The following is a 55570-nucleotide window of genomic DNA, read 5'->3' on the forward strand; positions in this document are numbered from 1 at the left end:
AGTTGCCGCCTGAACGTCTGGCCGGCCACTACCATGACACCGCAGGGCGCGCACTCGAGAATATCGAGGCGAGCCTGGCGCTTGGCTTGCGAGTCTTTGACGCCGCCGTGGGCGGCCTTGGCGGTTGCCCCTATGCGCCGGGTGCCGCGGGCAATGTGGCGACCGAAAAGGTCGCCGCGCGGCTGGCCGAATTGGGCTATGACACCGGGCTGAATATGGCGGTGCTGCAAGAGGCCGCCACGCTGGCGCGGTCGATGAAGGGAGGCCAGGATGGCTGAGACGATCCGGATCGAGACCGACTCGCGCGGTGTGGCCCACCTGTGGCTGGCCCGCGCCGACAAGCACAACGCGCTGAGCGCGCAGATGATGGATGAGATCACCGCCGCGATCACCGATCTGGGTAATGACCCTTCGGTGCGCGTGGTCGTGGTGGCTGCCGAAGGTGCAAGCTTCTGCGCCGGCGGGGATCTGAAGTGGATGCAGGCCCAGATCGCGGCCACCCCCGAGGAGCGCGCCGCCGGGGCGCGCAAGCTGGCGGGGATGCTTTCGGCGCTGGATCGCTGCCCGAAGCCGCTGATTGGCCGGGTGCATGGCAATGCCTTTGGCGGCGGAATCGGCATGATGTCGGTCTGCGACGTCGCCGTTGGGGTCGAGGGCGCGCGCTTCGGCCTGACTGAGACACGGCTGGGGCTGACGCCCGCGACCATCTCGCCCTATGTCGTGGCGCGCATGGGCGCGGCCAAGGCGCGGCGGGTCTTCATGTCGGCGCGCCTCTTTGAGGCGGCCGAGGCGCGGGAGCTGAACCTGCTGGCCAAGGTTGTGGCACCGGACGCCCTCGATGCCGCGATCGAGGCCGAGGTCGTCCCCTATCTGAGCTGCGCGCCGGGTGCCGTGGCTGACGCCAAGGCGCTGATACGGATGCTCGGCCCCGACACCGGTCCCGAAGTGCAGGACGCCACCATCGCGGCGCTTGTGGCGCGGTGGGAAAGCCCCGAGGCGATGGAGGGAATCACCGCCTTCTTCGACAAGCGCAAGCCGGGCTGGATTGCCTGAGGCGGTAAAGTAATTTCCCCGGTCTGGCGGATTTTGTTGACTTTGATCAAGGACGTCGGGGCGCAGACTTGAATCGAGCGCCACCGTTAGCGCGAAACATGACAGTGGGCGGGGCCTTGTCCCCGCCCATTTGTGTGCATCGGTATACAAATTGAACTTTTCGCTCCGCATTTAGGCACCTCTCGGTTGACCCGGAGCGGGCGCAGGGCTAAAGGTCGGCCTAGCCGGAACCTGCGCGACATTGCGTCGCGTCACGAGGGAGCCAACCAGTGCACGATATGCTGCGTGAATATCTTCCCATTCTCATTTTTCTTGCGATGGCCACCGGACTCGGTCTGGTGCTGATCCTCGCTGCTGCCGTGCTTGCGGTGCGCAACCCCGACCCGGAAAAAGTGTCGGCCTACGAATGTGGCTTTAACGCCTTCGACGATGCGCGGATGAAGTTCGACGTCCGCTTCTACCTCGTCTCGATCCTGTTCATCATCTTCGACCTCGAAGTGGCGTTCCTGTTCCCCTGGGCAGTCGCCTTCGGTGGTCTGAGCATGGTCGCCTTCTGGTCGATGATGGTGTTCCTGGCGGTGCTGACCGTGGGCTTTGCCTATGAATGGAAGAAAGGGGCGCTGGAATGGGCGTGATGACCGGAGCGAATACCGCTGCCGCCGATATGGAAGGCGCGGCACAGGCGCTCAACCGCGACCTGCAGGACAAGGGCTTCATCCTCACGACCGCCGAGGATCTGATCAACTGGGCGCGCATCGGTTCGCTGCACTGGATGACCTTCGGACTGGCTTGCTGCGCCGTCGAGATGATGCACACCGCAATGCCGCGCTACGACGTGGAGCGCTACGGCTTCGCCCCGCGCGCAAGCCCGCGTCAGTCGGACGTGATGATCGTCGCGGGCACGCTGACCAACAAGATGGCCCCCGCTCTGCGCAAGGTCTATGACCAGATGCCCGAGCCGCGCTACGTGATCTCGATGGGGTCCTGCGCCAACGGTGGCGGTTATTACCACTACAGCTATTCGGTGGTGCGTGGCTGTGACCGGATCGTTCCGGTCGACATCTACGTTCCGGGCTGCCCGCCTTCGGCCGAGGCGCTGATGTATGGCATCCTCCAGTTGCAGCGGAAGATCCGCCGCACCGGGACGCTGGTGCGCTGAGGAGGGGACGATGAGCGAAGCACTGCAAGAACTGGCCGCCCATATCGAACTCAAGCGCGCGGACGACGTGGTCTCGACCGAGATCGCTTTCGGCGAACTGACCGTGACGGTCACCGCCGGCAATATCGTCTCGTTCCTCGAGTTCCTGCGCGACGATCCGAACTGCCGTTTCACCACGCTGGTGGACATCACCGCCGTTGACTGGCCCTCGCGCCCCGCGCGTTTCGACGTGGTCTGGCACTTCCTGTCGATGTGGCGCAACCAGCGCATCCGCGTGAAGGCCGCCCTGCGCGAAGACGAGATGTGCCCCTCGATCACCGACGCTTTCCCGGTTGCCAACTGGTTCGAGCGCGAGATCTTCGACATGTTCGGCATCCTGTTCTCGGGCCATCCGGACCTGCGCCGCATCCTGACCGACTACGGCTTCCGCGGGCATCCGCTGCGCAAGGACTTCCCGACCACGGGCTATGTCGAACTGCGCTATGATGAAGTGCAGAAGCGCGTGGTCTATGAGCCGGTCAAGCTGACCCAGGAATACCGTCAGTTCGACTTCCTCAGCCCCTGGGAGGGCGCCAACTACATTCTGCCCGGCGACGAGAAGCAGGGCTGAGCCTCGCCGGGGGCTCTCGGGCCCCAGGCCATCGGCAAGCAAAGGTAAAGACTATGGACGGCGACATCCGGCAAAATACCTACGATGACGGCTCGACGGATTTCCTGACGGGCGAACAGCGCATCCGCAACTTCAACATCAACTTCGGGCCGCAGCACCCGGCGGCACACGGCGTGCTGCGCATGGTGCTTGAGCTTGACGGCGAGATCGTCGAGCGTGCCGATCCGCATATCGGGCTGCTGCACCGCGGTACCGAGAAGCTGATGGAAAGCCGCACCTACCTGCAGAACCTTCCGTATTTCGACCGTCTCGACTACGTGGCGCCGATGAACCAGGAACATGCCTGGTGTCTGGCGATCGAGAAGCTGACGGGCACCGAGGTTCCCAGACGCGCGCAACTGATCCGCGTGCTCTATTCGGAAATCGGCCGTATCCTGAACCACCTGCTGAACGTCACCACGCAGGCTATGGACGTGGGCGCGCTGACCCCGCCGCTGTGGGGTTTCGAAGAGCGTGAGAAGCTGATGGTGTTCTACGAGCGCGCCTGCGGTGCGCGCCTGCACGCCAACTACTTCCGTCCCGGTGGTGTTCACCAGGATCTGCCGCCCGAGCTGATCGACGATATCGAGATCTGGGCCAACGAATTCCCGCGCGTTCTCGATGATATCGAGGGCCTGCTGACCGAGAACCGGATCTTCAAGCAGCGCAACGCCGACATCTGCATCATCACCGAGGAAGAGATCCAGAAATGGGGCTACTCGGGCGTCATGGTGCGCGGTTCGGGCCTTGCCTGGGACCTGCGTCGCGCGCAGCCCTACGAGTGCTACGACGAATTCGACTTCAAGGTCTGCATCGGCAAGAACGGCGACTGCTACGACCGTTACCTCGTCCGCATGGCGGAGATGCGTGAATCGACCAAGATTGTCCATCAGGCAATCGCCAAACTGCGCGCGCCCGAAGGGCAGGGCGACGTTCTGGCGCGTGGCAAGATGACCCCGCCCAAGCGTGGCGAGATGAAGCGCTCGATGGAAGCGCTGATCCACCACTTCAAGCTCTATACCGAGGGCTTCAAGGTTCCCGCCGGCGAGGTTTATGCGGCTGTCGAGGCCCCCAAGGGCGAATTCGGCGTCTACCTCGTGTCGGACGGCACCAACAAACCTTACCGCGCGAAGATCCGCGCCCCGGGCTACCCGCATCTGCATTCGATGGATGCGGTCTGCAAGGGACACCAACTGGCCGACGTTTCGGCCATCATCGGCACGATGGATATCGTGTTCGGGGAGATTGACCGCTAATGCTGCGCCGCCTTCATCACGCACAACCCGAAAGCTTCGAGTTCACCCCGGCGAACCTCGCCTGGGCCCAGGCCCAGATGACCAAGTTCCCGGTCGGCCGTCAGGCCTCGGCGATCATTCCGCTGCTGTTCCGCGCGCAGGAACAGGAAGGCTGGCTGTCGCGCCCGGCGATCGAATATGTCGCCGACATGCTCGGGATGCCCTATATCCGCGCGCTGGAAGTGGCGACCTTCTACTTCATGTTCCAGCTGGCTCCGGTCGGCTCGGTGGCCCACATCCAGATCTGTGGCACCACCTCGTGCATGATCTGCGGGTCGGAAGACCTGATCAAGGTCTGCAAGGAGAAGATCTCTCCGCAGCCCTTCGGCCTGTCGGCTGACGGCAAGTTCTCGTGGGAAGAGGTCGAGTGCCTCGGCGCCTGCGCCAACGCGCCGATGGCGCAGATCGGCAAGGACTACTACGAGGATCTCTCGGAAGAGAGCCTTGCGAAGCTGATCGACGACATGGCAGCCGGTGGCCAGCCGCGTCCGGGTTCGCAAACCGGCCGCTTCTCGTCCGAACCGGCGACCGGTCTGACCTCGCTGAGCGCTTCGGCGGGCGAGATGGAGAAATATAACGGCTCGGTCGATCCCGCAGTTACCGTGGGCGACGTGGTCAAGAAGATCGACGGCTCCGAGGTTGCGCTGCGCGCGCCGTGGCAGATGTCGGGCCAGTATCCGGCCATCGGCATCATGGGTGCGGGCCAGCGCCCGATGTCGGCTGTGCAACAGGCCGCTGCCAAGGCTGCTCCGGCCCCCAAGGCCGCCAGCAACACTGCCGAGGCACCGCAGGCCGCCGAGCCGGTTGCCGCTGAGGCCGAGGGCAAGAAGCCCGAGGGTCTGGCCGCTCCGCGCGACGGCAAGGCCGACGATCTGAAGAAGATCGAAGGCATCGGTCCGGTGCTGGAAGAGCGTTTGAACGAATGGGGCATCTTCCATTACGACCAGATCGCCGCCTGGGGCGCCGACGAAGTCGCCTACGCCGACAACAACGTGCCGCGCTTCAAGGGCCGTTGCTCGCGCGACAAATGGGTGGCGCAGGCCAAGATCATCGTGAGCGAGGGGCTTGAAGCCTTCCTCGAGCGCGCAAAGACCAACGATTACTGAGGCGGGAATGGCGCAGGCAACCAACAGGGCGCTCGACACGACCGAGGGACGGCTCGCCGCCCTCGTGATCGCTGTTGCGACTGTCCTGTGGCTGGCTGTCCAGTGGTTTGGCAAGGCGGCAGGACTGCCGCCGCGCTTTGCCTTCCTTGCCGATTTCGCGGCGATCGCCGCCTATCTATTCGCGCTGGCACAGGTCTGGCGTATCTGGCGCCGGCGCTCCGGCAGCCCGCGTAACTGAGGGACAGAACATGCTGAAAGATCAGGACCGGATCTTTACCAACCTCTACGGGATGCACGACCGCTCCCTCAAGGGCGCGATGATGCGCGGCCACTGGGATGGCACGGCGAACATTCTGGCCAATGGCCGTGACTGGATCGTCGACCAGATGAAGGCCTCGGGTCTGCGTGGCCGTGGTGGCGCGGGCTTCCCGACCGGTCTGAAATGGTCGTTCATGCCCAAGCAATCGGATGGCCGCCCGGCCTATCTGGTGATCAACGCCGACGAATCCGAGCCCGCGACCTGTAAAGACCGCGAGATTATGCGCCACGATCCGCACACGCTGATCGAAGGTGCGCTGATCGCCGGTTTCGCCATGGGTGCGCGCGCGGCCTATATCTACATCCGCGGCGAATATGTACGCGAGAAGGAGGCCCTCCAGGCCGCCATCGACGAATGCTACGAAGCGGGTCTGATTGGTCTCAATGCCTGCAAGTCGGGCTATGACTTCGACGTTTACCTGTCGCACGGCGCTGGCGCCTATATCTGCGGTGAGGAAACCGCGCTGATCGAGAGCCTTGAGGGCAAGAAGGGGATGCCGCGGATGAAGCCGCCGTTCCCGGCCGGCTCGGGCCTCTACGGCTGCCCGACCACGGTGAACAACGTGGAATCGATCGCGGTCGTCCCCACCATCCTGCGCCGCGGCGCCGAGTGGTTCGCGGGCTTCGGCCGTCCGAACAACGCGGGCGTCAAGCTCTTCGCGATGTCGGGCCATGTGAACACCCCCTGCGTCATCGAGGAATCGATGTCGATTTCGATGAAGGAACTGATCGAGAAGCATGGCGGCGGCGTTCGCGGCGGCTGGAAGAACCTCAAGGCGGTCATTCCGGGCGGCGCCTCGTGCCCCGTCATTCCGGCGCATTTGTGTGAAGACGCGATCATGGACTACGACGGGATGCGCTCGCTCCAGTCGTCCTTCGGCACCGCCTGCATGATCGTGATGGATCAGAACACCGACATCATCAAGGCGATCTGGCGCCTGTCGAAGTTCTTCAAGCACGAGAGCTGCGGCCAGTGCACGCCCTGCCGTGAAGGCACCGGCTGGATGATGCGCGTGATGGACCGTCTGGTGCGCGGCGAGGCCGAGGTTGAGGAAATCGACATGCTTCTGTCGGTGACCAAACAGGTCGAGGGCCACACGATCTGCGCGCTTGGCGATGCGGCGGCCTGGCCGATCCAGGGCCTTATCCGCCATTACCGCGAAGAGATCGAGGATCGCATCAAGGCCAAGAAGACCGGCCGCATGGGCGCGATGGCGGCGGAGTGAAACGGATGCGGCGTGCACTCTCCATGACCCTCGGCACGCTGGCGCTCGCCGCCTGTGCCTCGGGGACTGAATCGGTGGGGTTCGGGCCTGCGCCCACGACCTACCGGTTCACGGAGATCGAAGGCACGCTGGTGGTGACGCGGGTTCCGAACGCTTTCGGCTACGCCGATGGCGCCGAGGCCAAACGGGCCGCAAACGATTACTGCCGGGGCGCAGGCGTCGCCTCGGGGCCGGATGACAATTTCCAGGGTGGCGCCTGGGTTTTCCTGAGAGGTTGCGCATGAACCTCCAACTGCAACACCGCGTGGGCCTTACCCCCGCCCGAGCCAACTGACGGATCAGAGCATGTCGAATCTTCGCAACATCATCATCGACGGCCACGAGGTCGAGGTTGATCCGAACCTGACGATCATCCAGGCCTGTGAGCAGGCCGGGATCGAAGTGCCCCGCTTCTGCTATCACGAGCGTCTCTCGATCGCTGGCAACTGCCGGATGTGTCTGGTCGAAGTGGTTGGCGGCCCGCCCAAGCCGGCGGCCTCATGCGCGATGCAAGTCAAGGACCTGCGTCCAGGCCCGAACGGCGAGCCCTCGGTGATCAAGACCAACTCGCCCATGGTCAAGAAGGCCCGCGAAGGGGTGATGGAGTTCCTGCTCATCAACCACCCGCTCGACTGCCCGATCTGCGACCAGGGCGGCGAATGCGACCTTCAGGACCAGGCCGTGGCCTACGGCGTCGATTTCTCGCGCTACCGCGAGACCAAGCGCGCGTCCGAAGACCTGAACCTCGGGCCGCTGGTTTCGACCTGCATGACTCGCTGCATCAGCTGCACCCGCTGCGTGCGCTTCACCTCGGAAGTGGCGGGCATCACCCAGATGGGTCAGACCGGTCGCGGCGAGGACAGCGAGATCACCTCGTATCTGAACATGACGCTCGACAGCAACCTGCAGGGCAACATCATCGACCTGTGCCCGGTCGGCGCGCTGACCTCGAAACCCTACGCCTTCACCGCCCGTCCGTGGGAACTGACCAAGACCGAGTCGATCGACGTGATGGACGCGCTTGGCTCGAACATCCGCGTCGACACCAAGGGCCGCGAAGTGAAGCGCATCGTTCCGCGCAACCATGATGGCGTGAACGAAGAGTGGATCTCGGACAAGACCCGTTTCATCTGGGACGGCCTGCGCCGCCAGCGTCTCGACACGCCCTATGTGCGTGAATTCGGCAAGCTGCGCAAAGCGACTTGGGCCGAGGCGCTGCACAAGGCCGCCGAGGCGATGAAGGGCAAGAAGGTTCTGGGTCTGGTCGGCGATCTGGCCTCGACCGAAGCCGCCTTCGCGCTCAAGCAACTGGTCGAAGGTCTGGGTGGCAACGTGGAATGCCGCACCGATGGCGCACGTCTTCCGGCGGGCAACCGCTCGGGCTACGTCGGCAATGCCGCGATCGCGGATATTGATGCGGCCAAGCAGATCGTCCTGATCGGCACCAACCCGCGCGTCGAGGCTCCGGTGCTGAACGCGCGCATCCGCAAGGCCTGGCTGAACGGCGCCCGCGTGTCGCTGATCGGTCTGGATGCGGATCTGACCTACGATTACGACAAGCTCGGTGAAGACCGCGCGGCGCTGGCGGCACTGGTTGCCGATGCCGCTCCGGTCGAGGGCGCGCTGGTCATCGTGGGGCAGGGCGCCGTGAACGAGGCCGATGGCGAAGCCGTTATCGCACATGCTCAGGCGCTGGCCGGGAAGATGGGCGGCAAGATGCTGGTGCTGCATACCGCCGCGGGCCGTGTGGGCGCGATGGACGTGGGTGCCGTGACCGAGGGCGGTTTGCTCGCCGCGGTCGAGGGTGTTCAGGTCGTCTACAACATGGGTTCGGACGAGGTCGAAGTGGCTCCGGGTCCGTTCGTGATCTACCAGGGCAGCCATGGTGACCGCGGTGCTTCGCGCGCCGATGTGATCCTTCCGGCCGCAGCCTACACCGAGGAAAACGGTCTCTTCGTGAACACCGAGGGCCGTCCGCAGCTGGCGTTCCGCGCGGGCTTTGCCCCCGGCGAGGCCAAGGAAAACTGGGCGATCCTGCGCGCGCTGTCGGCCGAGCTTGGCGCGACCCAGCCGTGGGACAGCCTTGCGAGCCTGCGCCGCGAGATGATCAAGGCCGTGCCGCATCTGGCGCAGGTCGATCAAGTGGTTGCGAACGAGTGGACGCCGGTTGCTCTGCGCGACATGGGCCGCGCGAGCTTCCGTCACGCGATCCGTGATTTCTACCTGACCAACCCGATCGCGCGCGCCTCGGTGCTGATGGCCGAGCTGTCGGCTGCCGCCAAGGCGCGGGTTACGGGCAAAGCGCCCGTCGCGGCGGAATAAGTGAATAACTACCCTTGCCCGCTCGGGTGGGGGACAAGAATACCGACGAAATGAAATAAGGCGGTCTGAGGGACAAAATGGCTGAGTTTCTGGCAACACCACTGGGCACGGCGCTCCTGATCGCAGTGCAGGGTCTGGGGATCATCGCATTCGTGATGCTCTCCCTGCTGTTCCTGGTCTATGGCGACCGTAAAATCTGGGCGGCTGTCCAGATGCGGAAAGGTCCGAACGTCGTGGGCGCATTCGGCCTGCTGCAATCGGTGGCCGACGCGCTGAAATACGTGGTGAAGGAAATCGTCGTCCCCGCGGGCGCCGACAAGTTCGTCTTCTTCCTCGCGCCGATGCTGAGCCTCGTGCTCGCGATCGTTGCCTGGGCGGTGGTGCCCTTCAACGAGGGTTGGGTGCTGGCTGACATCAACGTCGCCATCCTCTTCGTCTTCGCGGTCTCCTCGCTTGAGGTTTACGGCGTGATCATGGGCGGTTGGGCGTCGAACTCGAAATACCCGTTCCTCGGTTCGCTGCGCTCCGCCGCGCAGATGATCTCGTATGAGGTCAGCCTCGGCCTGATCATCATCGGTGTGATCATCTCGACCGGCTCGATGAACCTCTCGGCCATCGTCGAGGCGCAGCGCGGCTCGGTCGGCCTGTTCAACTGGTACTGGCTGCCGCACCTGCCGATGGTGGCGCTGTTCTTCATCTCGGCGCTGGCCGAAACGAACCGTCCGCCCTTCGATCTTCCGGAAGCGGAATCGGAACTCGTCGCGGGTTTCATGGTCGAATATTCCTCGACCCCCTACCTGCTGTTCATGGCCGGCGAATACATCGCGATCTTCCTGATGTGCGCGCTGATGTCGATCCTGTTCTTCGGCGGCTGGCTGAGCCCGATCCCCGGCATCCCGGATGGCGTGCTGTGGATGGTCGGCAAGATGTGGGTCATGTTCTTCATGTTCGCCATGGTGAAGGCGATCGTGCCGCGCTACCGCTATGACCAGCTCATGCGGATTGGCTGGAAAGTGTTCCTGCCGCTGTCGCTGGCCTGGGTCGTGATCGTGGCGTTCCTTGCGAAATTCGAAGTGCTCGGCGGCTTTTGGGCCCGCTGGACGATGGGGGGCTGAGAATGGCTTTCGACTACGCACGCGCCGCCAAGTATTTCCTGCTGGTGGACTTCATCAAGGGCTTCGCCCTGGGGATGCGCTATTTCTTCGCGCCCAAGCCCACGCTGAACTACCCGCATGAAAAGGGTCCGCTGTCGCCCCGCTTCCGCGGTGAGCACGCCCTGCGCCGTTATCCCAACGGCGAAGAGCGCTGCATCGCCTGCAAACTGTGCGAGGCGATTTGCCCGGCTCAGGCGATCACCATCGACGCCGAACCGCGCGAGGACGGCTCGCGCCGGACCACGCGTTACGACATCGACATGACCAAGTGCATCTACTGCGGCTTCTGCCAGGAAGCCTGCCCGGTCGATGCCATCGTCGAGGGTCCGAACTTCGAATTCGCCACCGAGACCCGCGAAGAGCTGTTCTACACCAAGGAGAAACTCCTGGAGAACGGCGCGCGTTGGGAAGCGGAGATTGCCCGTAACCTCGAGCTGGATGCGCCCTACAGATGAACGAGGAATTTCAGAAGCTTTTCACCACGATGATGGAGCAGGGTGCCGAGATGGCGCGCCTGTTCAACCCGGGTTTGGAGAGCTTCAACCCGACCGCGTTTGAAAAACTCTTCCCCACCATGTCGAAGGACATGATGGAGATGTGGTTCGGAAAAACCTTCAATCGTGATGGGCTTGATGCGCGTACGCGGCTTCTGGTGACAGTTGCGGCGCTGACCGTTCTGGGCGCGCAGGCCGAGCCGCAGCTGCGCCTGACGATCCGTCACGCGCTTGAGGCTGGCGCGACGCAACGGGAGATCGCCGAGGTGATCTTCCAGATGAGCATGTTCGGCGGCGTGCCCGCCATGACCAAGGCGCTGGAGATTGCGCGCTCGGTCTTTGACGAAAAATCGGGGGAAAACACATGACGGTGTTTGCATTCGCCTTCTACCTCTTCGCCGTCGTGGCGGTGGTCGCGGGCTTCATGGTGGTCGTGTCGAAGAACCCGGTCCACTCGGTGCTCTGGCTGATCCTGACCTTCCTGTCGGCGGCGGGGCTGTTCGTCCTGCTGGGGGCCGAGTTCGTGGCCATGCTGCTGATCATCGTCTATGTCGGCGCGGTCGCGGTGCTCTTCCTCTTCGTTGTCATGATGCTCGATGTCGATTTCGCCGAGCTGAAGGGCGAGCTTGCGCGCACCATGCCGCTTGGCCTGCTGATCGGCGTGGTCATGCTGCTGCAACTGGGCGCGGGTTTCAGCGCCTGGCACGCCTCGGACAAGGCGGAGACGCTGCGTATGGTCCCGATTGAAGAGGGCGTCCAGAACTCGGTCGCGCTCGGTATGGTCATGTATGACAAGTATCTCTACCTCTTCCAGGCGGCGGGTCTGGTGCTGCTGGTCGCGATGATCGGCGCCATCCTGCTGACGCTGCGCCACCGCAAGGACGTCAAACGCCAGAACGTGATCGCCCAGATGCACCGCGACCCGGCCAAGGCGCTGGAGTTGGTGGACGTGAAACCGGGGCAGGGGCTGTGATGAACGCTAGAAAGAATGAAACGGGCGCAAACCCGGAGGGACAGCGATGATCGGACTTGAACATTACCTAGGGGTGGCGGCGGCTTTGTTCGTCACCGGCATCTTCGGCATCTTCGTGAACCGCAAGAACGTCATCGTCATCCTGATGTCGATCGAACTGATCCTGCTGTCGGTCAATATCAACATGGTGGCTTTCTCGGCGCATCTGAACGACCTGGCGGGCCAGGTGTTCACGATGTTCATCCTGACCGTGGCAGCCGCCGAAGCGGCGATCGGCCTTGCGATCCTTGTCGTGTTCTTCCGGAACCGCGGCACGATCGAAGTCGAAGACGTCAACGTGATGAAGGGGTAAGGGACAATGGAAACGATCATCCTCTTTGCTCCCCTTCTCGGGGCGATCATCGGCGGCTTCGGCTGGCGCGTGATCTCCGAAAAGGGCGCCATGGCGGTTACGACCGGCCTGCTGTTCCTGTCGTGTCTGCTCAGCTGGGTCGTGTTCCTCGGCCATGACGGGCAGACGCATCACATCCACATCCTCGACTGGATCCAGTCGGGCGCCGAGCTGAACACCTCCTGGGGGATCCGTGTCGACCGGATGACCGCGATCATGCTGATCGTGGTGACCACGGTCTCGGCGCTGGTGCACCTGTATTCGTGGGGCTACATGGCCCATGACGAGAACTGGACCCATCACGAGCATTACAAGGCGCGCTTCTTCGCCTATCTGTCGCTGTTCACCTTCGCGATGCTGATGCTGGTGACCTCGGACAACCTGGTGCAGATGTTCTTCGGTTGGGAAGGCGTGGGTCTGGCCTCGTATCTGCTGATCGGCTTCTACTACAAAAAGCCCTCGGCGAACGCAGCGGCCATGAAAGCCTTCATCGTCAACCGTGTCGGCGACTTCGGCTTTGCGCTCGGCATCTTCGGCCTGTTCTACCTGGTCGGCTCGATCTCGATGGACGATATCTTCGCCGCCGCGCCGACCCTGGCCGAGACCAACCTGCATTTCCTCTGGACCGAGTGGAATGCCGCCAACCTGCTGGCCTTCCTGCTCTTCGTGGGTGCCATGGGTAAGTCGGCGCAGCTTCTGCTGCACACCTGGCTGCCGGACGCGATGGAAGGCCCGACGCCCGTTTCGGCCCTTATCCACGCCGCAACCATGGTGACCGCGGGTGTGTTCCTGGTGTCGCGCATGTCGCCGCTCTTCGAATACGCGCCGCAGGCCAAGATGTTCATCGTCTTCATCGGCGCCACGACCGCCTTCTTCGCGGCGACCGTGGGCCTTGTGCAGAACGACATCAAGCGCGTCATCGCCTATTCGACCTGTTCGCAGCTTGGCTACATGTTCGTGGCCGCCGGTGCGGGTGTTTACTCGGCGGCGATGTTCCACCTGCTGACGCACGCCTTCTTCAAGGCCATGCTGTTCCTCGGCGCCGGCTCGGTCATCCATGCGATGCACCACGAGCAGGACATGCGGAACTATGGCAACCTGCGCAAGAAGATCCCGTTCACCTTCTGGATCATGATGATCGGCACCTTCGCCATCACCGGCGTCGGCATCCCGCTCACCTCGATCGGCTTCGCGGGCTTCCTGTCGAAAGACGCCATCATCGAGAGCGCCTATGCCTCGGGTTCGGGCTACGCCTTCTGGCTGCTCGTGTTCGCGGCCGCGATGACTTCGTTCTACTCGTGGCGCCTGATCTTCATGACCTTCTTCGGCAAGGCGCGCGGCGATCATCATGCGCATGACCACGCGCATGAAAGCCCGGTGGTGATGCTGGTTCCGCTCGGCGTTCTGGCAATCGGTGCGATCTTCTCGGGGATGGTGTGGTACAACAGCTTCTTCGGCGACCACAACAAGGTGCTGGCGTTCTTCGGCATGCCGCAGCACGAAGTGGCGGTCGAAGGTGATCATGCGGCCGAGGCCGCTGCCGTGAACCATGAAACCGCGATGTCGGATGTGGCCCCGGCTGGCGAGCACGCCGCCCCGGCGGATGAGCATGCGGCGCCTGCCGCGACCGAGCATGCCGCGGCCGATGGCCACGCTGTTGCCGGTGCTGCTCCGCAAGGCGCGATCTTCATGGCGCCCGACAACACCGTGATGGACGACGCGCACCACGCACCCGTCTGGGTCAAGGTGTCGCCCTTCATCGCGATGCTGATCGGTCTGTCGCTGTCCTACCTGTTCTACATCGTCAACCCGGCTCTGCCCGAGCGTCTCGCCAAGGCGCAGCCCGCGCTGTACCAGTTCCTGCTGAACAAGTGGTATTTCGACGAGCTGTATGAAGCGATCTTCATCCGCCCGGCCAAATGGCTTGGCAACTTCCTGTGGAAGAAGGGTGACGGCGCGACGATCGACGGGGCCATCAACGGAGTTGCGCTCGGTATCGTGCCGCGCCTGACCCGTCTCGCTGGCCGGGTGCAGTCCGGCTACCTGTTCCACTACGCTTTCGCCATGGTCGTCGGCATCGTGGTGCTCATGTTCTGGGTCGTCCTGACCGGGGGGTCGAACTAATGGAAAACCTGCTTTCCATCATCACTTTCATTCCCCTGGTGGCGGCGGCTATCCTGGCGCTGGTGCAGCGCGGGGGCGGCGAGGCTGCGGATCGCAACGCGAAATGGTTCGCACTGACCGCGACCTCGGTTACCTTCCTTGTCTCGCTCTTCCTGCTCTCGGGTTTCGATCCGTCGAATACGGGCTTCCAGTTCGTCGAGGACCGTGAGTGGATCATGGGCTTGCGCTACAAGCTCGGCATCGACGGGATCTCGATCCTCTTCGTGCTGCTGACCACGTTCCTCATGCCGCTGACCATTGCCTCGGCCTGGGGCGTCGAGAAGCGCGTGAAGGAATATATGATTGCCTTCCTCGTGCTCGAAGGGCTGATGATCGGCGTGTTCGTCGCGCTGGATCTGGTGCTGTTCTACCTGTTCTTCGAAGCTGGCCTGATCCCGATGTTCCTGATCATCGGTATCTGGGGTGGCAAAGAGCGCATCTACGCCTCGTTCAAGTTCTTCCTCTACACCTTCCTCGGCTCGGTGCTGATGCTGGTGGCGATGATCGCCATGTATATGGACGCGGGCACTACCGATATGGTTGCGCTGCTCAAGCATGAGTTCGCCTCAGAAACCCTGCACGTCGCGGGCTTCACGGTGATCGGCGGTATGCAGACGCTGCTGTTCCTGGCCTTCTTCGCCTCCTTCGCGGTGAAGATGCCGATGTGGCCGGTGCACACCTGGTTGCCCGACGCGCACGTTCAGGCGCCGACGGCAGGCTCGGTCGTGCTGGCCGCGATCCTGCTGAAGATGGGTGGCTACGGCTTCCTTCGCTTCTCGCTACCGATGTTCCCGGTGGGCTCGGATGTGATGGGGCCGCTGGTGCTGTGGATGTCGGCGATCGCGATCGTCTACACCTCGCTCGTGGCGCTGGCACAGTCGGACATGAAGAAGCTGATCGCTTATTCATCGGTTGCGCACATGGGCTATGTGACCATGGGGATCTTCGCGGTGAACCAGCAGGGCATCGACGGCGCCATCTTCCAGATGCTGTCGCACGGCTTCATCTCGGGCGCGCTGTTTCTGTGCGTCGGCGTGATCTACGACCGGATGCACACCCGCGAGATCGACGCCTATGGTGGTCTCGTGAACCGGATGCCGGCCTATGCGCTGATCTTCATGTTCTTCACCATGGCCAACGTCGGGCTTCCCGGCACCTCGGGCTTCATCGGTGAATTCCTGACGCTCATGGGGATCTTCAAGGTCAACACCTGGGTGACGGCGGTTGCCGCCTCGGGCGTGATCCTGTCGGCCGGCTATGCGCTGTGGCTCTATCGTCGTGTGGTTCTGGGTGACCTGATCAAGGAAAGCCTCAAGACCATCACCGACATGACCGCGCGCGAGAAGTGGATCTTTGCGCCGCTCGTCGCGATGACGCTCCTTCTGGGGGTCTATCCGCGTCTGGTGACTGATATCATCGGGCCGTCCGTCGGCCAGCTCGTCCAAGACTACAACGCCAGCCTGCCTGCCGACCAAATGGCAGCGGCCGGGCACTGAGGGAGAAACAAATGACTTCTGCGGATTTCTCCACGATCCTGCCGGAATTCCTGCTCGCCGTTTTCGCAATGGTCGGGCTCATGGCAGGCGCCTATGGCGGCAAGGACAAGATCGCTTCCGGCCTTCTGTGGGTTACGGTGGCGGTGCTGGTGCTGGTCGGCGTCTGGATCGGCCTGCGGGGCAACGGCGCGACCGAAGCCTTCGGCGGCCTCTTCATTGACGACGCCTTCGCGCGCTTCGCCAAGGTCGCGATCCTGCTCTCGGCGGCAGCCGTGCTGGCAATGAGCGCGGATTACATGGCCCGTCGCGGCCTGCTGCGCTTCGAATATCCGATCTTGGTCGTTCTGGCCGTGATCGGCATGATGATGATGGTTTCGGCGGGCGATCTGATGTCGCTCTACATGGGCCTTGAGCTGCAATCGCTCGCGCTCTACGTCGTCGCCGCCATGCGTCGCGACTCGGCGCGTTCGTCGGAAGCGGGTCTGAAGTATTTCGTGCTCGGCTCGCTCTCCTCGGGTCTGCTGCTCTACGGCGCCTCGCTGACCTATGGCTTTGCGGGCACCACCTCGTTCGCGGGCATCATCACCGTGGTCGAGCATGGGCATCTGCCGATTGGCGTGCTGTTCGGCATGGTCTTCATGGTGACCGGCCTTGCCTTCAAGGTCTCGGCGGTTCCGTTCCACATGTGGACGCCCGACGTTTACGAAGGCTCGCCCACCCCGGTGACTGCTTTCTTCGCCACCGCACCGAAAATGGCCGCGATGGCGCTGATGGCTCGCCTGGTGATGGACGCCTTCGGTCACGTGACGAACGAGTGGGGCCAGGTGATCGGTTTGATCGCCGTCGCCTCGATGTTCCTTGGCTCGATCGCCGGTATTGGCCAGAAGAACATCAAACGCCTGATGGCCTATTCCTCGATCGCGCATATGGGCTTTGCGCTGCTCGGCCTCACCGCCGGGACCGAGGAAGGCGTGCAGTCGATGCTGCTCTACATGACCATCTATGTGGCCATGAACGTGGGCACCTTCGCCTTCATCCTGTCGATGGAGCGTGATGGCGCCCCGGTGACCGACATCGCCTCGCTCAACATGTTCGCCAAGGCCGAGCCGCTGAAGGCACTGGCGCTGCTGGTGCTGTTCTTCTCGCTGGCCGGTGTGCCGCCGATGCTCGGCTTCTTCGCCAAGTTCGGCGTGCTCGCGGCCGCCGTGTCGGCGGGCTACATCTGGCTTGCGGTCTTCGGTGTGATCGCGTCGGTGATCGGTGCCTTCTACTACCTGCGCATCGTTTACTACATGTACTTCGGCACCGAGACCGAGGCGCTTGAATCGCGGATGCCGGCCGTCCAGTGGGGGCTGCTGATGCTGGCCGCCTTCGTGATGGTGGCGGGTGCGTTCAACCTCTTCGGGATCGAGGGGGCTGCTCAGGCAGCAGCCGCGGCGCTTGTCCACTGACCTGACAGACTGGCCCGAGGGCGTGGCGCGCCACGTCCTCGCGCGGGTCGACTCGACCATGGCTGAGGCTGCCCGTCTGGCCCCGCGGATCGCGGGGCCTGCGTGGATTCAGGCCCGAGTGCAAACCGCCGCGCGCGGTCGCCGCGGCCGCGACTGGAAAATGCCCGAGGGCAATTTCGCCGCCACGCTGCTGTTTCATCCGAAATGCGAACTGACCCAGGCCGCGCTTTATTCTTTCGTCGCCGCTTTGGCGCTGGACGAAGCGCTGTCGCGTTTCATCGGCCCGGCGGGGCGGCTGTCGATCAAGTGGCCTAACGACGTGCTGCTCAACGGCGGCAAGGTCGCGGGGATCTTGCTCGAGTCGATCGGCGCCGGTGGGCCGCTGAGCCATCTGGCGATCGGCATTGGCGTTAATCTCGCCGAGGCGCCGCCCGCCGCGCAGCTTGAGGCCAGCGCGATGGCGCCGGTCAGCGTGGCCGGCGAGACCGGGCTGACAATCACCCCCGAGGAATTCCTGCCGCCGCTGGCCATGGCCTTCGATCGGCTCGCGCGGCAGTTCGAGACCTACGGTTTCGCGCCGATCCGCACAGCCTGGCTGGCCCGCGCGGCGCGCCTTGGCGAGACCGTCGTCGCGCGTACGACGACCCAGACAACCGAAGGCGTCTTCGAGACGATCGACGACACCGGGGCGATGATTTTGCGCACCGCGCATGGCCCGCGGGCAATTGCGGCTGCGGATGTGTTTTTCTGACAAAGGAGCCGCGAATGCTGCTGTGCATCGACTGCGGGAACACCAACACGGTCTTTTCGATCTGGGACGGCGCCGAGTTCGTCTCGACCTGGCGGATCGCGACCGACCATCGCCGCACGGCGGATGAATATTTCGTCTGGCTTTCGGGGCTGATGAACCTCAAGGGGATCAAGGCGCAGATATCCGAGGCGATCATTTCCACGACGGTGCCGCGCGTGGTCTTCAACCTGCGCGTTCTGTGCAATCGCTACTACGATTGCCGCCCGCTCGTGGTGGGCAAGCCCGATTGCCACTTGCCGGTCGCGCCGCGCGTGGATTTCGGCACGACGGTCGGCCCGGACCGCCTGGTGAACACCGTTGCGGGTTTCGACCGGCACGGAGGCGACATCGTCGTGGTGGATTTCGGCACGGCGACGACATTCGACGTGGTTGCCGCGGATGGCGCCTATATCGGCGGTGTGATCGCGCCGGGCGTGAACCTCAGCCTTGAGGCGCTGCACATGGCCGCCGCCGCGCTGCCGCACGTCGATGTGACCCATCCGACGCAGGTGATCGGCACGAATACGGTGGCCTGTATTCAATCGGGGGTCTATTGGGGCTATATCGGTCTTGTCGAAGGCATCGTGCGCCAGATCCGCTCTGAGCGCGATCGCCCGATGAAGGTGATCGCCACGGGCGGTCTTGCGGGGCTGTTCGATCAGGGCTTCGATCTGTTCGACGCGGTCGAAGACGACCTGACCATCCACGGGCTGCGGCTCATCAACGATTATAATAAGGGGCTGAGTGCGTGAGCGAGCGGCTGATCTATCTACCTTTGGGCGGCGCCGGCGAGATCGGTATGAATGCCTATGTCTATGGCTATGGCCCCGCCGGGAAGGAGCGGCTGATCGTTGTTGATCTGGGCGTGACCTTCCCGGACATGGACAGCTCGCCCGGTGTCGATCTGATCATGGCCGACGTCGCCTGGCTTGAGGAAAACAAGCACCGCATCGACGCGATCTTCATCACGCATGCCCATGAGGACCATATCGGCGCGCTGCCGCATCTGTGGCCGCGTTTGCGCAAGCCCGTTTATGCCCGCCGCTTCACCGCCCGGATCGGCGCGCTGAAGCTGGAAGAGGCCGGGATCGGCACCGAGGATCTGCACGTGGTCGAACCGCGCCCGCAGGTGATCGAGGCGGGTCCGTTCAAGGTCCAGTTCGTGCCGGTGTCGCATTCGATCCCGGAAAGCTCGGCGCTGGTGATCGACACGCCTGCGGGGCGTATCGTGCATACGGGCGATTTCAAGCTCGATGGCAGCCCGATCGTGGGCGAGCCTTTTGACCCGGTCATGTGGCACGAGATTGCCGGTGAGGGCGATGGCGTCAAGCTGCTGGTCTGCGACTCGACCAACGTCTTCTCGCCGCTGCCCGGGCGTTCGGAGGCCACCTTGGCCGGGCCGCTGACGCAGCTGATCGCCGAGCAGGAAGGAATGGTTGTCGCGACCACCTTTGCCTCGAACGTGGCGCGCCTGAAGACGCTGGCGGAGGCGGGCAGGGCGGCGGGCCGCTCGATCTGCCTTCTGGGTCGCGCCATGAAGCGCATGGTCTCCGTGGCCGAGGAAACCGCCGTACTGACCGGCTTCCCCGGTCATATTCCGGCCGAGGATGCTGCGGATGTGCCGCGCCACAACCTGATGCTGATCGTCACCGGCAGCCAGGGCGAGCGCCGCGCGGCCTCGGCGCAGCTGTCGCGGGGCAAATACCTCGGGATCGAGATGAAGGACGGCGATACCTTCCTGTTCTCCTCCAAGGTCATTCCGGGCAATGAGCGTGGGGTGATCCGCATCATGAACGCCTTCTCCGAGAAGGGTGTCGAGGTGATCGACGACCGCGGCGGGCTTTACCACGTCTCGGGTCACGCCAACCGCCCCGATCTTGAGGCCGTGCATGATCTGCTCAAGCCGCAGATGCTTATCCCGATGCATGGCGAACACCGCCACATGCGCGAGCATTCAAAGATCGCCACGTCCAAGGGGATTGCCTCGCTTGTGGCGACGAATGGCATGATGATCGACATCACCGGACAGGCGCCGAAAGTGGCCGAGTATATCGAGGCCGGCCGCACCTATCTGGATGGCTCGGTGCTGATCGGCGCACTCGATGGCGTTGTGCGCGACCGTATCCGCATGGCGCTGAACGGTCATGTGCTGATCACCGTCATCATCGACGAGGATGACGTGCCGCTTGGCGATGCCTGGGTCGAGCTGATGGGCCTGCCCGAGGTTGGCCGCTCCGGCACGCCGATCGCCGATCAGATCGAGGATGAACTGGCCGAGTTCCTTGAACGCGCGCCCGACAAGATCATCTCGAACGACGACAAGATGGACGAGGCGCTGCGCCGCATCGCGCGCCAGGTGACGATGGAAGAGATCGGCAAGAAGCCCGAGGTTACCGTTGTCGTCTCGCGCCTGATGGCGGACTGATCCGAGACACAGAGCAAAGAAAAACCCCGGCAGCCAGAGGCGCCGGGGTTTTTTCGTGTCTCGGTCGCGGGATCAGCTTTCGCTGCTGTCCTCGGCCGGGGCGTCGCTTTCGCTGTCGTTGTCGGTTGCGGTCGCTATGCTCGGGCGCGTCGTACGGAACGAACGCAGCAGGAAGTCCGGCACATGATCGCCCATGCCGACCACGGTCGGGCCACCGCCATCGCGGCCGCGTCCACCACGCTCGCGCCGGTCATCGCGGCGCTCTTCGCGACGTTCCTCACGGCGCTCGTCGCGACGCTCTTCGCGGCGTTCCTCGCGCTTGGGGGCTTCGGCCACGGCCTCGGCCACGACTTCAAGCGCCTTTTCCTCAACGACCGGAGCCTCGCGCCGCTCGCCACGGCCACGCCCGCCACGGGGGCTGCGCGACTTGGCGCGCCCGCCCTTGGCATCGTCATACTGGCGGGGCTCGCGATGCGCGGCCTCGGACAGCGAGAAGCCCTCGGGCGTCTCGGCGCGCGGGATTTCCATTTTCACCAGCGCCTCGATGGCGTTGAGGTATTTGTCATCAGACGGTGTCGCGATCGAGAATGCCGCGCCCTTGCGCCCGGCACGACCCGTGCGCCCGATGCGGTGGACGTAATCCTCGGCATGGCTCGGCAGGTCGTAGTTGAAGACATGGCTGACGGCCGGAATGTCGAGGCCGCGTGCCGCCACGTCGGACGCCACGAGCAGTTGCAGCCCGCCCTCGCGGAACGCGTCGAGCGTTTTCATGCGCTGGCTCTGCTCCAGGTCGCCATGGATCGGCGCGGCGTTGAAGCCATGCGTTTTCAGCGATTTGGCCACGATGTCCACATCCGACTTGCGGTTGCAGAAGATGATGGCGTTGGTGCAGCTTTCGCCCTCGGCCTGGATCAGGGCGCGCAGCAGTTCGCGCTTGGCCTTGGCGGTCTGGTCGCGGCGCGGCGGGGAGATCTGCACCAGCTTTTGCGTGATGGTTTCCGAGGCCGTCGCCTGGCGGGCAACCTCGATGCGCGCGGGGGCGTGCAGGAAGGTGTTGGTGATGCGCTCGATCTCGGGCGCCATGGTGGCCGAGAAGAACAGCGTCTGCCGGGTGAAGGGGGTCAGCTGGAAAATACGCTCGATATCCGGGATGAAACCCATGTCGAGCATCCGGTCGGCCTCGTCCACCACCATGATCTGCACGCCGGTCAGCAAAAGCTTGCCGCGCTCGAAATGGTCCAGAAGGCGGCCCGGCGTCGCGATCAGCACGTCAACGCCACGGTCGATCAGCTTGTCTTGTTCCGAGAAGCTGACGCCGCCGATCAGCAGCGCCTTGGTCAGCTTGGTATTCTTGGCATAGGTGTCGAAGTTCTCGGCCACCTGCGCGGCAAGTTCGCGCGTCGGGCACAGCACCAACGAACGCGGCATACGCGCCCGGGCACGGCCCTTGGAGAGCAGCGTGATCATCGGCAGCGTGAACGAGGCGGTCTTGCCGGTGCCGGTCTGGGCGATGCCCAGAACGTCCTTGCCGTCGAGCGCGTGCGGAATGGCGCCCGCCTGGATCGGGGTCGGGGTTTCGTAGCCCGCGTCTGCAATGGCGGAAAGGACCTTGGGGTCCAGCTTCAGGTCAGAAAATTTGGTCATCAGCGTCCTTGGATGCGGTATCGGACCGCAGGGTGATGGGACGCAAGGTTCGGGCGCCCCGGGGTTTTGCCCGCCGGATGCGGGTGGGCAGTAGCTACTCGAAATGCGACAAAACGTCAATCTGCGCGGATGCGGGATGAAAATGCCCTGTGGTCAGCGGGTTCAATGCCTTGCGCGGGGCTTTGAGGGCAGGGCACAAAGGGGGGAAGCACGGGGCAGGCAAGGCACAGGCGAATGGCGATGACGGAAATCGAACCGGTCATGGGATTGGCCTTGATCGGCGTGATCGGGGTCGGGGCCCAGTGGTGTGCTTGGCGGCTGCGGCTGCCCGCCATCGTGATCATGCTGGTCGCGGGGATCATCGCCGGGCCGGTGACCGGGTTGCTTGATCCAAGGGCTGTGCTCGGCGATTTGATGGGGCCGCTTGTCTCGCTTGCCGTCGCGGTGATCCTGTTCGAGGGCGGGCTGTCGCTTGACCTTCACCGATTGGGCGATGCGCGCGCGGGGGTGCGGCGGTTGGTTCTGATCGGTGCGCCGCTTGGGTGGCTGATGTCGGCGCTGGTGCTGGTCTTCGCCGCCGGGCTGAGCTGGGAAACGGCGGCTGTCTTTGGCGGTATCATGATCGTGACCGGTCCAACCGTGATCGCGCCACTGCTGCGGCAGGCGCGGTTAGCGCGCCGCCCCGCGCAGCTTCTGCAATGGGAGGCGATCGTCAACGACCCGATCGGCGCGCTGGCGGCGGTGCTCGCTTTCGAGGTGGTCCTGGTGCTGCGCGCGGGCCATGACGCGGCGGGCGCGGCGGGGCTTGTGGTTATCGGCATTATTGCCGCGACGGTACTGGGCTATCTGGGCGGGCGAATGATCGCCTACAGCTTCCGGCGCGGGCTAGTGCCCGAATACATGAAGGTGCCCGTCCTCTTCGTCAGCCTTCTGGCCGTTTTCGCGCTGGCCGACCATCTGCTGCATGAGGCGGGGCTGCTGGCCGTCACCGTGATGGGCCTTGTGATCGGGAATGCGGACCTGCCCTCTTACACCGAGCTGCGCCGCTTCAAGGAGCAGGCGACAGTCATGCTTGTCTCGGGGGTCTTCATCCTGTTGGCGGCCGGGCTTGATATGGAGCAGGTGCGCGCGCTCGATTGGCGCGCGGCGGCCTTCGTGGCAGCGACGGTGCTGGTCGCGCGGCCACTAACGGTGCTGATCTCGCTGCTGCGCTCCGACCTGCCGATGCGAGAGCGGCTGTTCATCGCGGTGACCGGCCCGCGTGGGGTGGTGCTGGTGGCCGTGGCGGGGCTGTTCGGCCAGCGTTTGGCCGAGGCAGGCGTGGCCGATGGCGCGCGGATCGGCCCGCTGGCCTTCGTGCTCGTGCTTTCGACGGTGGTGCTGCACGGCTTCACGCTTGCGCCGCTGGCGCGCGCCATGGGGCTGGCGGGGAAAGATGCGCCGGGGATTTTGATCGTCGGCGGCTCGCGCTTTACCACGGGGCTGGCCGAGGCGCTGCAAAAGGCCGAGGTGTCGGTGCTGATCACCGACCCGAACCACGCCCGGTTGATCCGGCCGCGAGCGGCTGGCATCCCCACCTTCTACGGTGACATCCTCAGTGAGGCGGCCGAGGACCGGGTCGAGTTGATGGCGTTTGGCTCGCTGCTGGCCGCCACCTCGAACGACGCTTACAACACGCTGGTGGCGACCGACCTCGCCCCCGAGATCGGGCGCGATGCTGTCTGGCAGGTGGCGCGCCATAAAGATGACCGCCCGCGCCACAGCCTGCCGACCCAGTTGGGTGGGCGGCCCTTTGGGGCGGGGCGGACGCTCGACGCCTTCGAGGCACTGGTCGAAGACGGCTGGCGTTTCCGACTGACCCGCCTGACCGAGGAATATCCGCTGTCGGCCTGGCGCGAAAAGCGCCCCGATGCGATCCCCGTCCTGCGCATCGGCCCGAAGGGAGAGCTGCGCTTCGTCCGCGATGCCGAGAAGCTGCGCGCCGAACCCGGTGACCGGCTGATCGCGCTGTTGCCGCCCGGTGCGCTTGATGAAGCCGCCGCCGCGCGGGCCGAGCCGGATCAGCCCCAACCCGCGGCGCCGCTGCCCTGAGGCCCCCTGCCTGACCATTGACGCGGCGCGCCCGCTCTGGCAGGGGAGAGGCAACCGAAGGAAAGCCGAAAATGAACCTTTTTGCCGATATTCGTATTGCGGTCATCGCCGCGCTGGATGCTCTGGTCGCCGAGGGGCAACTGCCCGCCGGGCTCGATTTTGCCAACGTCGCAGTCGAACCCCCGCGAGACGCATTGCACGGCGACATGGCGACCAATGCCGCGATGGTGCTGGCAAAGCCCGCAGGCGCCAAGCCGCGCGATATCGCCGCGGCGCTGGCGGCGAAACTGGCCGCAGACCCGCGTATCACCTCGGCCGAGGTTGCCGGGCCGGGCTTTCTGAACCTGCGTCTTGACCCGGCGGTCTGGGCCGAGGTGACCCGCGCTGCGCTGATCCAGGGCGCGGATTTCGGTCGCTCGGATCTGGGCAAGGGGATCAAGGTCAACGTCGAATATGTCTCGGCCAACCCCACCGGGCCGATGCATGTCGGCCATACGCGCGGCGCGGTTTTCGGCGATGCGCTGGCCTCGCTTCTGGATTTCGCGGGTTATGACGTCACGCGCGAGTACTACATCAACGACGGCGGTGCGCAGGTCGATGTGCTGGCGCGCTCGGCCTATGAGCGCTACCGCGAGGCCAACGGCCTTGAGCCCGAGATCCGCGAGGGGCTCTACCCCGGCGATTACCTGATCCCGGTGGGCGAGGCGCTGAAGGCGAAATATGGTGAGAGCCTGCTGAACAAGCCCGAAGGCGACTGGCTGGTCGAGGTGCGCGGTTTCGCGACCGAGGCGATGATGGGAATGATCCGCGAGGATCTTCAGCTGCTCAACGTCAAGATGGATGTGTATTCGTCCGAAAAGGCGCTTTATGGCACCGGCAAGATTGAGGCCGCGTTGCAGCGGCTTCAGGATCTGGGCCTGATCTATGAGGGCGTGCTGGAACCGCCGAAGGGCAAGCTGCCCGAGGACTGGGAAGAGCGCGAGCAAACGCTGTTCAAATCCACAGCCTATGGCGATGACGTGGACCGCCCGGTGAAGAAGTCGGACGGGGCGTGGACCTATTTCGCGCCCGATATCGCCTATCACTACGACAAGGTGCTGCGCGGCTTCGACATGCTGATCGACGTCTTTGGCGCGGACCATGGCGGTTACGTCAAGCGCATGAAGGCCGCCGTCGCGGCGCTGTCGGAAAACCGCGTGCCGCTGGATATCAAGCTGATCCAGCTGGTGAAGCTGTTCAAGAACGGCGAACCCTTCAAGATGTCGAAGCGGGCAGGGACCTTTGTCACCCTGCGCGACGTGGTCGAGCAGGCTGGCGCCGATGTGACGCGCTTCCACATGCTGACGCGCAAGAACGACGCGCCGCTGGACTTCGACTTCGACAAGGTGCTGGAGCAGTCCAAGGACAACCCGGTGTTCTACGTGCAATACGCCCATGCCCGTGTGGCCTCGGTTGCGCGCAAGGCGGCCGAGCTGGGTATTGACGTCTCGAACGCGGCGCTGTCCAAGGCGGATCTGTCGGGCAATACGCATGAGGCTGAACTGGCGCTGGCCAAGAAGGTCGCCGAATGGCCCCGGCATGTCGAGATCGCCGCTCGCGCGAATGAGCCGCACCGGATCGCTTTCTTCCTCTACGAGATTGCCTCGGATCTTCATGCGCTGTGGAACCGCGGCAATGACGAACCGGCGCTGCGCTTCGTGCAAGAGGGGGATACGGGCATCACTTCGGCGAAAATCGCCCTCGCTCGGGCCTGCGCAGTTGTCATTTCGGCCGGTCTTGGTATTCTTGGCGTAACTCCGGCGGAAGAGATGCGCTAAAGCGTGCCGCCGCCGGAAGAGGCAGTAAAGCCGGATAACCGGCGGCGAGGCAGGCATGGCGAGCATTCACTACCGCGACGGCGGAGCCTATGGCTATGGCAACTCGGGGGGCTATGACGCCCATCGGGGCAATTCGGCTGCGGCTCCTTCGGGCTCTGGCTGGGTTCAGTATGCGGGTGCCATCACCTCGGTTGCGTTGATCCTTGGGGTCGTGGTCTGGGGCTACCGGCTCGCGGTGCGCGATGTGACCGGCGTTCCGGTGATCCGCGCGATGCAGGGCCCGGCGCGGATTGCACCTGAAGATCCCGGTGGCGATCTGGCACGCCATGTTGGCCTGTCGGTCAACGCGGTCGCCGGAACGGGCGTTGCCGCGCCCGCGCCCGAGCGTGTGGCCCTTGCCCCTGAAGTGACTGGCCTGACCGACGAAGACACGCCGATGGCCGATGTCAAACTGCTGGCCGAGGCGCCGAAGGCACCTGCGATCCAAGAACTTACGCCGACCCCGGTCGCCTTCCCCGTACCGGACATGACGCCCGCTGCCAAACCCGTGGCCGAGGCTCCGGTCGAGGCGCCCGTTGATGCGGATGTCGCCGCGCTTGCGCCCGAAGCCACAGAGCCCGAAGCACCCGCCGAAGTGGTCTCGGTGCTGGCCGATGCGCCGGGCCTCAAGACCTCGCCGCGGCCTGTTCGTCGCCCCGAGGTCGAGATGTCGAACGATGCGCTGGCCGCCGCGTTGACTGCCGAGATCAGCGGCAAGGCCTCGGTCATGCCGACGGTCGAGCTTGAACCCGACAGCCTGCCCACAGGCACCCGCCTTGTTCAGCTTGGAGCTTTCGACAGCCCGCAGCAGGCGCGGCTCGAGTGGGATCGCGTGTCGAACCGTTTCGGCGCCCTGATGGAGGGCAAGAAGCGCGTCGTGCAGGAGGCGAGCTCGGGCGGACGCACCTTCTATCGGCTGCGCGTGCAGGGCTTCGACGATGTGGATGACGCGCGCCGCTTCTGCGCCGCGCTGGTCGCCGAAAGCACCAACTGCATTCCCGCGCTGGTGCGCTGATGCCCGCAGGCGCAACGATTTTCGGCTGCGCAGGATTGGCTCTTTCGCCGTCCGAGGCTTCGTTCTTTCGCGCATCGGACCCCTGGGGCTTCATCCTGTTTTCGCGGAATATCGAAACACCGGAACAGGTTGCGCGGCTTTGTTCATCTATGCGCGAGGCTGTGGACCGCGATGCACCGATCCTGATCGACCAAGAGGGCGGCCGTGTCCAACGCTTGCGCGCACCGCATTGGCGCGAGTGGCTGCCGCCGCTCGATCAGGCCCGCGCCGCGAGCGATGCACCGCGCAGTTTCTGGCTCCGCGCGCGCATTCAGGCAGATGAGCTGCGCGCGATTGGCATTGATGCCAACTGCGCGCCCACCTGCGATATCGCGGGGCCGCGCACCCATCCCTTCTTGCAGAACCGGTGCCTTGGCACCGATGCCGCAACGGTGATCGCGAATGCCCGTGCCACGGCCGAGGGCTTCCTCGCGGGGGGCGTGTTGCCGATCCTCAAGCATATGCCGGGGCATGGCCGCGCCGAGGCCGACAGCCATCTGGACCTGCCGGTGGTCGGGGCCGATCCCGCCGATCTGGCGCAGGCCGACTTCGCGCCGTTCCTGGCGCTGCGCGATCTGCCGCTCGGGATGACCGCACATATCCGCTTCACCGCCTTCGATCAGGTGCCCGCCACGCAAAGCCGCAAGATGATCGCGCTGATCCGCGAGCAGATCGGTTTTGACGGTCTTCTGATGACCGACGATATCGGGATGGAGGCGCTTTCGGGCAGCAAGGGCGCGCGCGCCGCGGCCTCGATCGCGGCGGGATGCGATGTAGTGCTCTATTGCAAGGGTGACATGGGGCCGATGGAAGAGGTCGCCGAGGCCGCAGGCCAGCTGACGCCGGAGGCTGCCGGCCGTGCAGATGCGGCACTTGCCCGCCGCCATGCGCCTGACCCCGTTGACATCGCCGCGCTCGAAGCCGAACTTGTGGCTTTGTTGGGCGATGGGGCGGATGTCTGAGGAAAGCCACCTTTTCGAAGCGATGAGCGTCAGCGAGCGGCTTCAGGCCGAGGCGCTGATCGTCGATGTGGATGGCTTCGAAGGGCCGCTCGATCTGCTTCTGTCGCTGTCGCGCACGCAGAAGGTGGACCTGCGCAAAATCTCGGTGCTCCAACTCGCCGAGCAGTATCTGACCTTTGTCGAGCGTGCCAAAGCACTGCGGATCGAACTGGCAGCCGATTATCTGGTGATGGCCGCCTGGCTCGCCTTTCTGAAATCCAAGCTTCTCTTGCCGCCCGAGCCGGGGGCGGATGGCCCCTCGGCCGAGGATCTGGCCGCCCACCTGGCCTTCCAGCTTGAACGCCTTGCCGCTATGCGCGACGCCGCCGCCAAGCTGATGGCACGCGACCGTCTGGGCCGCGATTTCTTTGCACGCGGAGTTTCGGAAGAGGTCGAGCGCGTGCGCAAGGTCCAGTACTCGGCCTCGCTTCTTGATCTGATGCAGGCCTATGCCCGGATCCGCACCCGCGACGAATTCCGCCCCTATGCCTTTGATCGTAAAGACGTCTTCACCTTGGAGCAGGCGCTCGAACGGATGCGCGGGCTTGTCGGCTTCGCGATGGAATGGACCGATCTGGTCAGCTACCTGCCCGAGGGCTGGGGTCTGGACCCCAAGCGTCGCCGCACCGCCACCGCCGCCACATTCGCCGCCTCGCTCGAACTGGCCAAGCAGGGCCAGATTGAGATCCGCCAGTCCGAGACCTTCGCGCCGATCTCGATCCGCGCCGCGCAACCCCGGAACCGCAATGACTGATACCGAGAAATCTCTTTTCGAAGCCCCGCCGCTGGCCGAGCAGGAACGCATGGTCGAGGCGATCCTGTTCGCCTCGGTAGAGCCGGTGACGCTGCGCGAGATGGAAGAACGGATGCCGCATGGCTCTGACCCCGCCGAGGCGCTGGTCTATCTGCGCAAACGCTACGAGGGGCGCGGGGTGCGCGTCGTCAAGGTGGGCGATGCTTGGGCGATCCGCACCGCGCCTGACCTCGCCTTCCTGATGCAAAAGGAAACGGTGGAGCAGCGCAAGCTCTCGCGTGCAGCGATCGAGACGCTCGCCATCGTCGCCTATCACCAGCCCGTCACCCGCGCCGAGATCGAGGAGATTCGCGGCGTCGCGGTCAGCCGGGGCACCATCGACCAGTTGCTCGAGATGGAATGGATCCGCTTCGGTCGGCGCCGCATGACGCCGGGCCGCCCGGTCACCTTCGTCGTCACGCAGCAGTTCCTCGATGAATTCGGCCTTGAAAGCGCCCGTGACTTGCCGGGCCTCAAGGAGTTGCGCGCGGCGGGCCTTCTCGACAACCGCCCGATGCCGGGCGGCGCAAGCGACGATGACGACGAGGATGTAACCGGCCAGAGCGAGCTTTTCGAGGATTGAGCGCCATGAACACCGATCGCCTCAGCGGCACGCTCTTTCGCATCCTGTTCCGGCCCGTGACGGATCTGGTCATCAACCTTCTGGTCGGGCGCGGCAAGGCCCCGTCAGAGATGACCAAGGCCGAGCGCGCTCAGGCCCGTACCGCCCGCAAGGCCGTCACGCAGGCGCGCCGAGCAGCCCGTATCACCCGCCGTCTGCGCTAAGACCCAGATCCGCCAGATAGATCCGCACGGCCTCCTGCACGTGGCGGAAGCGGTCGCCACCCAGATGCTTGCCGCCATACCAGCGCGTCACCACGATCAGATGGTCGCGCAACCCGGCGCGCTCCAGCATCCGCAGGATGATCACCCCGGCGCCGCTCTCGCCATCGTCATTCTTCACCGGCCCCGCAGCGCATAGCAGCCCCCAGGTGTTATGCGTGGCCTTGGCGTATTTCTTGGCCCGCTTCAACTCCCGGATCAGCGCCTTCGCCTCGTCCTCAGATGCGCAAGGCGCCCCGGAGACGGCATATTTCGACCCGCGGTCGCTGATGATGTCCTCGATGATGCGCATCGGGCCTCCTGAAAAAGATGCCGCAAGCCACTTTCGGCTTTGCACAAATATCCCGGGGGTGAGCGCGGAACGCGCGAGGGGGCTGGCCCCCTCAGCCCGCCCGGAAATGCTTAGCGAGCTTGAGGCCCTGACCCTGATAGTTCGAGGCGATGCCGGTGCCATAAAGCCGCTCGGGGCGTTCGGCCATGCGCTCATAGACCAGCCGCCCGACGACCTGTCCGTGCTCAAGCACGAAGGGCGCCTCGTGGCAGCGCACTTCCAACACCCCGCGCGACCCAGTGCCACCGGCAGTCCCATGGCCGAAGCCCGGGTCAAAGAAGCCCGCGTAATGCACCCTGAACTCGCCCACCATCGCCAGATAGGGCGCCATCTCGGCGGCAAAATCCGGCGGGATCGTCACCGCCTCGCGCGACACGAGGATATAGAACGCACCGGGGTCGAGGATGATCCGACCGTCGCGGGTGCGGATCTCCTCCCAGAATTCCGAGGCCGGGTAATGTGCGATCCGGTCGAGGTCGATCACCCCGGTATGCGGCTTCGCGCGGTAGCCCACCAGATCGCCTTCCGCGGGCAGCAGATCGACCGAGAAGCCGAGCCCGTGGTCGATCACCGCCTCGCCCGAGACCAGCGGCTCGGCCATGTGCAGGATCTTCAGCTCCGCATCGCTCAGCATCGCCTGACCCGCGCGGAAGCGAATCTGGTTGAGCCGCATTCCCGGCCGCACCAGCACCGAGAACGAGCGCGGGCAGATTTCGGCGTAGAGCGGGCCAGTGTAACCCTCGGGGATTCGGTCGAATTCCGTGCCGCCATCGGTAATGACGCGCGTCAGCAGATCTAGCCGCCCGGTCGAGCTTTTGGCATTCGCGACGGCGGTTAGGCCGGCGGGTAGGGCAAGCCCCTCCATCAGCGGCACCAGATAAACGCAGCCCTTTTCGAGCACCGCGCCGTTGGACAGGTCCATGCGGTGCATCTCGAATTCGGCAAGCTTGGTGTCGACGCGCTGGTTGCGCCCGGCCAGGAACGAGGCGCGGATGCGGTAGGCCACCTGACCAAGGCGCAGGTCGAGGCTTGCGGGCTGGATCTGCTCGGGCAGGACGGGGATCGTCGCGCTGATCTCGCCGCGCTCGATCATCGCACGGATGGCGCTGTCGGCCAGAACGCCTTGGGTCATGTCTCGTTCCCCCGGATATGCGAACGCCCACCCCGCGGAACGGGATGGGCGTTGTTCGAGATGGTCGGGCCGGAGAGATTCGAACTCTCGACCTTCCGCCCCCCAGACGGACGCGCTAACCAGGCTGCGCCACGGCCCGACGAGGCGCATATAGAGGCATCCGGGCGGCGGGCGCAAGCGGCAAAACGCATTTTTCCGCAACGCTCTGCACGCGAGATATCGGTGTGCAGCCGGGCAGGGGAAAGCGGCAGGGCAAGCATTATTCTGCCCGGCCAAGCGTCGCCGCAGCCAGGCGGCTGCGCAGGGCAACCAGCCTCGATTTGGCGGCCTTGAGCGTGTCTCTCTCCGCCTCGCTCAACTGCGTGCCAGACAGGGCGCGCAGGCGCTGCGACATCGGCGGAGTGGGGTCGGCCTCGGGCGGAGCGGGGGGATTCGGCGCCCCGCGTGCGGTCGCAAGCTCAACAATCTCGGCGCCCGGTGTCGCTTCTGGCTCAACATCTAGCGCCATGGGGGCCTCTGGCGCCGGTTCGTCAAAGAACGAGGGCTGACGCCAGCTTGCTTTCGACGGTGGCGCGGCAGGCACAGGGTCTTGCGGGTCGGGGGGGAACTGCGCGGCCGGGGATTCGGGTTCCGGCTCGGGGGCGGCGGGCCAGGGCGCGGCCTCCGGCGTCGCGTCGGTCGCCTCTTCTTCCGCCGCACTCAGATCGATCGTGGCAAGCGACATGACGTGGCGCACGCCCTCATCCTTCAGCAGCTTTTGCACGCCGCGAATGGCCATGCCATCCTCATGCAGCAGGCGCTTGATACCACCCAGCAAAAGGATGTCCTCGGGGCGGTAGTAACGCCGCCCGCCAGCACGCTTCACCGGCTTGATTTGTGCAAAGCGACTTTCCCAGAACCGCAGCACATGCGTCGGCGTATCGAGGATCGTCGAGACCTCGGAGATCGTGCGGAAGGCATCGGCTGATTTCGCCATCACGCCGCCTTTCTTGTTCGCCTGCTCTTAGCGCCCCGAAACGGGGCAGCGCCTCAGTTCGCGTTGCCGGCGGCCACGCGATCCTTCATCAGATGCGAGGGGCGGAAGGACAGCACGCGCCGCGGCGAGATCGGCACTTCTTCGCCGGTCTTGGGGTTGCGACCCATGCGAGACGACTTTTCGCGCACCGAGAACGTGCCGAAGGACGAGATCTTCACCGTCTCGCCGCGCACCAGCGCATCGGAGAGATGCTGCAGAACGCTTTCGACAAGCTGTGCGGATTCATTGCGCGACAGCCCGACCTCGCGGAACACCGCTTCGCTCAAATCCATGCGCGTCAAGGTCTTCTCAGGCATACCATCCCCCCGGATTGATTTTGACAACGATGGGGGCAATGAAATCCCGAGTCAATATCAATGACTTGGGCGGCGCTTTTCAAGCGTGTGGAAAGGCCGTTCTGCTTACCAGCGCAGCACGACGGCGCCCCAGGCAAGCCCGCCGCCGATCGCTTCGGTCACGACAATGTCGCCGGTCTTGATCTGGCCACGTTGCTTGCCGACCGAAAGCGCCAGGGGAATCGAGGCGGCCGAGGTGTTGCCATGGTCCTGAACGGTCACAACGACACGCTCCAACGGCACCTGCATCCGCTCGGCGGTAGCCGAGATGATGCGCAGATTCGCCTGGTGCGGCACGATCCAGTTCACGTCCTCGCCCGACATGCCGATCTTGCCAAGCGCGGTATGCGCGGTCTCGGCCAGCTTCTGGACAGCGTGTTTGAAGACGGCATTGCCCTGCATGCGCAGCTGGCCTGCCTTGCCGTTCGACGACACGCCCCCATCGACATAAAGCAGTTCGCGGTAGCGGCCATCCGAATGCAGATCGGTCGACAGGACGCCGCGATCCTTGTTGGTGCCAGAGCCGTTCGCCGCTTCGAGAATCAGTGCGCCTGCGCCGTCGCCGAACAGCACGCAGGTGCCGCGGTCTTCCCAGTCCATGATGCGCGAGAAGGTCTCGGCGCCGATCACCAGAACGCGCTCGGCCTGGCCCGAAACGATGAGGCCGTTGGCATTCGTCAGCGCGAAGACGAAGCCCGCGCAGACCGCCTGGATGTCATAGGCAAAACCGTTGGTCGAGCCGAGGCCCGCCTGGACCATCGTCGCGACCGAGGGAAAGGTGAGGTCGGGCGTCGAGGTCGCCACAACGATCGCGTCGATCTGGTCGGCGGTCATGCCCGCGTCGATCAGCGCGGCCTGCGCGGCCTTGATGGCGAGCTGCGAGGTCGTCTCACCTTCGGCGGCGAAGTGTCGTTGCTCGATTCCCGTGCGGGCGCGGATCCAGTCGTCGGTCGTGTCCAGCGTGGCCTCGAACTCGGCATTCTTGACGATGCGCTCGGGCAGATAATGCCCAACGCCCCGGACCACGGCTCTGATTTTCATGATACTTTCTCGCTGGTTTCGTCGCCTTGGGGCGCATCCTGCCCCGAGACTGACGCCGAGGCAACCCGTGCTGCGAGTTTCGCGCTGAAGCCCGAGCGGGCGAGGCGTGCCGCCAGGTCTACCGCAGCGGCGACGCCGGTCGCGTCGGCCGAGCCATGCGACTTCACCACGGTTCCGTTCAACCCTAGGAAAACGCCACCATTTGCGCGGCGCGGGTCGATCCGCTCCTTCATTCGCTTGAGCGGACCCATGGCCAGCAGCGCCCCCAGCTTGGCCAGCGGCGAGGCGGTCAGCGCCTCGCGCATCAATTCACCAGCGAGCCTCGCCGTGCCTTCGCCGGTCTTGAGCGCGATATTGCCAGTGAACCCATCGGTCACGATCACGTCAACGCGGTTCGACGGCAGGTCATTGCCCTCGACGAAGCCGATGAATTCGAACTGACCGGCGTCCTGCGCCTTGGTCATCAGGTCATAGGCGACCTTGAGTTCGGCGTGGCCCTTGTGCTCTTCGGTGCCGACGTTGAGCAGGCCGACACGCGGGCGGGTCAGGCCAAGCGCGTTGCGCGCGTAGGACGTGCCCATCAGACCATAGGTCAGCAGGTCGGCTGCCTCTGCCTTCACGTCGGCGCCCATGTCGAGCATGACGTTCCAGCCCGTCGGGTTGCGCGAGGGCCAGAAGGAGGCGATCGCGGGGCGGTTCACGCCCGGCAGCTTGCGCAGGCGGATCATCGATATGGCCATGAGCGCGCCGGTGTTCCCGCAGGATACCGCCACTTCGGCTTCCTTGGCGCGCACCGACTCGATCGCGGACCACATGGAGGTGCCCTTGCCGTTGCGCATCACCGCCGCGGGCTTGTCGTGCATCGTCACCACGCCTTCGGCATGGTGGATCTCGCAGCGCTCGGTCAGGCCACGTGCGGCCAGCAGCGGGGCGAGGGTGCCTTCGGGGCCATGCAGGATGAACCGCAGGCTTGGCGATTTCTGCGCGGCAAGCGCCAGGCCATCGACGATGGCCTCGGGTCCGCGGTCGCCGCCCATCGCGTCGATGGAAATGACGATGGCGCCGGAATCACCCGGCGCCTTGGCCACGTCGTGGCCTTGATCAATATTTTCCATGTCGGACCGGCCCTGATCCTGCCCCGTGGTCTTCGGAATGTCCTGCACAGCGGGCATGATATCGGGCAAGCGACGGCGCGGGCTTACGCCGCGTCGTCGTCCAGATCGACCTCGGCAGCCTGAGCCACCACTTCGCGGTCGTCATAGTGACCGCAGGCGCCACAAACGTGGTGCGGGCGCTTCAGCTCGCCGCAGTTCGGGCACTCCGCCGGGTTGCCGGCAACAAGAGCGTCATGCGCACGGCGCATGTTGCGACGGGAACGCGTAACTCGGTTCTGAGGGACAGCCATGTCTCAACCTCGGGTGTTCGGGGGCGTTACAGCCCTGATTTTCCTGGAGTTTCGTCACTGGCGCCAGGTGGCGGACCGGGTGCGAACCCAAACTTTGAATGAGGCCGGGAACATACTGCGATTCTGATCCGGCGCAAGTCCTTTTTCTCCCTTTTTTTTCCGCCCTCGAAACCGGGCGGCTTCAGGCAGGACGTCAATCGTTTTCGCCCGACCCGTTGCCCTTTCCGGCCAGCAGATCGCGCAGGTTGGCAAACGGGCGGGTGGCTTCATCGGTCAACTCTTCGGCCCCGTCGGGTACCGCGCTCAGGCGTGCGTCGGGTTCCAACTCGGTTGCGCGCGGGTAAAGCGGCAGGGCGAGTTCGAGTGCCTCGAGCGCGACTGCGGCAAGGTCAATCTCGGCGCGCAGAGGCTCAAGCGTGTCGTCTTCGGGCATTTCGACCTCGTCACCCGTGGGCTCGGGCAGGTCGGCCAGGTAGTGGCGCGTAATCTCTTCGGCCAGATCGGTCGTGACCGGCGCCAGCGTGACCGCGCAGGGCTGCACGACGCGGGCCGTAAAGGCAGCCTCAAGCAGCCAGTCGCTGCGGCCCTTTGCGGTCAGCGTGCCCTTCAGGCGCAGCGATTTCACCGCCGAGATGCCCGCCCATTGCGCGATCGCCGCGCAGGTGGCGGCGTCGGGGCGGATGTCGAAGCGGTTGGGTTTGCGCCCCGCCAGATCGGCCACGCGCCGCGGCTCGCTCCAGGGCAGGGGGGTGTTCGGGTCGAAGGCGGCGTCACTCATGGATGTTATCCTTTGCTTTTCCCGCGCCATGGCGCAGCTTGGCTCGCAACGCGCTTGAGGGCCGTGCCAGCATGTTGTAAGCGGGATAAAAGGCCAAAGGCTATGAGGCAAGAGGGGGTTTCAGGTGGGACGCGAAACGGTCACGCGGCGCGGGGCGCTTGCACTGGCACTCGGCGCGGCGCTTCTGGCGGCGGGGTGCTCGCCAGTCTATCGCAACCACGGCTACGTCCCTCTGGAAGAGGATCTGGCGAAGATCGAGGTCGGCAAATCGACGCGCGACGATGTCGCGGCGGCGGTTGGACGCCCGTCCTCGGCCGGTCTGCTTGAGGGTTCGGGCTGGTATTACGTAGGCTCGCGCTGGAAGCATTACGGTGCGTTCCCGCCCGAGGAACTGGATCGCCAGGTCGTCGCGATCACCTTTACCCAAGCGGGCGTCGTCGAGAATGTTGAGCGTTTCGGGAGTGAGCGTGGCGAAGTCGTTGTGCTGTCGCGGCGCGTGACCGAGACCTCGATCAAGGGTATCGGCTTCGTTCAGCAGCTCATGGGCTCGTTCGGTCGGGTTTCGGCCGGCCAGGTCCTCGACCGCTGATTTCTTTCCTGGACGGGGTGCCGCGCTGCGGCATCTTTCGTCTTGCGCAGCGTTGGCCATCGGCTAGGCTTTGGACAGGCTCGACACCTGTCCGGGGGGAAGGATGCAGGCGCTCAGCAAGGGTCGATATACCGTTCGTCTGGCAAGCACGCCGCAGGATGTGGGTGCCGCGCAGGCGCTACGCTGGAAGGGGTTCCTCAGCCGCAAGCACGGCGTAGGCGTGACGTCTCAGGATGCGCGGCTTGACGCCGACGGGTTCGACCCGATCTGTCAGCATGTGCTGGTCGAGGATGCGCAGTCGGGTCGGCTCGTCAGCTGCTTTCGCCTCTTGCCGCTGCGGGATGGCTCCGAGATCGGCCGCAGCTATTCGGCGCAATATTACGACCTGTCGGCGCTGCGGGGCTTCGATCTGCCGATGGTCGAGATGGGGCGCTTCTGCATCGACCCAGAGTGTCAGGACCCAGACATCCTGCGCCTTGCCTGGGGGGCGGTGACGCGCTTTGTCGATGAGACCGGGGTGGGGATGCTGTTTGGCTGTTCGTCCTTCACCGGAACCGATTGGACGCATTACAGCGATTCCCTCGCGCTGCTGGCCGCGCGCCACCTTGCGCCCGCCGAGTGGGCCCCGCGCGAGGCGGCGCCCTCGGTTGTCCGCTATTCCGAACGTCTGGCCGCGCATATGCCTGATGCCAAGACTGCCCAACAGCGGATGCCGCCGCTATTGCGCACCTATCTGCTGATGGGGGGCTGGGTCAGCGATCACGCGGTGGTCGATCCCGCGCTGGACACGTTCCATGTCTTCACGGGGCTTGAGATCGCCGCCATCCCGCCCGCCCGCGCACGTGCGCTACGGCTGGTCGCGGGCTGAGACCGCAGCTAGCCGTTGACGTTTTCCTTACGCCCGAGTAGCCGGAGCGCATGGCACGCGCACCCCTTCTTCAGCTCTCCGGCATCTCGCTCACCTTCGGCGGCAACCCCGTTTTCGACGGCCTCGATCTGGTCGTGCAGCCCGGCGACCGGGTTGCCCTGGTCGGCCGCAACGGCTCGGGCAAATCGACGCTGATGAAGGTGATGGCCGGGCTGGTCGAACCCGATCACGGTGAGCGGATCGTGCCCGTCGGCGTGCGTGTCGGCTACATGGAGCAGGAGCCCGACCTGTCGGCTTTCGCGACGCTCGGTGATTTTGCGGCTTCGGCGTTGGATGCCGCGGAACGCTACAAGGTCGATATGGTGGCGGAGGGGCTGAAGTTCCGCCCCGACACGCCGGTCGAGACCGCCTCGGGGGGCGAGCGGCGCCGTGCTGCGCTGGCCAAGCTGCTGGCCGAGGCGCCGGAGCTGATGCTGCTCGACGAACCGACGAACCACCTCGACATTCAGGCCATCGGCTGGCTTGAGGAACAACTGCGCGACACCCGCACCGCCTTCGTCCTGATCTCGCACGACCGTGCTTTTCTGCGCGCACTGACCCGCGCGACGCTCTGGATCGACCGCGGGCAGGTGCGTCGGCAGGAACGCGGCTTCGAGACCTTCGAGGAATGGCGCGAGCAGGTCTGGGCCGAGGAAGACGAGGCCCGCCACAAGCTCGACCGCAAGATCAAGGCCGAGGCGAAATGGGCGGTCGAAGGCATCTCGGCCCGGCGCAAGCGCAACATGGGGCGCGTGCGTGCGCTGCAGGCCCTGCGCGAGGAACGCGCCAGCCAGATCCGTCGTCAGGGCACCGCCGCGATGGAACTCGACGCGGGCACCCAATCGGGCAAGCGCGTGATCGAAGCGCGCGGCCTGTCCAAGCGCTACGCCGAGAAGCAGATCGTCAAGAACTTCGACCTGCGCGTGCTGCGCGGCGACCGCGTGGCCTTCGTTGGCCCGAACGGTGTGGGTAAGACCACGCTGCTGAAGATGCTGACCGGAGAGGTCGCGCCGGACGAGGGCGCCGTCACGCTCGGCACCAACCTCGAGGTTGCGGTTTTCGATCAGGCCCGCGCCACCCTCGATTTCAGCATGTCGCTTTGGGACGGGATGGTGAACGACCCTGACATGCGCGTCTCGGGGCGCTCCGATCAGGTGATGGTGCGTGGCACGCCCAAGCATGTCGTCGCCTATCTGAAAGACTTCCTCTTCGACGAACAGCAGGCCCGCGCGCCCATCGGCTCGCTCTCGGGCGGCGAACGCGCGCGGCTCTTGCTGGCGCGGATCATGGCCAAGCCCTCGAACCTGCTGATCCTGGACGAACCGACGAACGATCTCGACGTTGAGACGCTCGACCTGCTGCAAGACATCCTTGGCGAATACGACGGCACCGTGCTTCTGGTCAGCCACGACCGTGACTTCATCGATCGCGTCGCCACCACCACCATCGCGATGGAAGGGGATGGCCGCGCCACCGTCTATGCGGGCGGCTGGAGCGATTATCAGGCGCAGAAAGCCCTGAGCGCCCCGGATAAATCCGTCGAGAAGCCCGCGCCGAAGAAGGCGGAAGCCACCCCCGCGCCCAAGGAAGCGCCGAAGAAATCCGGCCTCAGTTTCACCGAAAAGCACCGCCTCGAAGCCCTTCCGGGGATCATAGAAAAGCTTGAGTTCGAAATCGGCAAGCTCTCGGAGCTGCTCGGCGACCCGGATCTCTTCACGCGCGAGCCGGTCAAGTTCCGCAAGGCGACCGATATGCTCACCGAACGCCAGGCCACGCTCAGCGCCGCCGAGGAGGAATGGCTGACGCTCGAAGAAAAGGCACAGGGCTGATCTGACGCAGCGTCACTTTGGCCAAGGCTTCCCCTCTTCAATGTGGTGAAAATATCCTGCGGGGGTCCGGGGGTGCAAAACCCCCGGCCTAACGGGAGAATTTCATGCAGCATGCACCGCAGGGGCCCCTGACAGGTCTTCGCATCGTCGAGATCTCAGGTCTTGGCCCCACGCCCTTCACGGCGCAACTCTTTGCCGATATGGGTGCCGAGGTGATCCGCATCGCGCGCCCCAATTCCGCGGGGGCCGAAAACCACGTGCTCGGCATGGAGAACGACCCGCTCGACCGGGGCCGCGATGTGCTCGAACTTGACCTCAAGAACCCGGAACACCATGCCATCGCGCGCCGCCTGATCCTGCGTGCCGACGCGTTGATCGAGGGGATGCGCCCCGGCGCGATGGAGCGCCTTGGCCTTGGCCCCGAAGATTTTCCCGAGAACCCGGCCCTCGTTTACGGTCGCATGACCGGCTGGGGGCAAAACGGCCCGCTGGCGCATAGGGCAGGGCATGACATCAATTATCTGGCCCTGTCCGGCGCGCTCGGCGCGATCGGAACCGCTGAAACGCCGGTGGTCCCGCTCAACCTCGTGGGCGATTTCGGCGGCGGCACGATGTATCTGGCCTTTGGCATGATGACGGCGCTGTGGTCGGTGCGCACGAGCGGTCGCGGGCAGGTCGTCGATGCGGCGATCACCGACGGGGTGGCAAGCCTTCTGGGCATGATCCACGGGATGGCGGGGAACGGCCTGTGGTCGGACCGCCGGGGCGAGAACATGATCGACGGCGGTATCCCGTGGTACGGCACCTATGCCTGCGCTGATGGCGGGCATATGGCGATTGGCCCGCTCGAGCCGAAGTTCTGGGCCGAGCTGCAACGACTGATGGGCTTTGCCGAGGGTGAGTTGCCCGACCGCGCCGACAAGACCCGCTGGCCCGCCCTGCGCGCGGCGCTTGCGGCGCGCTTTGCGGAAAAGACGCGCGACGAATGGGCCGCGATCCTTGAACCCTCCGACGCCTGCGCGACGCCGGTACTGATGCTCTCCGAGGCCGTGCACCACCCGCATAATGTCGCCCGAGGGGCCTATCTTGAACACGAGGGCATGGTTCAACCCGCCCCCGCGCCCAAGTTGTCGCTGACCCCGGGGGCGATCGGTCCGGGCTCGACCCGGAACCGTATCCCCCCCGAGGAGGCGCTCAACCGCTGGCAGGCCTAGCGGTTGTCCGGCTGCGCGCGCACCGACAGGCGCCCGCGCAGCGAGATCCGGTAGGGTCGGCCGTTCTGGCTTTCGATCAGCCGCCGCTTGCGCAACCGCGCGAACAGATCGAGCGTGCAATCGCTCAGGATCAGCCCGTCGCGTGTTACGCAGAGCACTTCGGTGATCTTGCCAGCCTCGCGCATATGTCGGATCTGCCCGCCCTGCGCCAGCGCGTGAAGCACGCGCTGTTCGCGTTTCGAGATATTCATGATGTCCTCGAGTGGAAAGCATGGCACAAGACACCCGACCGCATCGGCGGCGGGGTGGATGTGTCCGGGGTCATCCCGGCTCACAGCTTGCGCACAGTCTCCAGCATCAAGGCTCCGTCATTGGCCGGGATGTTCCCGGCTCGCGGCCAAGATAGGTGGGGAATTCCCGCCAGACAAGGCCGAAGCCCTTGACAGGCGGGGGGTGGATCACCCATAAGCCCCCAACCCGGCGGAAGGAGTCTCTTTCCGCCGGGAATCGTTTTGTAACAACGCCCCTGACGGGGCGCGCAGTCCGAGGCGGGGAAACCCGGCAAACCGAAAGGTGCCACAGGGCGCGGTTGACACAAAGGAATGGCCCATGTTTGCGGTCCTCAAGACTGGCGGCAAGCAATACAAGGTTCAGGCGGGCGACGTGCTCCGCGTGGAACTGATTGCCGCGACGGCTGGCGATAAAGTCCAGTTCAACGAAATCCTGATGGTGGGCGGTGACACGCTGACCGTTGGCGCCCCGCTCGTCGAAGGTGCCGCGGTGGTTGCCGAAGTCATCGACAACATCAAGGCCGACAAGGTCATCACCTTGCACAAGCGCCGCCGCAAGCACTCGTCGCAGCGCACCCGTGGCCACCGTCAGAAACTGACGCTGGTTCGCGTGACCGAAGTTCTCGCTTCGGGCGCCGACAAGTCGGGCGTGAAGGAAGCTGTTGGCACCGCTGCTGCGCGTCGCACCGCGCACGAAGCGAAGTAAGAGGAGGCCTGACCTATGGCACACAAGAAAGCTGGCGGTTCTTCCCGCAACGGTCGCGACTCTGCTGGTCGTCGTCTTGGCGTGAAGCTCTACGGTGGCCAGGCGGCCATCCCGGGCAACATCATTGCGCGTCAGCGCGGCACCACCTGGTGGCCGGGTGAAGGCGTCATGATGGGCAAAGACCACACCATCTTCGCCGTTACCGAAGGCAAGGTTACCTTCCGCAAGGGCCTTAAAGGCCGCACCTTCATCTCGGTGCTCCCTGTTGCGGAGGCGGCCGAGTAAGCCGAACTCGACCCGCATAACGACAGGGGGGATCGGCTGGAAGGCCGGTCCCCCTTTCGTTTTCCGGATCTCTGTTCGGGGCGAGTGGAGGCGCGCCGAGCGGGGTTTCACTAAAAATTCAGGGGCATGGGCTTAACTTTGTCATCAGCCCGCCCAATTTGAAGAATAGGTCGGTAAGACCAGCGTTTCGAGGAGGAGCGCCATGTTTCAAGATACAATTTCGACACAGCCGGTGATTGAGGCCGAGCGGTTCATCCTGCGCCCCCTGCGCAAGTCGGACGCGGGGCTCATTGCAATGTATACCGCCGACAAGCGCGTGGCCGAGGGCACGCGCGCCATTCCCCATCCGCTGCCGCCTGGCGCGACCGAAAGCTATATCACCCGCGCGATGTCGGATACCCGCAGCGAGGATGTCTGGGCGCTCGACGGTTCGGCACAAGGCTTGGCCGAGGTGCTTGGCGTGGTTTCGCTGACCCATCTCGATGATAACCAGTCCGAGGTCGGCTTCTGGGTCGGTCCCGGATTCTGGAACACGGGCTTTGCGTCCGAGGCTGTCGCGGCCCTGGTCGAGGCCAATCCGCACAAGGCCCGTACGCTCTTCGCCGAGGTGTTTCAGGACAATCCGGGTTCGGCCCGCGTCCTGACCAATGCCGGGTTCGAATACCTGGGCGATGCCGAAAGCTGGTCGGTGGCGCGTGGCGCCCGTGTGCCGACCTGGACCTATCTGAAAAAGATGGCCTGAACTTGAGCGACCTGCCGATCCGTTCCGCGCGCCTCGTGCTGGATCGGCTGGTCGCCGCCGACGCCGAGGATTTTCGGCGGATCGTCACGATCCCCGAGGTCGGGCGGATGCTCTTCATCTTTCCCACCGATTACACGACCGAGGCCGCCGCTGCGCTGATCGCGCGCGACGCAGATCCGGCGCGCCGCCCGCTGCGACTTGCGATCCGGCGCCCCGGTAGCGACCGGCTTTGGGGTGCGATCGGGCTGGGGGCAGGGGATCGGCCCGACATCTACTATTTTCTCGACCCCGCCGCAGCCGGGCAGGGGTTGATGCGCGAGGCGGTCGCGCTGTTTTTGCCCTTCGTGCGGGCGCGGTTCGCCCTGCCGGCGCTTCGCGCCAAGGTTTTCACGGATAATCCCGCATCGGTCCGCGTGCTTGAGGCCAACGGGTTCCAGCGGGTCGGGCATGACGAGGTGCAATCGGCGCAGCGCGACGAATTGCATCCGGTCTGGCTCTATCGCGCCGAATACGCCGATCCCCACGCCCCGCTTGAATAAATCCGGCGGGCGGCGTATGTCGGCGCCTTGCAAGCAAGGACCAAAGCCGATGAAATTCCTCGACCTCGCCAAAGTCTATATCCGCTCGGGTGGCGGCGGTGCCGGGTGCGTCTCGTTCCGGCGCGAAAAGTTCATTGAATTCGGCGGCCCGGACGGCGGCGATGGCGGCAAGGGCGGCTCGGTCTTTGTCGAGGCGGTCGAGGGGCTGAACACGCTGATCGACTTCCGCTACCAGCAGCATTTCTTCGCGCAGAGCGGCCAGCACGGCATGGGCAGCCAGCGCACCGGTAAGGATGGCGATGACATCGTGCTGAAAGTGCCGGTGGGCACCGAGATCATCGACGAGGACGAGGAAACCGTCATCGCCGACCTGACCGAAGTCGGGCAGCGCGTGCTGCTGGCCAAGGGCGGCAACGGCGGCTGGGGCAACCTGCATTTCAAATCCTCGACGAACCGTTCGCCCTCGCGCGCGAATCCGGGGCAGGAGGGCGTCGAGCGGACGCTGTGGCTGCGCCTCAAGCTGATCGCCGACGCGGGCCTGCTGGGTCTGCCGAACGCTGGGAAATCGACCTTCCTGGCGGCCGTGTCGAACGCGCGCCCCAAGATCGCGGATTACCCGTTCACGACGCTGGTGCCGAACCTGGGCGTGGTGGGCATCGACGGGCGCGAGTTCGTCATGGCCGATATTCCGGGTCTGATCGAGGGCGCCTCGGAAGGGCGCGGCCTGGGCGATCAGTTCCTGGGCCATGTCGAGCGTTGCTCGGTGCTGCTGCATCTTGTCGATGGCACTTCGAGCACGATCACCAAGGATTACCGCACCATCATTCAGGAGCTTGAGGCTTATTCGCTTGAGCTTGCCGAAAAGCCCCGCGTCACCGTGCTCAACAAGATCGACGCGCTTGACGCCAAAACGCTCTCGAGCCGCAAGCGCTCGCTTGAAAAGGCCGTGGGTGGCCCGGTGATGCTGATGTCGGGTGTAGCCAAGAAAGGCGTGAACGAGGTGCTGCGCGCGCTCTGGGCCGAAATCTCGGAGGACCGCCGCAGCGAGGAAGAGGCGCAACCGTGGCGACCCTGAAACCGGATGTGCGGGCCGCGCGGCGGCTGGTGATCAAGATTGGCTCGGCGCTTTTGGTGGGCGCCGGGGGGCTCAAGACCGATTGGCTGAAGGCGCTGGCCGAGGATGTGGCCGAGGCCCGTGCGCGTGGCTGCCATGTGGTGCTGGTGTCCTCGGGGTCGATCGCGCTTGGCCGCCGGGTTCTGGGCCTGCCGCTTGGCGCGCTGCCGCTGGAGCAAAGCCAGGCTGCGGCCGCCGTCGGCCAGATCCGCTTGGCGCGCGCCTATGAAGAGGTGCTCGCGCCCCACGGTGTGACCACCGCGCAGGTGCTGGTGACGCTGGAAGATACCGACGACCGGCGCCGCTACCTGAACTCGCGCGCGACGATGGAGACGCTGCTGTCGATGGGCGTCGTGCCGATCGTGAATGAAAACGACACCGTCGCCACCGACGAGATCCGCTTTGGCGACAACGACCGTCTGGCCGCGCAGATTGCGGTCACGGTGGGTGCAGATCAACTGGTTCTACTGTCGGATGTGGACGGGTTCTACTCGGCCAACCCGAAGGAAGATCCCACCGCGATCCGGTTCGAGCTGGTCGATAAGATCACCCCTGAGATCGAGGCGATGGCGGGCGATCCGATCTCGGGCCTCTCGAAGGGTGGGATGAAGACCAAGCTGCTGGCGGCCAAGACCGCCGTGGCGGGGGGCTGTGCCATGGCGATCATGGAGGGCTCGACGCCGCGCCCGCTGAGCGCGCTGGCCGAGGGGGCGAACTGCACCTGGTTCCTGCCCGAGGGCGATCCGCAGGTGGCCCGCAAGCGCTGGATCGCAGCGATGAAACCGCGCGGAGAAATTTTCGTCGATGCGGGTGCGGTGAACGCGCTCTTGTCCGGCAAGTCGCTTCTGCCTGCCGGGGTGACCAAGGTTGTCGGCCGTTTCGGCCGGGGCGAGCCGGTGGTGATTGCTGGCCCCGATCGCGCGGTTCTGGCCAAGGGGCTGGTGCGTTACACCTCGGACGAGGCGCGACTGATCGCGGGGCACCGCTCGGCCGAAATTGCCGAGTTACTGGGCTATCCGGGTCGCGCGGCGCTGGTGCATCGCGACGACATGGCGATGGGATAGGAAAGGGGGCCGCTGGCCCCCTTTTTCATTTCGCGATCCGGTCGAGCACGCGCACCCAACTGCGAATGCCCTTGTGGAAGCTTTTCACGTCATATTTTTCGTTCGGGCTGTGGATCTGGTCATCGTCGCAGGCGAAACCGATCAGCATCGCGTCCATTCCGAGGATCGTCTTGAAATAGCCCGCAATCGGGATCGAGCCGCCGCAGCCGGTATAGACCGCAGGCACGCCCCATTCGTCGGAAAGTGCTGCGCGCGCGGCCTCGAAGGCCGGGTCGGTGATTTCCATCACGCTGGCAGGGCTGCCGATGGGTTCTTTCCACTCCAGCGAACAGTCGGCGGGCAGTTGCGCCTCGATCCAGGCCTTGAAGGCGGGCAGGATCTTGTCGGGGGCTTGCCGCGAGACAAGGCGGAAGCTGACCTTGGCGCTGGCCTCGGCGGGCAGTACGGTCTTGAAGCCCGCGCCGGTGTAGCCGCCCCAAATCCCGTTGATCTCTGCCGTCGGGCGGGACCAGAGCTGTTCGAGCGGGGTGCGGTCAACCTCGCCCGCCGGAACCGAGAGGCCCACGTCGCCCAGGAACTTGCCCGCATCGAACGGTAGCGATTGCCACTGCGCGCGCACGGCATCGGGCAGTTCATCGACGTCATCGTAGAAGCCCGGAACCGTGACGCGGCCCTGATCGTCGTGCAGCCCGCCCAGAATCCGCGTGAGTACCCGGATCGGGTTCATCCCCGCGCCGCCATACATGCCCGAGTGCAGGTCCTTGGTCGCCGCCTTGATCGTGAATTCCACCTTGGCAAGGCCGCGCAACATCATCTCGATCGCGGGCTGGGTGTCGGCGAAAAGCCCGGTGTCACAGATCAGCGCGAGGTTGGCGGAAAGCTCCTCGCGGTTGGATTCCATGAAGGGAATGAGCGAGGGCGAACCCGATTCCTCTTCTCCCTCAAGGAAGATCGTGAGGTTGCCGGGCAGGGTGCCGTGGATTTCCTTATAGGCGCGGCAGGCCTCGATGAAGGTCATCAACTGCCCCTTGTCGTCCGAGGCACCGCGTGCGCGGATCACCGCACCCTTGGCGGTTTCCTCGATCGCCGGGTCGAAAGGATCGCGGTCCCACAGGGCAAGCGGATCGACCGGCTGCACGTCGTAATGGCCGTAGAACAGGATATGGCGGCCGGGTGCCTCATGCCGTGCCACGACCATCGGATGGCCGGGGGTGGGGCGCACAGATGCGGTGAAACCAAGCGATTCCAGTTCCTTGACCAGCCAGTCGGCGGCGACGGCACAATCGGGCTTGAAGGCCGGGTCGGTCGATATCGAGGGAATGCGCAGCAGGTCCACAAGGCGATCGAGCGCCTGCGGCAGGGTCTCATCGACGCGGTTCAGAACGGCTTGCAGGGTCATGCGGATCTCCTTTTCTGCGCGAAACCTAGCAGTCCGGTTCGCGCTGTCCAGCCGGTCGCGGGGCGTGATAGAAATGTACGATACATTCCAAAGTATGAATTGATTTATCGGCGCGACATTTTTACGCTCCCATTTTGGGTATTTGACCTTTATCAATGCCCGGCGCGAATGGGGCCGGTATGGCTCTTCCCAGCGAACTTTGGCGAGGGAAACGGAAATGGACTATAATCACGCTCTCGACATGGCGATTCAACGTCTGCACGACGAGGGGCGCTATCGAACCTTCATCGACATCGAGCGTGAGAAGGGCGCCTTCCCGAAAGCGGTCTGGAACCGGCCGGATGGCGACAAGCAGGACATTACCGTGTGGTGCGGCAACGACTATCTGGGCATGGGCCAGAACCCGGTCGTGCTGGCGGCCATGCACGAGGCGCTCGACGCGGTTGGCGCGGGTTCGGGCGGGACGCGCAACATTTCCGGCACCACGGCCTATCACAAGCGGCTTGAGGTCGAACTGGCCGATCTGCACGGCAAGGAAGCGGCTCTGGTCTTCAGCTCGGCCTATATCGCGAATGACGCGACGCTGAGCACGCTGCCCAAGCTGTTCCCCGGCCTGATCATCTATTCGGATGAACTGAACCATGCCTCGATGATCGAGGGGATCAAGCGCAACGGCGGCGCCAAGCGCATTTTCCGCCACAATGACGTCGCCCACCTGCGCGAGCTGCTGGCAGCCGACGATCCGTCGACCCCCAAGCTGATCGCCTTCGAGTCGGTCTATTCGATGGACGGCGACTTCGGCCCGATTTCCGAGATCTGCGACCTGGCCGAGGAATTCGGCGCGCTGACCTATCTTGATGAGGTCCACGCGGTGGGCATGTATGGCCCGCGCGGCGCCGGTATCGCCGAGAAGATCGGCGAGATGCACCGTATCGACATTTTCAACGGCACGCTCGGCAAGGCTTTCGGCGTGTTCGGCGGTTATATCGCGGCCTCGGCCAAGATGGTGGATGCGATCCGCTCCTATGCGCCGGGCTTCATCTTCACCACCTCGCTGCCGCCGGCCATTGCCGCGGGCGCTGCGGCCTCGATCGCGTTCCTCAAGACTGCGGACGGCCAGAAGCTGCGCGACGCGCAGCAGCTGCACGCCAAGGTTCTCAAGATGCGCCTCAAGGCGCTCGGCATGCCGATCATCGATCACGGCTCGCATATCGTTCCGGTGGTCATCGGCAATCCGGTACATACCAAGGCGCTGTCGGACATGCTGCTGGCGGAATTCGGCGTCTATGTGCAGCCGATCAACTTCCCCACCGTTCCGCGCGGAACCGAGCGGCTGCGTTTCACGCCCTCGCCGGTGCACGATCTGAAGCAGATCGACCACCTTGTGCGCGCCATGGATGCGCTGTGGTCGCGCTGTGCGCTGAATCGTGCCGAAGCATCGGCTTAAGTCGCTTCGCGGATGCACAGCTCTCCTGCTTGTGATAAACACAGGGTAAGGGTTAGGGATCACATAACCCGAATCGACAACCTTTAGTGTTTTGGGGCAGGGGCAGCCACATGATCGGGCGGAGGAGCAAACCTTCGACGCAGGCCGAGGACAAGCCGAAAGGCTTTGACGATTTCGAGCTTCGTCTTGGGGATCTCATGCGCGGGGAGCGCGCAACTCTGGCGAAGTCGCTTTTGGATGTGCAGCGAGAGTTGCGCATCAAGGCGGCCTATATCGCAGCTATCGAAAGCTGCGATGTCGCCGCGTTCGAGACACCCTCTTTCATCGCCGGTTATGTCCGATCCTACGCCCGTTACCTCGGGCTTGATCCGGATTGGGCGTTCGAGAGATTCTGCCTGGAGGCGGGCTATCAGCCCACGCACGGCATGGCCGCGGCGGCGTCCGGGCCCAAGCCGCAGCGCCGCCCGACCGAGGTCGCCGAGGCGCTGGCCAATCCCAATGCAACCTTCGTTCCGCGCACCCAGGCGTTCTGGAGCACGATTGAGCCGCGCGCGATCGGCTCGGTATTCGTGCTGGCGCTGCTGGCGGGCGGGATCGGCTATGGTGGCTGGTCCGTCCTGCAAGAGGTGCAGCGCGTGCAACTGGCTCCGGTCGATCAGGCGCCTGGCGTCGTGGCCGAGCTTGACCCGCTGCAAGGCGCGCGGCCCATGCGTATGGCCGAGACCGACGACAGCCTGCCCGACCTTCCGGTACCCGAGGCGCTGGACCGCATCTATCGCCCCGCCGCGCTCGATACCCCGGTGCTGATTGCCCGCGATGGCCCGATTGCCGCGATCGACCCCTCGCAAACGGGTGTTCTGGCCGGGCTGGCGGGCGCGAAACCCGCGATCGAAACCGCACTGGCCGAGGCTTCGGTCGAAAGCATCGATACGCTGGTGCGCACTGTTGCCGCCGAGGCGCCTGCGCTTGAAATTCTTGCCGTGCGTCCTGCATGGGTGCGTGTGAGCGCGGCCGATGGCAGCGTTCTCTTCGAGAAGGTGATGGATGCGGGCGAACGCTACACGCCGCCCAAGCTCGAAGAGGCACCTGTGCTGCGCACGGGTGAGTCGGGTGCAATCTACTTCGCGGTGAACGGCGTGGCCCATGGCCCGGTCGGAAAGCGCGGCGAAGTGACCAAGAACATCGTGCTGGCCCCCGAGGCCGTGACCGAGAAATATGCGACGGCCGAGATCGACGCAGATGGCGACCTTGCGCGGATGATCGCCGTGGCCGATGCCAGCGCGGTGGCGACGGTCAATCCCGCAGGCCAGTGATTTCCTTGAACAGGATTGCGCAGCCGTTGCCCTCGGGCGGCGGCTGACCTATGTCTGGGGCAGCAATCGGAGACCCCGCCATGTCGCTCAACCACATTCGTCCCTGGCGCAATATCTACCGCCGCAAGTCGCGCCAGATCATGGTCGGCAATGTGCCCGTGGGGGGCGATGCGCCGATCACGGTGCAGACGATGACGAACACCGATACTTCGGACGTCAGGGCGACGCTGGATCAGGTGATCCGCTCGGCCGACGTGGGTGCCGATATCGTGCGCGTCTCGACGCCTGATGAGGCCAGCACCCGCGCCCTGCGTGAGATCGTGCGCGAAAGCCCCGTGCCGATCGTGGCCGATATCCATTTCCACTACAAACGCGCCATCGAGGCCGCCGAGGCAGGCGCCGCCTGTCTGCGCATCAACCCCGGCAATATCGGCGATGAAAGCCGCGTGAAAGAGGTGATCCGGGCGGCGAAGGACCATGGCTGCTCGATCCGCATCGGTGTGAACGCGGGCAGCCTTGAAAAGCACCTGCTCGACAAATACGGCGAGCCGTGCCCCGATGCGATGGTCGAAAGCGGCCTCGATCACATCAAGATCCTGCAAGACAACGACTTTCACGAGTTCAAAATTTCCTGCAAGGCGTCGGATGTCTTCCTGGCGGCCGCTGCCTATCAGGCGCTGGCAGAGGCGACCGATGCGCCGATCCACCTTGGTATCACCGAGGCGGGCGGGCTTATGGCTGGCACCGTGAAATCCGCCATCGGTCTTGGCAACCTGCTGTGGATGGGGATCGGCGACACGATCCGCGTCAGCCTCTCGGCCGATCCGGTCGAAGAGGTCAAGGTCGGCTACGAGATCCTCAAGTCGCTTGGCCTGCGCACGCGCGGGGTGCAGATCATCTCGTGCCCGTCCTGCGCGCGACAGGGCTTTGACGTGATCAAGACGGTCGAGACGCTCGAAAAGCGCCTTGAGCACATCAAGACCCCGATGAGCCTGTCGATCATCGGCTGCGTCGTGAACGGCCCTGGCGAGGCGCTGATGACCGATATTGGCTTTACCGGCGGCGGTGCGGGCTCGGGGATGGTCTATCTGGCGGGCAAGCAGAGCCACAAGCTCTCGAACGCCGAGATGGTCGATCATATCGTGGGGCTGGTCGAGGCCCGCGTGGCCGAGATCGAGGCGGCAGGCGATACGCCCGATGCGGCGGAATAAGCCCTGAAATGAAAAAGGCCGGCGCGATGCCGGCCTTTCGCGTCTCTGGCAGGGCGATCAACCGCGCTGCTCGGCCACGATTTGCTGCATCGTCTTGAGGGGCGCATAGCCGCGCAGCATCTCGCCGCCGATGACGAAGGCCGGGGTGCCCGAGATTCTCATGCGCTCGGCCAACTGGTGGTTGGCGCGCAAAACGGCGGTCACTTCTTCCTCGTTCATCCGCTTGAGCACGGCGTCCTTGTCCACGCCCTGCTCATCTGCCAGCCGCGAGAGGCTTTCAAGCGTGATCGAGCCACGGAAAGCGATCAGCTCGTCATGGACCTTCTTGTAGGTCTCGTCGCCCGCAAGCTGCTTCACAGCCACCGCGAAGCGCGCCGAGAGGTCGGATTCCTGACCCAGGATTGGGAATTCCTTGACGATGAAGCGGATGTTGCCGTCCTTGGCCAGAAGCTCCTCGACCTCGGTATAGGCCTTGCGGCAATAGCTGCAGCGGTAATCCATGAACTCGACGATGGTCAGGTCGCCGTCAGGGTTGCCACCGATCCAGGAATAGCCGTCGTCAAACAGGTCCTCGGCGTTGGTCTGCACCAGCACCTTGTCATTCTGCGCCTCGGCAGCCTGCTGGCGCTCTTCGAGTACGCCGATCGCCTCAACCAGAACCTCGGGGTTTTCCATCAGATAGGTCTTCACGGCCTCGCCGAAGGCCGCCTTTTCGGCGTCCGACATCCCGGAGATATCGAAAGCCATCGCGGGGGCGGAAAGCGCCGTCGAGAGGGCGAGGGCGGCGAAAAGCTTGCGCGTCATCAGTTCATCCTGTTCAGGGCCTTGCGGCCGGTTCGGGCCAAACTGGCCAGTCCTGTCTTCATGCGCAAGAGGGGTGTGCATGGTGCGACTCTGTGACCGCCGCCATTGACCCTACCGCCAAGGCGGCCTATCGCGCATATTCAATCCGCAGGATGGAGGCAGAAGATGCGTTTCTCAAGCCGTGGTCAGGTTGATCCCTTTATTGTGATGGATGTGGTTGAGGCCGCGCGCGCCGCAGAGGCCGCCGGGCGCCATATCATTCATATGGAGGTGGGGCAGCCGTCGACGCCCGCACCGGCTCAGGCGCGTGCCGCACTGGCGGAGGCGTTGGAGCGCGACTCTCTTGGCTACACGGTTTCGCTGGGGCTGCCTGCGCTGCGCGAAGGGATCGCACGGCTTTACGCGCGCTGGTATGGCGTCGATCTGGACCCGGCGCGGGTGGTAGTAACGGCGGGATCGTCGGGCGCCTTCGTGCTGGCCTTCTCGGCGCTTTTTGATGCGGGCGAGCGCGTGGCATTGGGCGAGCCCGGCTATCCGAGCTATCGCCAGATCCTGCGCGCCATGTCGGTCACGCCGGTCGGCATCCAGAGCCGCCCCGAGAACCGCTATCAGCCCGTGCCCTCCGAGATCCCCGCCGATGTGCAGGGGTTGATCGTGGCCTCGCCCGGCAACCCCTCGGGGACGATGCTCGGCAAGCCGCAACTGGCCGCCCTGATGGCCGAGGCCGCGGCACGCGACATCGCCTTCATCTCGGACGAGATCTACCACGGCCTGCATTACGGTGATCGGGCGGTCAGCGCGCTTGAGATCTCGGATCAGGCCTATGTGATTAACTCCTTCTCGAAGTATTTCTCGATGACGGGCTGGCGCGTGGGCTGGATGGTCGTGCCCGAGGATCACATCCGCACGGTCGAGCGGCTGGCGCAGAACCTGTTCATCTGCCCGCCCCATGCCAGTCAGATTGCCGCGCTCGCTGCGCTTGACTGCATCGACGAGCTGGAGGCGAACCGCGCCGTCTATGCCGAGAACCGTCGCCTGATGCTAGAGGGCCTGCCGAAGGCCGGGTTCACCAAGATCGCGCCGCCCGACGGAGCCTTCTACATCTACGCCGATGTCTCGGATCTGACGCAGGACAGCGTGGCCTTCGCCGCCGAGATCTTGGAAAAGGCAGGTGTGGCCGTAACTCCGGGGCTCGATTTCGATCCGCGTCGCGGCGCACGGACCCTGCGCTTTTCCTATGCCCGCGCCACCGCCGATATCGCCGAGGGGCTCGGTCGTCTGACCCGTTTCATGGCTGCGCGCGGTTGAGCGGTTTCTCAGGCGTTTGCGGCGCGCTATACTGCGCGAAAACGGGCAGGGCGGCATGAAACGCATTCTCTTGGGCATCGCGCTGGCGTGGCTGGCGAGTATCGGGCTGGTTCAGGCACAGGATTTCTCGGCGCTTGCACGAGTTGAGCCCGCGCGCAGCCATGTCCGCGCGACCGATGGCCAGATCGAGATCGTTCTGGGTATCAGCCAGCCGGTTCCCTTCCGTGCGTATCTGCTGGATGGACCGCCGCGCCTGATCGTCGATTTCCGCGAGGTGGATTTTACCGGCCAGAACCCGGCGGATCTGAACGAAGGCGGGGCGCTGCGAGGTCTGCGGTGGGGTCGTTTCCGGCCCGGCTGGTCGCGCCTTGTGGCAGAGCTTCCGGGGCCGATGCGCTTGCTTGAGGCGGTCGAGGAAACCGCGCCCGATGCCGCGTCGGTGCGCGTGCGGCTGGAACCTGTTTCGCCCGAGGATTTCACCGCGCGCGTGGGCGCGCCATCCTCGGTGCTGTGGGATCTGCCGCAACCGGCGGTGACCGAGGCGCCGCATCGTCGGCAAGACGGGGCGCGGCCCTTGCGTGTGGTGCTTGACCCCGGCCATGGCGGCATCGACCCCGGCGCCGAGGCTGACGCGCAGAGCGAGGCGGTGCTGGTGCTGACCTTCGCGCGCGATCTGAAAGAGGCGATGACGCGGGCGGGTATGGAAGTGCTTATGACCCGCGAAGAGGACATCTTTGTCCCACTCGAAACCCGGATCACGGTTGCCCGCGCCGTCGGGGCGGACCTGCTGCTGTCGCTCCATGCGGATGCGCTCGCCGAGGGGGAGGCGACCGGTGCCACTGTCTACCTGCTCGATGACGCGGCACAGGATGCGGCCTCGCAAAAACTGGCCGAGCGCCATGATCGTGCGGACCTGCTTGCTGGCGTCGATCTGTCGGGTCATGACGATGCCGTCGCCGGGGTGCTGATGGATCTGGCGCGGGTTGAGACCCATCCGCGCAGCCTTCGCCTTGCACAGGTTCTGGCGGGGGCGATCAAGGCCGAGGGGCTGAAGATGCACCGCCATCCGGTGCAGGGCGCGGATTTCTCGGTGCTGAAATCGCCCGATATCCCCTCGCTGCTGCTGGAACTGGGGTTCCTGTCCTCCGAGGCGGACCGTGTTCGGCTGCTCGACGCCGAGTGGCGCAAACGCATGGCTCGCGCGGTGGTGAAGGGGGTCGAAAGCTGGGCGCAGGCTGATGCCGCCGAGGCGCGTCTGCTACGCAAGTAGCAACGGGGTCACAAAAATCGTCCACCGCGCCCTGTCGCGGGCGCATCGCCGCCGGCCTGACGCCAAGTTGTTTTGACCCGCGCGCGCACGCGCGATATACGGGCGGCCGAACGGGGCAATCGGCCCCATGGGGGTGCTTGTGATCCGTTTCGTCCTGTCGTCGCTCGGGGGTCTTTTCTCGTGGATTGTGACCGCGGTGTTTTTCGCCGCGCTGACCTTGGGTGCGATCTTCTGGATGTATTCGCGCAACCTGCCCAGCCACGAGCAGCTTGCCCAATACACCCCCAAGACGATCTCGCGCATCTATAACGGCGAGGGGCGTCTGATCGACGAATTCGCCGAAGAGCGCCGGATCTTTGTGCCGGTCAGCGAGATCCCCGATCTGGTCAAGAATGCCTTCGTCTCGGCCGAGGACAAGAACTTCTGGGTCCACCGCGGCTATGACGCGCGCGGCATGGTGGCGGCGGCGGTGCAGGCGGTCAAATCGGGCGGGCGCGATCTGCGCGGCGCATCAACGATCACGCAGCAGGTGATGAAGAACTTCCTGCTCAGCTCCGACCGCTCGGTTGAGCGCAAGATCAAGGAGTTGATCCTGGCCTCGCGCGTCGAGGAGGCGTTGTCGAAAGAGCGGATCCTCGAACTCTACATGAACGAGATTTTCCTGGGCCAGAACTCTTACGGCGTTGCGGCCGCTGCCCAGACCTATTTCAACAAGACGCTGTCCGAGTTGACGCCGCATGAGGCCGCAACGTTGGCCGCGATGCCCGCTGCGCCCTCGAACTTCCATCCCGTGCGCAACAAGGAAAAGCTGGAAGGCCGCCGGAACTACGTGCTGCGCGAGATGTGGCAGAACGGCTATATCGACGAGGCGACCTATGAGCGCGAGCGCCAGCAGCCTGTGCGCTCGGTCCAGAACGGCGATTTCCCGCCTTTCCGGCAGGCCCTTCCGCCGCGCGACTATTTCACCGATGAGATTCGGCGCCAGCTGTCGAAGACCTTCGGTCAGGAGGAATTCTTTGGCGGCGGTCTGACGATCCGCGCCACGGTGAACCCCGACATGCAGCGCGCCGCCGCCAAGGCGCTGCAAGACGCGCTGGAGAAATATGACCGTAGCCAAGGCGTCTGGCGCGGCACTGACGCGACCATCGCCGCCGACCAACTGGGCGATGAGGCGACGTGGCGCGCAGCGCTTGCCGCGGTGCCGACCGACAAGGCCCCGCGCGACATTGAGGGCTGGTATCCCGCCGTCGTGCTGGAGTTGGGCGAGGATTCGGCCCGGATCGGCATCGAAGGCATTGAAGAAGATGGCGACGGCCACTGGATTCCGGCCGAAGATGTCACCTGGGCCAAGAAGCTGAAGGACGATGGCAAGCTTGGCCCCAAGGCCAAGCGCGCGTCGGACCTTGTGGATCTGGGCGATGTGGTTCTGGTGCGCGCCGTTACCAAGGACGAGGACGGCTCTTTCGTGCGCTGGAGCCTGCGTCAGGTGCCCCAGGTCGAGGGCGCCTTCATGGCGATGGACATCAACACCGGGCGCGTGATCGCGATGCAGGGTGGCTTCAGCTATCAGGCGTCGGTCTTCAACCGCGCGACGCAGGCGATGCGGCAGCCGGGTTCGAACTTCAAGCCCTTCGTCTATGCGGCGGCGCTGGACAAGGGCTTTACCCCGGCGACCATCGTCGTGGACGCACCGAT

The 55570-nt window shown here is 64.7% G+C and carries 57 protein-coding genes and 1 tRNA gene (2 of these 58 only partly in view); 45 read left to right on the plus strand and 13 right to left on the minus strand.

Annotated elements, in window-relative coordinates:
* The 22 genes from KTQ37_RS06300 to KTQ37_RS06405 all read left to right on the plus strand — a co-directional run.
* Window positions 1-278 carry the final stretch of a hydroxymethylglutaryl-CoA lyase gene (locus KTQ37_RS06300; RefSeq protein ID WP_218629650.1) on the plus strand. The gene continues 586 nt to the left of window position 1, outside the view, so the window shows 278 of its 864 coding nt (coding positions 587-864); its start codon lies off the left edge, out of view; its stop codon occupies window positions 276-278.
* Entirely contained in the window at window positions 271-1053 is a 783-nt protein-coding gene (locus KTQ37_RS06305) for a crotonase/enoyl-CoA hydratase family protein (protein ID WP_218629651.1), read from the plus strand. The genes KTQ37_RS06300 and KTQ37_RS06305 overlap by 8 nt, the downstream gene beginning before the upstream one ends.
* A 269-nt stretch (window positions 1054-1322) precedes the next feature.
* Window positions 1323-1688 (plus strand): NADH-quinone oxidoreductase subunit A, encoded by a 366-nt coding sequence (locus tag KTQ37_RS06310; protein ID WP_218629652.1) that lies wholly within the window; start codon window positions 1323-1325, stop codon window positions 1686-1688.
* Window positions 1679-2212 (plus strand): NuoB/complex I 20 kDa subunit family protein, encoded by a 534-nt coding sequence (locus KTQ37_RS06315; protein ID WP_218629653.1) that lies wholly within the window; start codon window positions 1679-1681, stop codon window positions 2210-2212. The genes KTQ37_RS06310 and KTQ37_RS06315 overlap by 10 nt, the downstream gene beginning before the upstream one ends.
* A 10-nt stretch (window positions 2213-2222) precedes the next feature.
* The gene (locus KTQ37_RS06320) at window positions 2223-2822 is read left to right on the plus strand and encodes an NADH-quinone oxidoreductase subunit C (RefSeq protein ID WP_218629654.1); all 600 of its coding nucleotides are present in this window, start codon (window positions 2223-2225) and stop codon (window positions 2820-2822) included.
* Between the two features lie 53 nt (window positions 2823-2875).
* The gene (locus tag KTQ37_RS06325; RefSeq protein ID WP_218629655.1) at window positions 2876-4117 is read left to right on the plus strand and encodes an NADH-quinone oxidoreductase subunit D; all 1242 of its coding nucleotides are present in this window, start codon (window positions 2876-2878) and stop codon (window positions 4115-4117) included.
* Entirely contained in the window at window positions 4117-5262 is a 1146-nt protein-coding gene (locus KTQ37_RS06330; protein WP_218629656.1) for an NADH-quinone oxidoreductase subunit E, read from the plus strand. Before KTQ37_RS06325 ends, KTQ37_RS06330 begins: the two co-directional genes overlap by 1 nt.
* 7 nt (window positions 5263-5269) lie before the next feature.
* Complete coding sequence (locus tag KTQ37_RS06335) at window positions 5270-5500, plus strand: DUF5337 domain-containing protein (RefSeq protein WP_218629657.1); 231 nt, start codon at window positions 5270-5272, stop codon at window positions 5498-5500.
* Between the two features lie 10 nt (window positions 5501-5510).
* Window positions 5511-6806, plus strand: a complete 1296-nt coding sequence (nuoF, locus tag KTQ37_RS06340) for an NADH-quinone oxidoreductase subunit NuoF (protein ID WP_218629658.1) — start codon at window positions 5511-5513, stop codon at window positions 6804-6806.
* A gap of 5 nt (window positions 6807-6811) precedes the next feature.
* On the plus strand, window positions 6812-7090 hold the full coding sequence (locus KTQ37_RS06345; protein WP_218629659.1) for a hypothetical protein: 279 nt from the start codon (window positions 6812-6814) through the stop codon (window positions 7088-7090).
* 61 nt (window positions 7091-7151) lie between these two features.
* The gene (nuoG, locus tag KTQ37_RS06350) at window positions 7152-9167 is read left to right on the plus strand and encodes an NADH-quinone oxidoreductase subunit NuoG (protein ID WP_218629660.1); all 2016 of its coding nucleotides are present in this window, start codon (window positions 7152-7154) and stop codon (window positions 9165-9167) included.
* A gap of 77 nt (window positions 9168-9244) precedes the next feature.
* Window positions 9245-10282: an NADH-quinone oxidoreductase subunit NuoH gene (gene nuoH, locus KTQ37_RS06355; protein ID WP_218629661.1), complete on the plus strand. Its 1038-nt coding sequence runs from the start codon at window positions 9245-9247 to the stop codon at window positions 10280-10282.
* Between the two features lie 2 nt (window positions 10283-10284).
* Complete coding sequence (gene nuoI, locus KTQ37_RS06360) at window positions 10285-10776, plus strand: NADH-quinone oxidoreductase subunit NuoI (RefSeq protein WP_218629662.1); 492 nt, start codon at window positions 10285-10287, stop codon at window positions 10774-10776.
* A complete protein-coding gene (locus KTQ37_RS06365; protein WP_218629663.1) occupies window positions 10773-11183 on the plus strand; it encodes a carboxymuconolactone decarboxylase family protein in 411 nt (136 codons plus the stop codon). The genes nuoI and KTQ37_RS06365 overlap by 4 nt, the downstream gene beginning before the upstream one ends.
* Window positions 11180-11788, plus strand: coding sequence for an NADH-quinone oxidoreductase subunit J (locus KTQ37_RS06370; RefSeq protein WP_218629664.1), 609 nt, complete (start codon window positions 11180-11182; stop codon window positions 11786-11788). Before KTQ37_RS06365 ends, KTQ37_RS06370 begins: the two co-directional genes overlap by 4 nt.
* Before the next feature lie 46 nt (window positions 11789-11834).
* Entirely contained in the window at window positions 11835-12140 is a 306-nt protein-coding gene (gene nuoK, locus KTQ37_RS06375) for an NADH-quinone oxidoreductase subunit NuoK (RefSeq protein WP_218629665.1), read from the plus strand.
* 6 nt (window positions 12141-12146) lie between these two features.
* Window positions 12147-14303 carry an NADH-quinone oxidoreductase subunit L gene (gene nuoL / locus KTQ37_RS06380; protein ID WP_218629666.1) on the plus strand — a complete coding sequence of 719 codons (2157 nt, stop codon included), beginning with the start codon at window positions 12147-12149 and terminating at the stop codon, window positions 14301-14303.
* On the plus strand, window positions 14303-15838 hold the full coding sequence (locus tag KTQ37_RS06385; protein WP_218629667.1) for an NADH-quinone oxidoreductase subunit M: 1536 nt from the start codon (window positions 14303-14305) through the stop codon (window positions 15836-15838). Before nuoL ends, KTQ37_RS06385 begins: the two co-directional genes overlap by 1 nt.
* Window positions 15839-15849: 11 nt before the next feature.
* Window positions 15850-17289 carry an NADH-quinone oxidoreductase subunit NuoN gene (gene nuoN / locus KTQ37_RS06390; RefSeq protein WP_218629668.1) on the plus strand — a complete coding sequence of 480 codons (1440 nt, stop codon included), beginning with the start codon at window positions 15850-15852 and terminating at the stop codon, window positions 17287-17289.
* A gap of 1 nt (window position 17290) precedes the next feature.
* Window positions 17291-18040 (plus strand): biotin--[acetyl-CoA-carboxylase] ligase, encoded by a 750-nt coding sequence (locus KTQ37_RS06395; protein ID WP_218629833.1) that lies wholly within the window; start codon window positions 17291-17293, stop codon window positions 18038-18040.
* A gap of 14 nt (window positions 18041-18054) precedes the next feature.
* A complete protein-coding gene (locus tag KTQ37_RS06400; RefSeq protein WP_218629669.1) occupies window positions 18055-18831 on the plus strand; it encodes a type III pantothenate kinase in 777 nt (258 codons plus the stop codon).
* A 47-nt stretch (window positions 18832-18878) separates the two neighbouring features.
* On the plus strand, window positions 18879-20504 hold the full coding sequence (locus KTQ37_RS06405; protein ID WP_218629834.1) for a ribonuclease J: 1626 nt from the start codon (window positions 18879-18881) through the stop codon (window positions 20502-20504).
* Between the two features lie 72 nt (window positions 20505-20576).
* Here the strand turns inward: KTQ37_RS06405 and KTQ37_RS06410 are convergent, their stop codons facing one another.
* Complete coding sequence (locus tag KTQ37_RS06410) at window positions 20577-22148, minus strand: DEAD/DEAH box helicase (RefSeq protein WP_218629670.1); 1572 nt, start codon at window positions 22146-22148, stop codon at window positions 20577-20579.
* A 234-nt stretch (window positions 22149-22382) separates the two neighbouring features.
* On the opposite strand from KTQ37_RS06410, the gene KTQ37_RS06415 reads away from it, so the two are divergent.
* From KTQ37_RS06415 to KTQ37_RS06445, 7 genes are all read left to right on the plus strand, one after another.
* A complete protein-coding gene (locus KTQ37_RS06415) occupies window positions 22383-24239 on the plus strand; it encodes a cation:proton antiporter (protein ID WP_218629671.1) in 1857 nt (618 codons plus the stop codon).
* A 71-nt stretch (window positions 24240-24310) separates the two neighbouring features.
* Window positions 24311-26056, plus strand: coding sequence for an arginine--tRNA ligase (gene argS / locus KTQ37_RS06420; protein WP_218629672.1), 1746 nt, complete (start codon window positions 24311-24313; stop codon window positions 26054-26056).
* A 55-nt stretch (window positions 26057-26111) separates the two neighbouring features.
* A complete protein-coding gene (locus tag KTQ37_RS06425; protein ID WP_218629673.1) occupies window positions 26112-27110 on the plus strand; it encodes an SPOR domain-containing protein in 999 nt (332 codons plus the stop codon).
* Window positions 27107-28111 carry a glycoside hydrolase family 3 N-terminal domain-containing protein gene (locus tag KTQ37_RS06430; RefSeq protein ID WP_218629835.1) on the plus strand — a complete coding sequence of 335 codons (1005 nt, stop codon included), beginning with the start codon at window positions 27107-27109 and terminating at the stop codon, window positions 28109-28111. Before KTQ37_RS06425 ends, KTQ37_RS06430 begins: the two co-directional genes overlap by 4 nt.
* Window positions 28104-28904 (plus strand): segregation and condensation protein A, encoded by an 801-nt coding sequence (locus KTQ37_RS06435; RefSeq protein ID WP_218629674.1) that lies wholly within the window; start codon window positions 28104-28106, stop codon window positions 28902-28904. The genes KTQ37_RS06430 and KTQ37_RS06435 overlap by 8 nt, the downstream gene beginning before the upstream one ends.
* Window positions 28897-29526 (plus strand): SMC-Scp complex subunit ScpB, encoded by a 630-nt coding sequence (gene scpB / locus KTQ37_RS06440; RefSeq protein ID WP_218629675.1) that lies wholly within the window; start codon window positions 28897-28899, stop codon window positions 29524-29526. Before KTQ37_RS06435 ends, scpB begins: the two co-directional genes overlap by 8 nt.
* A 5-nt stretch (window positions 29527-29531) precedes the next feature.
* Complete coding sequence (locus KTQ37_RS06445; protein WP_218629676.1) at window positions 29532-29729, plus strand: hypothetical protein; 198 nt, start codon at window positions 29532-29534, stop codon at window positions 29727-29729.
* Here the strand turns inward: KTQ37_RS06445 and KTQ37_RS06450 are convergent.
* The 9 genes from KTQ37_RS06450 to KTQ37_RS06490 all read right to left on the minus strand — a co-directional run bounded on the left by KTQ37_RS06450 (window position 29710) and on the right by KTQ37_RS06490 (window position 35844).
* Window positions 29710-30078, minus strand: coding sequence for a YigZ family protein (locus tag KTQ37_RS06450; RefSeq protein ID WP_218629677.1), 369 nt, complete (start codon window positions 30076-30078; stop codon window positions 29710-29712). The two genes, KTQ37_RS06445 and KTQ37_RS06450, sit on opposite strands and share 20 nt — an antisense overlap.
* A 91-nt stretch (window positions 30079-30169) precedes the next feature.
* Window positions 30170-31249: a 2'-deoxycytidine 5'-triphosphate deaminase gene (locus KTQ37_RS06455; protein ID WP_218629678.1), complete on the minus strand. Its 1080-nt coding sequence runs from the start codon at window positions 31247-31249 to the stop codon at window positions 30170-30172.
* A 61-nt stretch (window positions 31250-31310) separates the two neighbouring features.
* A tRNA-Pro gene (locus tag KTQ37_RS06460) sits at window positions 31311-31388 on the minus strand.
* A gap of 120 nt (window positions 31389-31508) precedes the next feature.
* On the minus strand, window positions 31509-32225 hold the full coding sequence (locus tag KTQ37_RS06465) for a MerR family transcriptional regulator (protein ID WP_218629679.1): 717 nt from the start codon (window positions 32223-32225) through the stop codon (window positions 31509-31511).
* 53 nt (window positions 32226-32278) lie between these two features.
* The gene (gene ihfA / locus KTQ37_RS06470; protein ID WP_218629680.1) at window positions 32279-32581 is read right to left on the minus strand and encodes an integration host factor subunit alpha; all 303 of its coding nucleotides are present in this window, start codon (window positions 32579-32581) and stop codon (window positions 32279-32281) included.
* 105 nt (window positions 32582-32686) lie between these two features.
* Window positions 32687-33661, minus strand: a complete 975-nt coding sequence (locus KTQ37_RS06475; RefSeq protein WP_218629681.1) for a beta-ketoacyl-ACP synthase III — start codon at window positions 33659-33661, stop codon at window positions 32687-32689.
* Window positions 33658-34776, minus strand: a complete 1119-nt coding sequence (gene plsX / locus KTQ37_RS06480; RefSeq protein ID WP_218629836.1) for a phosphate acyltransferase PlsX — start codon at window positions 34774-34776, stop codon at window positions 33658-33660. Before plsX ends, KTQ37_RS06475 begins: the two co-directional genes overlap by 4 nt.
* A gap of 83 nt (window positions 34777-34859) precedes the next feature.
* Window positions 34860-35066 (minus strand): 50S ribosomal protein L32, encoded by a 207-nt coding sequence (gene rpmF / locus KTQ37_RS06485; RefSeq protein ID WP_218629682.1) that lies wholly within the window; start codon window positions 35064-35066, stop codon window positions 34860-34862.
* A gap of 193 nt (window positions 35067-35259) precedes the next feature.
* On the minus strand, window positions 35260-35844 hold the full coding sequence (locus KTQ37_RS06490) for a YceD family protein (RefSeq protein WP_218629683.1): 585 nt from the start codon (window positions 35842-35844) through the stop codon (window positions 35260-35262).
* 124 nt (window positions 35845-35968) lie between these two features.
* Between KTQ37_RS06490 and KTQ37_RS06495 the strand changes: the two genes are divergently transcribed.
* From KTQ37_RS06495 to KTQ37_RS06510, 4 genes are all read left to right on the plus strand, one after another.
* A complete protein-coding gene (locus KTQ37_RS06495; RefSeq protein WP_260014735.1) occupies window positions 35969-36433 on the plus strand; it encodes an outer membrane protein assembly factor BamE in 465 nt (154 codons plus the stop codon).
* 103 nt (window positions 36434-36536) lie between these two features.
* Window positions 36537-37301, plus strand: coding sequence for a GNAT family N-acetyltransferase (locus tag KTQ37_RS06500; protein ID WP_218629684.1), 765 nt, complete (start codon window positions 36537-36539; stop codon window positions 37299-37301).
* Window positions 37302-37351: 50 nt separating this feature from the next.
* A complete protein-coding gene (locus KTQ37_RS06505; RefSeq protein ID WP_218629685.1) occupies window positions 37352-39169 on the plus strand; it encodes an ABC-F family ATP-binding cassette domain-containing protein in 1818 nt (605 codons plus the stop codon).
* 104 nt (window positions 39170-39273) lie between these two features.
* A complete protein-coding gene (locus tag KTQ37_RS06510) occupies window positions 39274-40383 on the plus strand; it encodes a CaiB/BaiF CoA transferase family protein (protein ID WP_218629686.1) in 1110 nt (369 codons plus the stop codon).
* On the opposite strand, the gene KTQ37_RS06515 is transcribed toward KTQ37_RS06510, so the two are convergent.
* Window positions 40380-40634 carry a YjhX family toxin gene (locus KTQ37_RS06515; protein ID WP_218629687.1) on the minus strand — a complete coding sequence of 85 codons (255 nt, stop codon included), beginning with the start codon at window positions 40632-40634 and terminating at the stop codon, window positions 40380-40382. The genes KTQ37_RS06510 and KTQ37_RS06515 overlap by 4 nt on opposite strands.
* A 358-nt stretch (window positions 40635-40992) precedes the next feature.
* On the opposite strand from KTQ37_RS06515, the gene rplU reads away from it, so the two are divergent.
* From rplU to proB, 6 genes are all read left to right on the plus strand, one after another.
* Window positions 40993-41379, plus strand: coding sequence for a 50S ribosomal protein L21 (rplU, locus tag KTQ37_RS06520; RefSeq protein ID WP_218629688.1), 387 nt, complete (start codon window positions 40993-40995; stop codon window positions 41377-41379).
* A gap of 15 nt (window positions 41380-41394) precedes the next feature.
* Entirely contained in the window at window positions 41395-41664 is a 270-nt protein-coding gene (rpmA, locus tag KTQ37_RS06525) for a 50S ribosomal protein L27 (RefSeq protein ID WP_218629689.1), read from the plus strand.
* Window positions 41665-41866: 202 nt separating this feature from the next.
* Window positions 41867-42406: a GNAT family N-acetyltransferase gene (locus KTQ37_RS06530; protein WP_218629690.1), complete on the plus strand. Its 540-nt coding sequence runs from the start codon at window positions 41867-41869 to the stop codon at window positions 42404-42406.
* Window positions 42407-42408: 2 nt separating this feature from the next.
* Window positions 42409-42945 carry a GNAT family N-acetyltransferase gene (locus KTQ37_RS06535; RefSeq protein ID WP_218629691.1) on the plus strand — a complete coding sequence of 179 codons (537 nt, stop codon included), beginning with the start codon at window positions 42409-42411 and terminating at the stop codon, window positions 42943-42945.
* Between the two features lie 49 nt (window positions 42946-42994).
* Window positions 42995-44020 (plus strand): GTPase ObgE, encoded by a 1026-nt coding sequence (obgE, locus tag KTQ37_RS06540; protein WP_218629692.1) that lies wholly within the window; start codon window positions 42995-42997, stop codon window positions 44018-44020.
* Entirely contained in the window at window positions 44008-45123 is a 1116-nt protein-coding gene (gene proB / locus KTQ37_RS06545; RefSeq protein ID WP_218629693.1) for a glutamate 5-kinase, read from the plus strand. The genes obgE and proB overlap by 13 nt, the downstream gene beginning before the upstream one ends.
* Window positions 45124-45148: 25 nt before the next feature.
* On the opposite strand, the gene KTQ37_RS06550 is transcribed toward proB, so the two are convergent.
* Entirely contained in the window at window positions 45149-46522 is a 1374-nt protein-coding gene (locus KTQ37_RS06550) for a M20/M25/M40 family metallo-hydrolase (protein WP_218629694.1), read from the minus strand.
* A gap of 217 nt (window positions 46523-46739) precedes the next feature.
* Here KTQ37_RS06550 and hemA point away from each other — a divergent pair, with 217 nt between their 5' ends.
* The 3 genes from hemA (at window position 46740) to ispG (ending at window position 50493) form a co-directional block, all read left to right on the plus strand.
* Window positions 46740-47969: a 5-aminolevulinate synthase gene (gene hemA / locus KTQ37_RS06555; RefSeq protein WP_218629695.1), complete on the plus strand. Its 1230-nt coding sequence runs from the start codon at window positions 46740-46742 to the stop codon at window positions 47967-47969.
* A 110-nt stretch (window positions 47970-48079) separates the two neighbouring features.
* On the plus strand, window positions 48080-49282 hold the full coding sequence (locus tag KTQ37_RS06560) for a helix-turn-helix domain-containing protein (RefSeq protein WP_218629696.1): 1203 nt from the start codon (window positions 48080-48082) through the stop codon (window positions 49280-49282).
* Between the two features lie 80 nt (window positions 49283-49362).
* Window positions 49363-50493 carry a flavodoxin-dependent (E)-4-hydroxy-3-methylbut-2-enyl-diphosphate synthase gene (ispG, locus tag KTQ37_RS06565; RefSeq protein WP_218629697.1) on the plus strand — a complete coding sequence of 377 codons (1131 nt, stop codon included), beginning with the start codon at window positions 49363-49365 and terminating at the stop codon, window positions 50491-50493.
* 57 nt (window positions 50494-50550) lie between these two features.
* Here ispG and KTQ37_RS06570 read toward each other — a convergent pair whose 3' ends face one another.
* Window positions 50551-51297: a DsbA family protein gene (locus tag KTQ37_RS06570; protein ID WP_218629698.1), complete on the minus strand. Its 747-nt coding sequence runs from the start codon at window positions 51295-51297 to the stop codon at window positions 50551-50553.
* Window positions 51298-51462: 165 nt separating this feature from the next.
* On the opposite strand from KTQ37_RS06570, the gene KTQ37_RS06575 reads away from it, so the two are divergent.
* From KTQ37_RS06575 to KTQ37_RS06585, 3 genes are all read left to right on the plus strand, one after another.
* Complete coding sequence (locus tag KTQ37_RS06575; RefSeq protein ID WP_218629699.1) at window positions 51463-52605, plus strand: pyridoxal phosphate-dependent aminotransferase; 1143 nt, start codon at window positions 51463-51465, stop codon at window positions 52603-52605.
* 55 nt (window positions 52606-52660) lie between these two features.
* Window positions 52661-53875 (plus strand): N-acetylmuramoyl-L-alanine amidase, encoded by a 1215-nt coding sequence (locus KTQ37_RS06580; RefSeq protein ID WP_218629700.1) that lies wholly within the window; start codon window positions 52661-52663, stop codon window positions 53873-53875.
* A 139-nt stretch (window positions 53876-54014) separates the two neighbouring features.
* Window positions 54015-55570: the 5' portion of a penicillin-binding protein 1A gene (locus KTQ37_RS06585; protein WP_218629701.1), read on the plus strand. The gene runs 1006 nt beyond the window's last position; 1556 of the gene's 2562 nt are visible here — the first part of the coding sequence; the start codon lies at window positions 54015-54017; its stop codon lies beyond the right edge, outside the window.

The organism is Sedimentimonas flavescens (genome assembly GCF_019264375.1).
In the GTDB taxonomy this organism is placed as follows: Bacteria; Pseudomonadota; Alphaproteobacteria; order Rhodobacterales; family Rhodobacteraceae; genus Rhodobacter; species Rhodobacter flavescens.

What these genes read in the sequence shown, in the direction of transcription:
- argS (WP_218629672.1), top strand. Translation starts at nt 24,311, where the DNA reads ATGAACCTTTTTGCCGATATTCGTATTGCGGTCATCGCCGCGCTGGAT.
- KTQ37_RS06365 (WP_218629663.1), top strand. Translation starts at nt 10,773, where the DNA reads ATGAACGAGGAATTTCAGAAGCTTTTCACCACGATGATGGAGCAGGGT.
- nuoH (WP_218629661.1), top strand. Translation starts at nt 9,245, where the DNA reads ATGGCTGAGTTTCTGGCAACACCACTGGGCACGGCGCTCCTGATCGCA.
- KTQ37_RS06410 (WP_218629670.1), bottom strand. Translation starts at nt 22,148, where the DNA reads ATGACCAAATTTTCTGACCTGAAGCTGGACCCCAAGGTCCTTTCCGCC.
- nuoL (WP_218629666.1), top strand. Translation starts at nt 12,147, where the DNA reads ATGGAAACGATCATCCTCTTTGCTCCCCTTCTCGGGGCGATCATCGGC.
- nuoN (WP_218629668.1), top strand. Translation starts at nt 15,850, where the DNA reads ATGACTTCTGCGGATTTCTCCACGATCCTGCCGGAATTCCTGCTCGCC.
- KTQ37_RS06385 (WP_218629667.1), top strand. Translation starts at nt 14,303, where the DNA reads ATGGAAAACCTGCTTTCCATCATCACTTTCATTCCCCTGGTGGCGGCG.
- KTQ37_RS06400 (WP_218629669.1), top strand. Translation starts at nt 18,055, where the DNA reads ATGCTGCTGTGCATCGACTGCGGGAACACCAACACGGTCTTTTCGATC.
- rpmA (WP_218629689.1), top strand. Translation starts at nt 41,395, where the DNA reads ATGGCACACAAGAAAGCTGGCGGTTCTTCCCGCAACGGTCGCGACTCT.
- plsX (WP_218629836.1), bottom strand. Translation starts at nt 34,776, where the DNA reads ATGGAAAATATTGATCAAGGCCACGACGTGGCCAAGGCGCCGGGTGAT.
- KTQ37_RS06320 (WP_218629654.1), top strand. Translation starts at nt 2,223, where the DNA reads ATGAGCGAAGCACTGCAAGAACTGGCCGCCCATATCGAACTCAAGCGC.
- KTQ37_RS06465 (WP_218629679.1), bottom strand. Translation starts at nt 32,225, where the DNA reads ATGGCGAAATCAGCCGATGCCTTCCGCACGATCTCCGAGGTCTCGACG.
- nuoI (WP_218629662.1), top strand. Translation starts at nt 10,285, where the DNA reads ATGGCTTTCGACTACGCACGCGCCGCCAAGTATTTCCTGCTGGTGGAC.
- nuoK (WP_218629665.1), top strand. Translation starts at nt 11,835, where the DNA reads ATGATCGGACTTGAACATTACCTAGGGGTGGCGGCGGCTTTGTTCGTC.
- KTQ37_RS06510 (WP_218629686.1), top strand. Translation starts at nt 39,274, where the DNA reads ATGCAGCATGCACCGCAGGGGCCCCTGACAGGTCTTCGCATCGTCGAG.
- rpmF (WP_218629682.1), bottom strand. Translation starts at nt 35,066, where the DNA reads ATGGCTGTCCCTCAGAACCGAGTTACGCGTTCCCGTCGCAACATGCGC.
- ihfA (WP_218629680.1), bottom strand. Translation starts at nt 32,581, where the DNA reads ATGCCTGAGAAGACCTTGACGCGCATGGATTTGAGCGAAGCGGTGTTC.
- nuoG (WP_218629660.1), top strand. Translation starts at nt 7,152, where the DNA reads ATGTCGAATCTTCGCAACATCATCATCGACGGCCACGAGGTCGAGGTT.
- KTQ37_RS06455 (WP_218629678.1), bottom strand. Translation starts at nt 31,249, where the DNA reads ATGACCCAAGGCGTTCTGGCCGACAGCGCCATCCGTGCGATGATCGAG.
- KTQ37_RS06500 (WP_218629684.1), top strand. Translation starts at nt 36,537, where the DNA reads ATGCAGGCGCTCAGCAAGGGTCGATATACCGTTCGTCTGGCAAGCACG.
- KTQ37_RS06405 (WP_218629834.1), top strand. Translation starts at nt 18,879, where the DNA reads ATGAATGCCTATGTCTATGGCTATGGCCCCGCCGGGAAGGAGCGGCTG.
- KTQ37_RS06370 (WP_218629664.1), top strand. Translation starts at nt 11,180, where the DNA reads ATGACGGTGTTTGCATTCGCCTTCTACCTCTTCGCCGTCGTGGCGGTG.
- KTQ37_RS06435 (WP_218629674.1), top strand. Translation starts at nt 28,104, where the DNA reads ATGTCTGAGGAAAGCCACCTTTTCGAAGCGATGAGCGTCAGCGAGCGG.
- hemA (WP_218629695.1), top strand. Translation starts at nt 46,740, where the DNA reads ATGGACTATAATCACGCTCTCGACATGGCGATTCAACGTCTGCACGAC.
- scpB (WP_218629675.1), top strand. Translation starts at nt 28,897, where the DNA reads ATGACTGATACCGAGAAATCTCTTTTCGAAGCCCCGCCGCTGGCCGAG.
- nuoF (WP_218629658.1), top strand. Translation starts at nt 5,511, where the DNA reads ATGCTGAAAGATCAGGACCGGATCTTTACCAACCTCTACGGGATGCAC.
- KTQ37_RS06505 (WP_218629685.1), top strand. Translation starts at nt 37,352, where the DNA reads ATGGCACGCGCACCCCTTCTTCAGCTCTCCGGCATCTCGCTCACCTTC.
- ispG (WP_218629697.1), top strand. Translation starts at nt 49,363, where the DNA reads ATGTCGCTCAACCACATTCGTCCCTGGCGCAATATCTACCGCCGCAAG.
- KTQ37_RS06580 (WP_218629700.1), top strand. Translation starts at nt 52,661, where the DNA reads ATGAAACGCATTCTCTTGGGCATCGCGCTGGCGTGGCTGGCGAGTATC.
- KTQ37_RS06490 (WP_218629683.1), bottom strand. Translation starts at nt 35,844, where the DNA reads ATGAGTGACGCCGCCTTCGACCCGAACACCCCCCTGCCCTGGAGCGAG.
- KTQ37_RS06445 (WP_218629676.1), top strand. Translation starts at nt 29,532, where the DNA reads ATGAACACCGATCGCCTCAGCGGCACGCTCTTTCGCATCCTGTTCCGG.
- rplU (WP_218629688.1), top strand. Translation starts at nt 40,993, where the DNA reads ATGTTTGCGGTCCTCAAGACTGGCGGCAAGCAATACAAGGTTCAGGCG.
- KTQ37_RS06475 (WP_218629681.1), bottom strand. Translation starts at nt 33,661, where the DNA reads ATGAAAATCAGAGCCGTGGTCCGGGGCGTTGGGCATTATCTGCCCGAG.
- obgE (WP_218629692.1), top strand. Translation starts at nt 42,995, where the DNA reads ATGAAATTCCTCGACCTCGCCAAAGTCTATATCCGCTCGGGTGGCGGC.
- KTQ37_RS06345 (WP_218629659.1), top strand. Translation starts at nt 6,812, where the DNA reads ATGCGGCGTGCACTCTCCATGACCCTCGGCACGCTGGCGCTCGCCGCC.
- KTQ37_RS06575 (WP_218629699.1), top strand. Translation starts at nt 51,463, where the DNA reads ATGCGTTTCTCAAGCCGTGGTCAGGTTGATCCCTTTATTGTGATGGAT.
- KTQ37_RS06560 (WP_218629696.1), top strand. Translation starts at nt 48,080, where the DNA reads ATGATCGGGCGGAGGAGCAAACCTTCGACGCAGGCCGAGGACAAGCCG.
- KTQ37_RS06570 (WP_218629698.1), bottom strand. Translation starts at nt 51,297, where the DNA reads ATGACGCGCAAGCTTTTCGCCGCCCTCGCCCTCTCGACGGCGCTTTCC.
- KTQ37_RS06325 (WP_218629655.1), top strand. Translation starts at nt 2,876, where the DNA reads ATGGACGGCGACATCCGGCAAAATACCTACGATGACGGCTCGACGGAT.
- KTQ37_RS06305 (WP_218629651.1), top strand. Translation starts at nt 271, where the DNA reads ATGGCTGAGACGATCCGGATCGAGACCGACTCGCGCGGTGTGGCCCAC.
- KTQ37_RS06425 (WP_218629673.1), top strand. Translation starts at nt 26,112, where the DNA reads ATGGCGAGCATTCACTACCGCGACGGCGGAGCCTATGGCTATGGCAAC.
- KTQ37_RS06515 (WP_218629687.1), bottom strand. Translation starts at nt 40,634, where the DNA reads ATGAATATCTCGAAACGCGAACAGCGCGTGCTTCACGCGCTGGCGCAG.
- KTQ37_RS06315 (WP_218629653.1), top strand. Translation starts at nt 1,679, where the DNA reads ATGGGCGTGATGACCGGAGCGAATACCGCTGCCGCCGATATGGAAGGC.
- KTQ37_RS06415 (WP_218629671.1), top strand. Translation starts at nt 22,383, where the DNA reads ATGGCGATGACGGAAATCGAACCGGTCATGGGATTGGCCTTGATCGGC.
- KTQ37_RS06550 (WP_218629694.1), bottom strand. Translation starts at nt 46,522, where the DNA reads ATGACCCTGCAAGCCGTTCTGAACCGCGTCGATGAGACCCTGCCGCAG.
- KTQ37_RS06530 (WP_218629690.1), top strand. Translation starts at nt 41,867, where the DNA reads ATGTTTCAAGATACAATTTCGACACAGCCGGTGATTGAGGCCGAGCGG.
- KTQ37_RS06335 (WP_218629657.1), top strand. Translation starts at nt 5,270, where the DNA reads ATGGCGCAGGCAACCAACAGGGCGCTCGACACGACCGAGGGACGGCTC.
- KTQ37_RS06450 (WP_218629677.1), bottom strand. Translation starts at nt 30,078, where the DNA reads ATGCGCATCATCGAGGACATCATCAGCGACCGCGGGTCGAAATATGCC.
- KTQ37_RS06330 (WP_218629656.1), top strand. Translation starts at nt 4,117, where the DNA reads ATGCTGCGCCGCCTTCATCACGCACAACCCGAAAGCTTCGAGTTCACC.